A 56,341-nucleotide genomic window follows, 5' to 3' on the forward strand; every position below is an offset into this window, starting at 1 on the left:
GGCCATCGGTCTGAAGACCATCGAGGAAGCCGTCGCCATCCGTGACCGCGTGCTCACCAACTTCGACAAGGCTGCCCAACTTCCGGCCGGCCCCGAGCGCGACCGCCTGCTCACCTTCGTCGTCATCGGCGGGGGCTTCGCCGGCATCGAGGTCTTCGCAGAGCTGCGTTCCTTCGCGTCATCGCTGCTGAAGTCCTACCCGCAGATCGGGTTCGACGACACCCACTTCCACCTGATCGAGGCGATGGGGCGCATCATGCCCGAAGTTTCGCTGCCGACCAGCCTCTGGGTCATCAAGCACCTCGACGAACGCGGCGCGCAAATCCACCTGAACACGCAGCTGACCAGCTCGGTCGACGGCAAGGTCGAACTGTCCACCGGTGAGAGCTTCGAGACCGATCTGATCGTCTGGACAGCCGGAGTCATGGCTAACCCGGCCATCGTGCGCCACACCGACCTGCCGATCGAAGATCGTGGTCGCCTGCAGGTGCGCCCCGACCTGCGCGTCGGAACCGATGACGAGATCATCGCGGACGCCTGGGGCGCCGGCGACATCACCGCCGTTCCCGACCTGAGTGGCGGGGGAGTGGGCGGCTTCTGCGTGCCCAACGCTCAGCACGCGGTTCGCCAGGGCAAGCTCCTCGCGAAGAACATCGTCGCGGTGCTGCGCGGCGAGAATCCCGAGGAATACCTGCACAAGAACTTGGGTGCCGTCGCCGGCCTCGGCATCGGTTCCGGTGTCTTCCAGTCCGGCAAGATCGCCATCACGGGTCTGCCGGCCTGGTTCGCCCACCGCGGCTACCACGGCCTGGCCATGCCCAGCTGGGAGCGCAAGCTGCGCATCATCTGGGGTTGGATGAACAACTTCTTCCTCGGTCGCGACATCGTCTCGTTGGCCGCGGTGCAGAACCCGCGGGCCACGTTCGCGGAGTTCGCCTCGCGGCCCAAGCCGGTCGTGGATTCTGCCGCTCCGGCCAAGGCTCCGGTGACCGTCGCCGCATCGGCCAAGGCAGCGGCCACCGTAGCCGGCCCCGGCACGGGTCCCGCCGCCAAGGCAACGGCGCGTGCACCCCGAGCCCCGCGAAAGACCGCGGCCGACAAGGCTGCGGAAGTCGCTCCGGCAGGGACGACCGAGAAGGCCGCGGCGACCGCAGCCGTCAAGTAACAGCGTCTGCGGGCGTCACCGAGAGAAACCGATGACGCCCGCAGCCCCTACGCTTGAGGCGTTCGGTTTCGCCGGGCGTGCCCCCGTAGCCCAATGGCAGAGGCAGACGACTTAAAATCGTCACAGTCTGGGTTCGACCCCCAGCGGGGGCACCACACGGTACGTCACAGCGTCACAGCGTCACCGCGTCACGGCCCCGACTCCCGCCGCCCGGGCGACAGCATGCATGCCTAGTCGTTCAACCGGCCGGCAGACCCTGAACGGATGCCGCGGTAAATCCCTGCCCCCGGTCTGTGCCGGGTGAGGCAGCCTGTCCGGCCCGGTTTCGTCGCGCTACGATCCGCGAGTGAAACGGTCGATGCCTCCTGCCACGTGCCATTCCCCGATGTAGGAACGGTGTCAGGGGCTTTCTGCAAACAACGTGGGACATCACCCGGTTCTTCTTCTGGAAGTGATCACCACGTCGAAGGTGCTGCCCGGGCGCGGAACCATCACGACCGGCGAGGGCGCCGCTCACGGCCAAGGTGCTGCGCCGACCCGGCCGCTCCCTCGGCGTCACCGGCGCTTTGCACCACCGACGCCCCGCGCGCTTTCCGCTCACGGCGTCACTCTGTTGGAGTCCAGACGGCCGAGGGCGGAACCAATTCGACGGAGATTTTGGCCTCAGAGCCCGGTTCCCGTCTGTTTGGCGCCATTCTCGGCAGAATCTCCGTCGAATTGGTTAGGGGCAGCTACTCCAGGTGGTCCAGATACCTCAGGATGATGCCCTCGCGGAGCGCCCACGGCGACACTTCCAGCTCGGTCACCCCGAACGCGGCCATCGCCGCGTGGAGCACGATGCCGCCGGCCACGATCTGGAAGGTGCGGTCGGCGGTGATGCCGGGCAGCGCCGGGCGCGCCTCAGCCGGGATCCGGGCCAGCCGGGGGACCCAGTCGCTCAGCTGCGAGCGGCTCAGCTGCATCCGCTCGCCTGAACCGAAACCCTCCGCGGTGGAGCCGGCCAGTTTGGCCAGGGAGCGGATGGTCTTGGACGAACCGACGACGTGGTGCGGCGCCGGGAGCCCCTCGAACGCCACCAGGGCTTCCGCGAGCACGGCGGCGGCGTGCTCGCGGAGGGCGGAGACCTGCGCGGGCAGCGGCGGGTCGTCGTGCAGGAAGCCGATGGTGGAACGGCCGGCGCCCAGCGGCAGCGACAGCGCGACCGCAGGCACCTCGTTCGCGCCGGCGGCGATCTCCAGGGAGCCGCCCCCGATGTCGAAGAGCAGGATGTCCCTGGCGGACCAGCCGTACCAGCGCCGCACGGCCAGGAACGTCAGTCGGGCCTCGTCCTCGCCGGACAGGACCTGCAGGGCGACCCCGGTTTCCCGTTCGACCCGGGCGAGCAGTTCGGGCCCGTTCACGGCCTCACGGAGTGCGGAGGTAGCGAACGGCAGGAGGTCGTCGACGTGGTGGCGGCGGGCCACCTCGGCCGCGTTCCGCACCGACTCGAGCACGGCGGTGCACCCCTCCTCGGTGATGGCGCCCTCAGGGGTGAGGTAGCGCATCAGGCGCAGCACGGCCTTGTCGGAGGCCATCGGCACCGGCTGGGCGCCTGCGTGCGCGTCGACGACCAGCAGGTGGACGGTGTTCGAACCGACATCAAGGACTCCGAGGCGCACGCTCTCGACGATAGCGTGCGCCGCGGACGCGCCGTTACGCGCTGATGCTGTGGCGGCTCGTCGTTCGGGTGCCGTCGACCATGGTGTGCAGGGAGTCCATCAGCGGCAGCAGCCGCTGGTCTTGGGTGACCAGCACCGTGGCGATGTCGTGCTCGATGGTGAGCCGCGCGGGCCGTTTGCCGGCCTGGCCCAGGAGACCCACGGCATCCGGCAGCAGGTTCGACTGCTGGAAGACGATGCCGAGCCGGTCCCAGCGCAGCTGCGCCTTTTCGGCCAGGGACAGCAGGGTCGCATCGATTTCGCCCATGTGCACGGACCCGCTGTCGGGCGTGATCAGGGTGGACGCCACGGCGAGCAGGCTGGACGTGCCGCTGGATGCTCCAGACCGTGAAGAATGCGCCGAAGACCAGCGCCGAGATGCCGAACAGCATCACCACCACGAGCAGCAGGCCGCCACACATCTACCCGAAGCTCGGGGTGTCCTCACGCCCGGCAGGCCGGCCAGATCCGTCGGGCCTGACCGGCCGTGTGACCTCTCGGCGGGCCTGACCCCGCGCCCTCTCGGCGGAATCATCGGGGGGGGGGGGCGAGGCTCAGACTCGGGCGGGCGTGACGAACCGCTGCCAGGCCCAGGCCCCGATGCTGAGGGCGGCGAACAGGGTGCCTGCCACCCACCACAGGCTGAGGCTGCCACCTTCGTGCCAGAGTTCCACCGCCGGGGACAGCACTCCGAACATGATCGTGAAGGCGAGCACGGTCAGGCACGCCCAGATCGGCGGTGACCAGGCGAGGATGCTCCGTCCGCTGGTGCGTCCGATCGGGATCAGCACCAGCGCTGCCGAACCGATCGCGGCCAGTACCACACTGTTGATGATCTCGGCCGCCAGCGCGCTGAGGAAGCCGTCCGCGGCCGGCAGCAGGCCCAGCGTCAGCCAGCCGACCACGGCCAGCCCGATCAGGCTGCCGGCCCGAACGGCGGCGAGTGGGCCGCGCCTCGGCGTCAGTACCTCGGGGGCCACGGTGACGCTGCCGAGCAGCCCGAAGACCAGCGCCGGGTGAACGTCGAAAGCCCGGGAGGCCAACGCGGTCAGGGCGACCAGCAGCAGGTAGCGGGGCAGGAAAGTCACGGATGCTTTCGTCCGCCGCATGCGGGAGCTCCACCAGAGCGGAACGAGCGCTCCGACCGCGTTGACGATGAGGAGGGCCAGCGCCACGGCGAGGAGCAGCCGCAGGTAGGCAGGCTGGCTGGTGACCGGCCCGGACAGCATGACGAGGGTGGCCGCGGCCAGCACGGCGGCGCCGGCCACCAGCCACCGGTTCAGAGGTAGTTCGGGAACGGTCTCGAATTCCTCGCGGGACCGGTTGCGGCCCGCGATCGGCATGCTCTGCCAGAGCGGGTGGCCGTCCGTGGCCCGGAACACGGTCCCGGCGAGGAGGCGCGCGGGGATGCAGAGCAGCAGGAGGGCACCGAGCGCCAGCAACGCCGCCTGGAACCAGGAGAGGTCGGGGGTCGACCACGGCGGCAGCACTGCCGTGGCGAACCGGGTGGGGTCGTTCCAGCCGCCCGGCAGCGGTGTGGCCAGGGCCACGGCCGGACGGTCTGCCTGCGGTGCCGGCGAGGCCGGGGCTGCAGAACCGGGCGGGGCTTCCGCCGGTGCCGTCTCCTCGGCCGGCGGCGGGGCGGCGGGGGCGTCGGCGGACGGGTCGGTCGCCTCGGGGCCGGTCGAGCCGGAAGGGGAAGGGGTGGGGACGCCGTAGAGCACGTCCACCCCGGGGCTGCCCGGGCCGAGGTTGCCGGCCAGGTCGAGTTGCACCGCGATCACCCGGAAGGTACCGGCAGCGACTCCGCCCGCCGAGCAACTCCACGACCCGGATGCGACGACGGCGCTGCAGACCGAATATGACCCGGCGAAGACGGTCACGGTCGCACCCTCTTCTCCGGTGCCCGTGTACCCGGCGTCGGTGAGCGGCAGCTGGGCGCCGCTCGCCGGCGTGGTCAGCGTGGGCGGCGCCGGACGGTCGAGGTCGAAGACGAGGTCGACCGGTGCGCTCGAATTGGACCATGAGGGATTGCTGTAGCTCGTCTGCTGGCTGGCCGAGACCTCGGCCTGCCCGCCGGCGAGGCCGTCGGCGAACGTGCACGACCAGTTGCCGGAGGAGTCGGCGGTGGCCGTGCAGCGCGGGCCGCCGCTCACCGTGATGACGACGGAGGCCCCCGGATAGCCGGTGCCGCGCACCGTGCCGTTGGTCAGGCTCCCACCGGTGGGACCGCCCGTCACCCGGGGGGCGGACAACACGGCGATCGTGTGCTCGTCGGTCAGGTCGGCGGCTCCGTTGACGACGACGCGAAGCGGCACGGATGGCCCGCTCGGCAGGGAAAACGCGGCGCAACTCCACTGGCCGGCGCCGTCGACCACGGCGAAGCAGGGGTCCTGACCGTCGACGGGGGAGAGCAACCAGATCTCCCGGCCGGCTTCGCCCGTGCCGGAGACGGTGGTGGTTCCGCTACCCACGAAACTGCCCGGCGGTGGGCTGACGATGGCCGGCGCGTTCGTCGGCGCCGCCTTGGCGTCCCGCTCGCTTGTGGGAGCCGGTGTGGGAGCCGGCGTGGCTGCGGCAGTCGGTTCGGCGAACGCCGCGCCCGGCACGCCGAGGAGAGACAAGCCGACCAGGGCGACGAACAGAGGCAGGGTGCCGGGCGTCCACCGTCGACGACGGCGCCCGGGCGTTCCGCCCGAACCGGCCATACGTGTCCCGTACATTATTCCCCCTGTGACCATTTCACGGGCCAGCGCCGGGAAAGTCAACGTGCGACACGCAATTTGACGGCGACGGCACCCATTCGTGATCGGCGGGGGCCATAGGGCATACTGGCGTCGGAACATCCACGCTACTGCTTCCCCGCGCAAGAGCACGGGGCGGCTGTGGCTGGGTCACCGCGCCGGGTATCCTCAATCCCGGCTACTGAAAGCGGTGCGCCGATGCTCGACCTCTCCCACCGCCTTACGGGCCGGCCGTGGCAGACCCCGGGGCTGTTCTGGCCCGAGCTCACGGCCGCGACGGCGCACCTGGACGCCCCCGTCGCCGCCCTCCACCTGGGTGCCCTGCGCCACAACGCGCACGACCTGCTGGACCGCGCGGCCGGCACCTCCCTCCGGGTCGCTTCGAAGTCGATTCGGTGCGCGGCGTGCTTGAGGCCATCCTGGCCGTGCCCGGCTATCGGGGTGTGCTGGCCTACACCCTGGCGGAGGCGCTCTGGCTGGCTGAGACGGTGACGGATGTCGTCGTCGGCTACCCCACGGCCGACCGGTCCGCGATCCGGAAGTCGGGCCGCTCGCCCGAGCTGGCCAGGGCGGTCACCCTGATGGTCGACTCGATCGCGCACCTCGACGTCATCGACGCCGTGCTTCCGCCCGGCAGCCGGACCCCGATCCGGGTCTGCCTCGAACTCGACGCGGCCTGGGACGCCCCCGTGCTCGGCCATCTGGGCGTCTGGCGTTCACCCGTGCACACACCCGGCGAGGCCCGCCGGGTCGCCGCGGACATCGTCGCCCACCCCGGCTTCGTCCTCGTCGGCGTGATGTCCTATGAGGCGCAGGTGGCTGAGATCGGCGACAGGCCGGCCGGGAAACCGCTCCGGGGCCTGGTCACCCGCTGGGTGCGGCGCCGGTCCGTTGGCGAGCTCAGGGAGCGGCGCAGCGCGGCCGTCGCCGCGGTGCGCGAGGTCGCGCCCCTCGAGTTCGTGAACGGGGGCGGAACCGGCTCGGTCGAGAGCACGCGCGCCGACGCATCCGTCACCGACATTGCCGTCGGCAGCGGCTTCTTCGGCGGCCACCTCTTCGACAATTTCGCGAGCTTTCGGCCCGCGCCTGCGGCCGCGGTCGCGGTCGCCCTCACGGTGGTGCGGAAGCCCAGCCCCGACACGGCCGTACTGCTCGGCGGCGGCTGGATCGCGTCCGGCGTGCCCGGGGCCGACCGGCTGCCCCGCGTGGTCTGGCCGGAGGGCCTCAGCCTGGCGCCGCGGGAGATGGCCGGTGAGGTGCAGGCGCCGCTCACCGGTGTCGGTGCGGCCCGGCTCCGCGTCGGTGACCGCGTCTGGGCGCGGCACACCAAGTCGGGGGAGCTGAGCGAGCACGTGAACGAGTTCGCGCTGGTCGAGAATGGAAAGGTGGTCGATATCCTGCCGACCTACCGGGGTGAGGGGAAGGCCTTTCTGTGAGTGCGAGCGGAGCGGTGTGGCGCAACTGGGCCCGGAACCAGGCGGTGACCCCGGTGCGCGTGGAGCGGCCGTCGAGCGTCGCCGCCGTGCAGCGCGCCGTGGTGGCGGCCGGGGCGGTGGGCCTTCGGGTCAAGGCCGTGGGCTCCGGGCACAGCTTCTCGGGCATCGCGCTCGCGCCCGGGGTCCAGCTTGACCTGTTTGACCTCGCCGGGCTGATCGGTGTGGACACCGTGGCCGGGCAGGTCACTCTGGCCGCGGGCACCCGACTGTTCGAACTGCCCCGGCTGCTGCGGCCCTACGGTCTGGCCCTGCCGAACCTGGGCGACGTGGACCGGCAGACGATCTCCGGCGCCACGTCCACCGGGACCCACGGCACGGGCGGCCGGTACGGCGGCCTGGCCACCCAGATCGTGGCGCTGACCCTGGTGGTCGGTGACGGCACCCTGCTGCGCGTGAGCGCCACGGAGAACCCGGAGCTGCTGCCCGCGACCCGGCTCGGTCTCGGTGCGCTCGGAATCGTGGTGGACGTGACCCTGCAGTGCGTGCCCGCGTTCCTGCTGCACGCGGTGGAGGCGGCCGAGCCGCTCGAGGAGGTCCTGGAGCACTACCTCGACCGGTCCGACCACAGCGATCACTACGAGTTCTTCTGGTTCCCGCACACCGAGACCGCCCTGACCAAGACCAACACCCGGCTGCCCCTGGAGTCCGGCCGGTCGCCGCTCGGCAAGGTCGCCCGCTTCGTCGACGACGAATTGCTCGCGAACGGGGTCTACCGCGGCATTTGCGCCCTGGGCGCCGTGGCGCCGGCGACAGTCCCCGGATTCAACCGACTCGCCGCCCGCCTGACCGGCAGACGCGAATTCACGGATGTCTCCCACCGCGTGTTCCTGACGAACCGCACGGTGCGTTTTCAAGAAATGGAATATGCCCTGCCGCGCGCCCTGGTACCGGCCGCGCTGCGGGAAGTGCGGGCGCTGATCGAGGCGCGGGGTTGGCGCATCTCGTTCCCGATCGAGGTGCGCTCGGCCGCCGCCGACGACGTCTGGCTGTCCACCGCAGCGGGCCGGGAGACCGGCTACATCGCCGTGCACCGTTACTACCGGGAGGATCCGGCTGCGTATTTCCAGGCGGTCGAGGCCATTATGCGCGCGCACGGCGGGCGTCCGCACTGGGGCAAGACGCACGACCGGGATGCGGCGTCCCTCCGCACCGACTATCCGCACTTCGACGACTTCCTCTCGGTGCGTGACAGGCTTGACCCGGAGCGCCGCTTCAGCAACAGCTATCTGGAAAGAGTCCTGGGTCGATGAGCAACAGCAACACCCCCGCCGCCCGTGCTTGGGAACACCGTGCGGGGGAGCTGGGAGACCGGCTGCCCGACGGCTTCACCGTGGGCGTGGCAACGTCCGCTTTCCAGATCGAGGGTGGCGCCAGGCAGGGCGGTCGCGGCGAATCGAGTTGGGACACGTTCACGGCCACCGCCGGGCGCATCCGTGACGGCTCCAACGCATCCGTTTCGACCGATCACTTCAATCGGCTCGAGGAGGACGTCACGCTGCTCCGCGAACTGGGCGTCGACGTCTATCGGTTCTCCCTGGCCTGGTCCCGGCTGCAGCCCGATGGCCGCGGCTCGCTCAGCCGGGCCGGCCTGGCCTTCTACGACCGGCTGCTCGACGGGCTCCTGGTCGCGGGGATCAGCCCGATGGCGACCCTGTTCCACTGGGACACCCCGTTGCGGTTGCGCGGCGGCTGGCTGAACCGAGACACCGCGATGCGGTTCGGCGACTACGCCCACCAGGTCGGCGAGGTGTTCGGGGACCGGATCGACTCCTGGCTGACCCTGAACGACCCCGCGACGGTGACCCTCAACGGCTACGCCCTCGGCACGGATGCCCCGGGGGAGGCCCGGCTCTTCGGTGCCCTGCCGGCGGCGCACCATCAGCTGCTTGCTCACGGACTCGCTGTGCAGGGGCTGCGCGCCGCCGATGTGCGCGGCCGGATCGGGATTTCCAACGTGCACTCGCCCGTGCAATCCGCCAGCGGCCGCGAAGCCGACGAGGTCGCCGCCGCGCTCTTCGACGTGCTGCACAATCGCGTCTACGCCGACGCGGTGCTGCTCGGCCGCTACCCGGAACCGCCGGAGCCCTACCAGGTGCCGATGCGGATGCTGCTGGAAACCGACCCGGACGACCTCCGCACCATCCACCAGCCGCTCGACTTCTACGGGCTGGGCTACTCCCAGCCGAGCCGGATCAAGGCCGGCGCCGCTGCCCCGAAGACCCCGAACGGGCCGCCGCCCAGCGGGCCGCCGGAAAAGGTCGTGGCCTTTCCCTTCCACGTCACCCCGTTTCGCGAGTTCCCGGTGACCAACGCCGGCACGGCCATCGCGCCCGAATACCTCGGTGTGGCCCTCGGCGAACTGCGCGACCGCTACGCGGAGAACCTGCCGCCCGTCTGCATCACGGCCGGGGGAGCGAGCTTCCCCGACGTCGCCGACACGTGGGGTGCCGTGCACGATCCGGCGCGGATCGACTACCTGGCCGAGCACATCACGGCGGTGCTCGCCGCGGTGGCCCCCGGCGGGATCGCCGACGGGGTCACCCTGCAGGGCTACCTGGTCTGGTCCCTGCTGGACAGCTTCGAATGGACGGCCGGCTACACCCAACGGTTCGGCCTCGTGCACGTCGACTTCCAGAGCGGCACCTGCACCCGCACCCCCAAGTCTTCCTACCGCTGGCTGCAGACGGTGCTCTCCGCCCGCTGACGGTCGCGTGGGGCCGGTCGTCGCCGCGTTACTTGGAGTGTGTCGGGAAGCGCATGTGAGCCTCAGGGCGCGCGGTTATGATAATTCGTGCGTCGTAAAAAACGCCGCCGCGGCCTGCTTGCCCGCCCCGCCTCACCTCAAGGAGAAGCTGCCATGGAATGGCTCATCCCGGTCCTCATCGTTGTTGCACTCGTCGTCATCATTGGGATTTACCTCTGGGCCACGTACAACTCTCTCGTCACCCTCAAAGTGCGCGTGGACGAGGCATGGAGTGATATCACCGTTCAGTTGAAGCGCCGGGCCGACCTGATCCCGAACCTGATCGAGACGGTCAAGGGCTACGCGGCACACGAGCGGGCCGTTTTCGAGAACGTCACGAAGGCACGGGCCGAGTCGCTCAACGCGCAGGGTCCGGCCGAGGCCGCCGCCGCCGAGAACCACATGCAGACCGCGCTGCGCAGCATCTTCGCCGTAGCGGAGGCGTACCCGCAGCTGCAAGCCAGCCAGAACTACCTGCAGTTGCAGGGCGAGCTTGTCGACACGGAGGACAAAATCCAGGCCTCACGCCGGTTCTATAACGGCGGCGTTCGGGAACTGAACACGAAGATCCAGGTCTTCCCCAACAACCTCATCGCCCGCAACCTCGGGTTCACCCAGCGAGACTTTTTCGAGGTGTCCGACTCCGCCGCCATCGCGGAGCCGCCTCGCGTTCAGTTCTAGCGGACGGCTTCCATGTACAGCGCAATTGCGCGCAACAAGCGCAACACCGTCTTCATCATCATCCTGTTCATCGCCATCATCGCGGGTCTCGGCTGGCTCGCCAACGCGGTCTATAGCACGCCCGGTGACTACAGCATCCTGATCTTCACGGTCGTCTTCGCCACGGGGTATGCCGTGGTGCAGTACTTCGTGGCCGGTCGCCAGGCGATCGCGATGAGCGGCGGCATCCGCATCACCAATCAATCGGAGAATCCGAGGCTCTGGAACATCGTCGAGAACCTCTCGATCACCACCGGCACGCCGATGCCCGCGATCTATGTCATCAACGACCCGGCGCCGAACGCCTTCGCCACCGGGCGCGACCCGGAACACGCGATCGTCGCGGCCACCACCGGCCTGCTGGAGATCATGACCGACTCCGAGCTCGAGGGCGTCATGGCGCACGAGCTCGGCCACGTGCGCAACTACGACATCCGCCTGTCGATGGTCGTGTTCGGCCTCGTCGTCGCCGTCGGGTTCATCTCGGACATCTTCCTTCGAATGGCGTTCTTCGGCCGGAACAGCAAAAACAATGGCAGCCCCGTCATCATGGTGGTCGGTCTCGTCGCCATGCTCGTGGCGCCCCTGATCGCCACGATCGTGCAGCTTGCGGTGTCGAGGCAGCGCGAATACCTGGCGGATGCGACGGCCGCCCTGACCACGCGGCATCCGGACGCCCTGGCCAGCGCACTCGGCAAGCTCGAGGCCTTCGGGCGCCCGATGAAGAAGCAGAATACCTCGATGGCCCACCTCTGGATCGCCGACCCGCTCAAGCCCGGCGTGATGGACAAGCTCTTCGCCACGCACCCGCCGATCGCCGAGCGCGTCGAGCGCCTGCACACGATGGGCCGCAAGTTCTGACCTGCTTCGACGGCCGCTAACGCAGCTCGGCGGCCAACGCCTCGGCGAGATTGCCGCGCCGTTCCACCTCGATCTGTGGCAGGCCCTGCCAGGCGGCGGCCTCCTTGAGAACAGATGAGAGACGCCCGGCCGTGTCCGACGGCGCGCCCGGCTCCACCCAGGCCGCGCGCACCCGCAGCACCTGCGCCTGCCGGTCGTTCTTCAAGTCGACCCGGCCCACGATCGTGTCTCCGAGCAGCACGGGCAGGCAGTAGTACCCGAACACCCGCTTCGGTTCGGGCGTGTAGATCTCGATCCGGTAGTGGAACCCGAACAGGCGCAACGCGCGCGCCCGTTCCCAGACGACCGGGTCGAACGGCGACAGCAGGGTCGCGGCATCCACCCGGCGCGGGAGCCGCGCGTCGCGGTGCAACCAGGCGCCCCCCGATGCGCCGCCCGCACCCCAGCCCGGCACCTCGACCGGGATGAGCTCGCCGGCATCCTCGAGGTCGTGGATGGCCGCCAGGGTCGCCGGGCCGCGCAACCGGAAGTAGTCGGCGAAGTCCTTCCCCGTGCCGATTCCGTGCGCTCGCGCCGAGCGACTCACCAGCTCGCGGTGCGCGTCGTCCCGGCCGATCGTGCGCTCCCGCAACTCCCGCGGGAACACCTGCTCCGGCAGCCCGTAGACCCGCTCGAACCGTTCCCGGCCCGAGATCGCCACGTCGCCCCAGCGGAACAGGGTCTCCAACCCGGTCTTCACGTCCGACCAGCCCCACCACGGGCCGCGGCGGCGGTTCGCGTCGTGCTCGATGGCGCTCGCGCGCAGGGGACCGTTGGCGGCAAGCTCGGCGAGCAGCCAGTCGAGCATCGGCCGGTTGCCCTGAGCCCACGCCTCGGTTGCCGACCGGGTCCGGAATTCGCGCATCCGCCAGCCGAAGAGCGGCCAGGCGTCGCGCGGCAGGAACGATGCCTCGTGCGCCCAGTACTCGGTGAACCGGGATTCGCGGCCCGAGGTCAGCCGGTCCAGCTGCGCCTTGTCGTAGGCGCCGAGTCGGCTGAACGCCGGCATATAGTGGCTGCGCTCGAACACGTTCACGGAGTCGATCTGCAGCAGCCCGAGCCGGTTCACCAGGGCATCCAGTTGACGGATGCCCGGCGTCACTGACGGCGGGCGGCCGAAGCCCTGCGCGCCGAGCGCGATCCGGCGGGCAAGGGCTGGGGAGATCGTCTGCACCACTCTCCGACCCTAGTGGCACGCTTCAGACGGCATTCACCCGATGTTCAGCGGCGCACCCCCTCACGGTCGACGGCTGCTCCTAGCCTCGCTTTTACCGGCTACCCGGCTCCACACGTCCGCGTTCTCGCGCGGCGGCCGACACCGGTCCGACGGAGGAAACTTGTTCACCACCCGCATCCTGGCCGCCCTGGCCACGGCCACCGCCCTCGCCCTGAGCCTGTCCGCCTGCTCCGGTGCCGCGGATGCCGGTCCCGGCACCACGGGGGTCGATGCCGCCTCCGCGACCAGCCTCTCCGCCTTCGGCGACCTGGCCGCCCTCGAGGACGCGGCCCGGGCCGAAGGCGCCCTGAACGTGATCGCCCTGCCGCGGGACTGGGCCAACTACGGCGCCGTGCTCGACGCATTTTCCGAGAAGTACCCGGAGATCACCATCACCGAGGCCTCGCCGGACGCGTCCAGCGCCGAGGAGATCCTGGCCGCGGACAACCTCGCCGGGCAGGACACTGCCCCCGACGTATTCGACCTGGGCCTCGCGGTGGCGCTGTCCAGCACCGATCGCTTCGCGCCCTATCAGGTGGCGGCATGGGCCGAAATCCCGGATGCGCTCAAGGAGGCCTCCGGGCTGTACACGGGCGACTACGGCGGCTACCTGGCGGTCGGCTACGACCCCGACGCCGTTCCCGCGCCGACCGAGCTGCGTGACCTGCTCGGCGCCGAGTACACGGGCAAGGTCGCGATCAACGGCGACCCGACACAGGCCGGGGCTGCGTTCGCCGCTGTCGGGCTGGCCACCGTGCAGAGCGGGAGCGATGTGAGTGACTTCCAGGCCGGCATCGACTTCTTCGACGAGCTCAACCAGGCCGGCAACTTCGTCAAGATCGACCCGACTTCGGCGACCATCGCGTCGGGTGAGACCCCGGTGGTCTTCGACTGGGACTACCTCAACGTGGGCTACGGCACGAGTCTGGCGGGCGAGCGCAACTGGGAGGTCGTCGTCTTTCCGGGAACCGGGTACGCCGGCTACTACAACCAGGCCGTGAACAAGGATGCCCCGAACCCGGCCGCAGCCAGGCTCTGGCAGGAATTCCTCTACAGCGACGAGGGCCAGAACCTCTGGCTCTCCGGTGGCGCCCGCCCCGTGCGCGCCGAGGCGATGGCGGCGGCCGGCACCATCGACGCCGCGCTCTTCGCCGCACTCCCTGCGGCCCCGGCCGAGACGGTCGTCCCCTCCGAGGCGGAGAGCGCCGCGGGGGCCGCGCTCCTCGGCGCGAAGTGGGCCGCAGCTGTCCGGTAGCCGGCGCGGCACGGCGGCAGCCTTCGGGCTGTTGCCGTTCGCGGCATATGTGGTGCTCTTCCTGCTCGTGCCTACCCTGATCGCAGTCGGAAGCGGCTTCGTCGACGAGTCCGGGGTGTTCACGCTCGACACTGTGGCCGCGCTGGGCAACCCGGTCGTGAGAGACGCCTTCGCCGCGTCATTCGGACTGTCGGCACTCACCGCCGTTGTGGGTGCGATCGTCGGTGCCCTTGCCTGCTACGGCTTGCTCGGCGCGCGCGAGAACGGCCCCCTCCGCGCCGTCGTGGACTCCCTCAGCGGCGTGCTCGCCCAGTTCGGCGGCGTCATGCTGGCCTTCGCGTTCGTGGCGACTATCGGCATCCAGGGTCTGGTCACCGTGATCCTGCGCGACACCTTCGGCGTCGACATCTTCGCCGACGGGGTATGGCTCTACGAACTCCCCGGCCTCGTGCTGCCCTACATCTACTTTCAAGTTCCCCTGATGATCATCACCTTCCTGCCCGCGCTGCAGGCACTCAACCCGCACTGGGCCGAGGCCAACGCAACCCTCGGCGGCAACCGGGCCACCTACTGGTTCCGGATCGCGTTCCCGGTGCTGGCGCCCTCGTTTCTCGGCAGCCTGCTGCTGCTCTTCGCCAACGCGTTCTCCTCCTATGCGACCGCCGCCGCGCTCACCAGCCAGGGATCGCAGATCGTTCCGCTGCAGATCCGCTCGGCCCTGACCAGTGAAACCCTGCTCGGCCGGGAGAATCTCGCCGGGGCGTTGGCGCTCGGCATGATCCTGGTGATGTTCGTCGTCATGTCCGGCTACTCGGCGTTGCAGGCACGGGCGGCCCGGTGGCAGCGATGAAGGCGGTGGCGCACACCCCCACCCGGCTGGCGCGCGGCCTCATCCTCGGCAGCATCGGCCTCCTCTTCGCCATCCCCATCGTCGCCATGGTGGAGTTCACCTTGCGCCGCGGCCTCGCCGGCGGCCACGACCTCTCCCGCTGGACGGCCCTGTTCCAGGGTGGCTTCGCCGGCCCGTACCGTTCGGTTCTCGTCGCGCTCGGGAACTCGGTCGGGCTGGCCGTGGGCACCGTCTCGATCGTTCTCCTGCTGCTGGTGCCGACCTTGCTGCTGGTGCACCTGCGGTTTCCCCGCCTGCGCCGCGTGATGGAGTTCGTCTGCATCCTGCCCATCAGCATCCCGGCCATCGTCCTCGTGGTCGGCCTGGCCCCGGTGTACTCGGTGCTCGCCCGCCTGCTTGGCAGCGGCGTGTGGACCCTCGCGTTCGCCTACGGCATCACGGTGCTCCCGTTCGCCTACCGGGCCATCCAGACGAACCTCGACGGCGTCGACGTGTGCACGCTCAGTGAGGCGGCCCGCACGCTCGGCGCGGGCTGGGTGAGCGTGCTCGTGCGGGTACTGATCCCGAACCTGCGCCGCGGCATCCTCGCCGGCGCGTTCATCTCGGTCGCAGTCGTGCTCGGCGAATTCACGATCGCCTCCCTGCTCAACCGCATCACCCTGCAGACCGCGCTCGTTGTCGTGAGCAAGGCCGACCCCTACACGGCCGTCATCCTGTCTCTGCTCGCACTCACCTTCGCATTTCTGCTCTTGCTCGTCATCGGGCGTCTCGGCACGGTTCGCGCCGGCAGCCGGCGACGGCCCACCACCGGAGGTCAGCTATGAACCAGAACCAGCTTCGGACCCAGAATCAGAACCGGGACCGTTCGGTGGCGACCGCTCCGGCGGGAGCCTCGGTGCGCTTCGCGGGCGTGGTGAAGGACTTCACCGGCCACCGTGCCCTGGCCGGCTTCGATCTCACCCTGCACGCGGGCGAGTTCGTCGCCCTGCTCGGCCCGAGCGGTAGTGGCAAGACCACCGCGCTGCGGGTATTGGCCGGGCTCGAATCCACGGATGCCGGAAGCATCCTGATCGACGGAGCCGACGTGTCGACACTGCCGACGAGCCGGCGCGACCTGGGCATGGTGTTCCAGTCCTACTCGCTGTTCCCGCACCTCAGCGCGGGCGAGAACGTCGAGTTCGGCCTGCGCATGCGGAAGGTCCGCGGCGAGGAACGGCGCGCCCGAGCGGCCGCGGCCCTCGCCCTGGTCGGGCTCGACGCCCACTACGACCGCTTCGCGCACCAGCTCTCCGGCGGTCAGCAGCAACGGGTGGCGCTGGCGCGCGCCCTCGTCACCGAGCCCCGGGTTCTCCTGCTCGACGAGCCGTTGTCGGCCCTTGACGCCCAGGTTCGGGTGGTGCTGCGCGAGGAGATCCGGCGCATCCAGACCGAACTGGGCATCACGACCCTGTTTGTCACGCACGACCAGGACGAGGCGCTCGCCGTGGCCGACCGCGTCGCCGTGATGCGGGCGGGTTCCATCGAGCAGGTCGGAGCACCGGAAGAGCTCTACACCCGGCCGGCCTCGTCGTTCATCGCGGACTTTGTGGGGCTCAGCAATCGACTGGTCGGCGTGGTGCGCCACGGGTTCGCGCGGGTTCACGGTGCCTCTCTGCCGCTACTCGACCCCTCGCAGGCGGATGGCGCTGTGTCCGTCTCCGTGCGGCCGGAAGACCTCGAATTCGGCGCTGCGGGGGCACCAGGGGTCGTGCTCTCGTCGAGTTTCCACGGCTCGCTCCGGCGCACGAGGGTGCGCCTGGACGACGGCGCGTCGCTCGTCGTGCAGCACGGCGCGCGGCTGCATCCGTCGGCCGGGGACCGGGTCCTGGTGCGGTTCACGGGCGCGCCCGTCTCGGTCGACCCGCTCCCCTCTCCGGCGTAGTGACCGGTCCGGGGCCTGAGGCAGCGAGCACCTTTGGCCCATACCGGAGACGGCACGTGTGATTGCCTAGACTGATGCCGTGATGGAAACCGACGGAAAACCCGCCCGCAGCGGCTTCTTCGGCGTGTTCGGACGCCGCCGCACCGTACCCCCGATCCTGGTCGAGCTCCCGCCCTCGCACGGCTACGGAGTCGACGAGAACCTGCCGGCCGGCATCCGACTCGCCGCCGCCTGGTCCTGGCGCCTGCTCGCGCTCGCCGGCGCACTTGCTGTTTTCATCTTCATCGTCATCCAGCTCCGGTTGATCGTCATCCCGCTGCTCGTGGCCGTGCTGGTGTCGGCACTGCTCGTGCCCTTCGTCGGATTCCTGGTGCGACACCGATTTCCCAAGGCTCTCGCGGTCGTGGTCGCTCTGATCAATACCTTCGCGATCCTCGGCGGACTGATCACGCTGGCCGTGAAGCAGATCGCCATCGGCACGGTCGGCCTGAACGAGAGGCTCGCCGCCTCCTACGAGAGCCTCAAGGCCGTTCTCCTGGCGTCGCCGCTGCAGCTGACCGAACCGGAGCTCAACGCGTTCCTCGGCCAGGCCTGGGACGCCATTCAGGCGGACAGCCAGGTTTTCGTCTCTGGGGCGCTCTCCGTGGGGTCCTCGCTCGGCCACCTGGTGACAGGTTTCCTTCTGGCGCTGTTCAGCCTGCTGTTCATCCTGATCGATGGCAAGGGCATCTGGTCCTGGATCGTGCGCCTGTTCCCCCATGGCGCGCGCGCGGCCATCGATGGCGCGGGGGTGGCCGGCTGGACCACGCTGGGGAACTTCGCCAGGGTGCAGATCCTGGTGGCGTCCATCGACGCGATCGGCATCGGGGTCGGGGCCGCACTGCTGGGGGTTCCGCTCGCCATCCCGATCGGCGTGCTCGTTTTCCTCGGCTCGTTCATCCCCATCGTCGGCGCCGTGGCCACGGGCGCGGTGGCGGTCGTGATCGCCCTGATCTTCAACGACTGGGTGGTGGCTTTGCTGATGCTCGGCGTTGTGCTGCTGGTGCAGCAGATCGAGGGTCACGTGCTACAGCCCCTGATTATGGGTACGGCGGTCAAGGTGCATCCACTGGGTGTCGTTCTCGTGGTGGCGGCCGGCGCCCTGCTCGCGGGCATCGCCGGCGCCCTCTTCGCCGTGCCGATCGCTGCCGTACTCAACGTCATGATCAGCTACATCAACAGCGGGGCGTGGCGATCCGAGCAGACCGCCTCGGCACCCGTCTTCGCCTCCTCGTTGTGGCAGACCGTCCCGCAACGCCCCGGTTTCCGCCGACCGGCATACCGCCTCGAGAAAAGTGCCTCCCATGACTAATGTCTCGCTCGTCGGACCGACCCTGGCCGATTTCGAGTCCGCCCGGGACATCGTCGGTCGGGTCGCCGCCGTCACCCCGATGGAAACGTCCCGCTACCTCTCGGAGCTCCTCGGCGCGCCGGTCCTCCTCAAGTGCGAGAACCTGCAGCGCACCGGGTCCTACAAGATCCGCGGCGCGTACAACCGGATGTCCAAGCTCACCGACGAAGAGAAGACCCGCGGCGTCGTGGCCGCCTCGGCCGGCAACCACGCCCAGGGCGTCGCCTTCGCGGCGCGGGAGCTCGGCATCCAGGCCACGATCTTCATGCCCGTGGGCGTCGCCCTGCCCAAGCTGCAGGCAACCCGCGACTACGGCGCGCACGTCATCCTGCGCGGCAATACGGTGGCCGAGCCGCTGCTCGCGGCCGCGGAGTGGGCCGCCGAGACCGGCGCCATCCTGATCCCGCCGTTCGACCACGCGGATGTCGTCACCGGCCAGGGCACCGTGGGTCTGGAGATCCTCGACCAGGTTCCCGACCTCGCCACCGTGATCGTTCCGATCGGCGGCGGCGGCCTCATCTCCGGTGTCGCCAGCGTGCTCAAGCAGCGCGCGCGCCGGGACGGCCGCCAGATCCGGGTGATCGGGGTGCAGGCCGCCAACGCGGCCGCTTACCCTCCGTCCCTCGAGGCCGGCCGGGTGCTGGAGATCCAGATCATGCCGACCATCGCCGACGGCATCGCGGTGGCCAAACCGGGCCTGCTCAATTTTGAGATCGTGCGTGATGCCGTCGATGAGGTCGTCACCGTCACCGAGGATGACACGGCTCGTGCCCTCCTGGTGCTGCTCGAGCGCGCCAAGCTCGTGGTCGAGCCGGCCGGCGCGGTCGCCGTGGCGGCGATCCTCGCAGGCAAGGTCACCGCGACCGGCCCGACGGTCGCGATCCTCAGCGGGGGAAACATCGACCCGCTGCTGATGCAGCGCGTGATCAGCCATGGTCTCTCGGCATCCGGCCGCTATCTCACGTTGCGCATCATGCTGCCCGACCGTCCCGGGCAGCTGGCCCGCATCTCGGAGCTGCTCGCCGAGGCGCACGCCAACGTGATCGAGGTTCTCCACACGCGGCACGGTGTGGGGCTTCAGATCAGCGAGGTCGAACTCAACGTCAGCGTCGAGACTCGCGGGCCCGACCACCGCCAGCTCGTCGTGGATGTGTTGCGTGCGGCCGGATACGACCCGCAGATCGACTAGCGGGGGAGCTTCGACGAATCGTGCGTCGTGGGTTTGACGCTCGTGACGGTGCCGTGCCTCTAACGAATTCGACGGAGATTCTGCCCGGATCGGCTCCAGAAGCCCCGAGAACTCGCATTTTCCGCAAAATCTCCGTCGAATCGGTTCGACGACGGGAGCCAGGCGGGGCGCGGCGCGAGCGGGGGACCGGTGCGGCTAGTCGCCGGTCCAGGTCTCCACGAGGAAGATCTCGACGGCGATTTCCTTGCCGGTGGGCGTCACGTACGACGTCGTCGCTCCGACGGCGAGGCCGATGATCGCGGTGCCGAGCGGGCTCTGCTCGCTGAAGACGTCGAGGTCGCTGTCCCCGGCGATCTCGCGGCTGCCGATCAGGAAGCGGGTCTCATCGCCGGCGATCGTGGCCGTGATCACGGTTCCCGGCTCGACGACGCCCCGGCTTTTCGGCGCATGGCCGACCTCGGCGTTGCGCAGCAGTAGAACGAGGGTGCGGATGCGGGCCTCCATCTTCCCCTGCTCATCCTTGGCCGCGTGGTAGCCCGAGTTCTCCTTGAGGTCGCCCTCCTCGCGAGCCGATTCGATCTTCTTCGCGATCTCGACGCGCCCGACGGTGCTGAGCGTGTCCAGCTCCGCGGCGAGGCGGTCGTGGGCCTCCTGCGTCAGCCAGGTGACCGTGGTTTCGGTAGTCATGGGTGGAATCTCCTCATGCTTGTTCGTGCTCGTTCGATGCCCGTGCGGGTGAACCCGCAGATATACAACGGACGCCCCGACGATCACGTCAGGGCGAAGTCCTCAGTCTAGGTCAGCCAGCAGCGGTAAATCAATCCGGTGTTGCTCTGCTCGGTGGTGCGCACATCCGTCGTCGTCGACCGCGAATACACGATGCTCGCGGGCAGGTTGACGACTTTCCAGCCAACCACCGTGAAACTCTCGTTGAGCGCCTGAACCGCGCAGCTGGCGGTGCGGCCGACCGGGATGGACGCCTCGAACGTGACGCTCACAGTGTTCTCGTCGATGATGCTGTGACGGATGTCCCGGGTCTCGATCAAAGGCTGCGACGCCCCCAGTCCCACCCAGACCACGAAGCCCAGGAGGATTGCCGCGAGGGAGCCGGCTGAGACGAACAGAACGCGGCGGTCTCTCGTGCCCCGGTTCGGGGCGCGCCCGTACCGGGTGTCGAGGTTGCTGCTCAGGGCCACTCAGACTCCATACTCACGGATCAACGATTAGTCTTGGTAGCAAGGTTATCTGGCATTTCTGAGGAGTTTCATGGCGCTGCGACTCTTGGCGGTGCACGCCCATCCCGACGACGAGTCGAGCAAGGGCGCTGCGACCTATGCCCACTACCGGGGTCTCGGCGTCGAAGTGATGATCCTGAGCTGCACGGGCGGCGAGCGGGGGAGCATCCTGAATGAGGCTCTGCTCGGCCATCCGCTGGCCGAGCGCGACCTGCCGGGACTGCGCCGTCTGGAAATGGCCGAGGCCCAGCGGGCCCTCGGCGTGCAGCACCGCTGGCTTGGCTACGAGGACTCCGGCATGAACGAAGACGGTTCGGTGCCCCGGAACTCGTTCGCGGACATCCCGGTGGCGATCTCCGCCGAACCGGTCGTCCGGCTGATCCGCGAATTTCGGCCGCAGGTCTTGGTGACCTACGACGAGAAGGGCGGCTACCCGCATCCCGACCACATCCGCTGCCACGACGTGTCGATGGAGGCCTACCGTGCCGCCGCCGACCCGACCCGGTACCCGGATGCCGGTGAGCCCTGGCAGGTCGAGAAGCTCTATTACGATCGGATTTTCAACCTTGAACGCGTCGACGCCATGTTCCTGGAACTGAGCGTCACGGAGCCGGACTCGCCCCTGCTGGAGCCGCTCGGAGCGGCCAGGGAATGGATGAAAGACTACCCGAAGCTGGCCACGACCCATGTGCCCGTCGGTGACTTCCTCGAGGTGCGGGACGCGGCGCTTCGAGCCCACGCGAGTCAGGTTGCTCCCACCAGCAGTTTCTTCTTCTGGCCGAACGACCTCATCCGCGAGGCGTGGCCCTATGAAGACTTCCAGCTCGTCGAATCGAAAGTGGACACCGTGATACCTGAATCCGACCTCTTCACCGGAATCCGGGACGACTCGTGAGCGGCCTGATCCTGGCTCCCCTCGTGAGCATCGTCTTGGCCGCCACCCCACCGCCGGAGTTCGACCCGAACACGGTGACGCCGGGCCCGGAAGGCTTTGTGGCGATTGCTCTGGTCGCCGTGGGAGCGGTGCTGCTGGCGATGGACATGGCCCGCCGAGTGCGCCGCAACACCTACCGCGCCGAGATTCAGGAACGTCTGCAGGCGGAGATGGCCGCACAGAAGGCCGCAGAGGCCGGAATCGCCGACAAGGACTAGCGAACTACGGGTGGATCGGGTTCGTCGCGATGATCATGATCGCCGCCCAGTGGCAGAGGAAGGCCACCACGGTCAGGGTATGGAAGATCTCGTGGAAGCCGAATACGCCCGGCAGCGGGTTCGGCCGCTTCATGCCGTAGATGACGGCGCCGACCGAGTAGCAGAGCCCGCCGACCATGATCAGTGTCATCATCGCTGCGTTGGCCTGGAAGAAGTCCACGATGAACATCAGCGCTCCCCAGCCGAGTGCCAGGTACAGCGGAACGTAAAGCCAGCGTGGGGCGTGGATCCAGAACACCCGGAACGCGATTCCGAGGATGGCGCCGCCCCAGACCAGCGACAGAAGCAGCGTGGACTTGGCGGGCGGCAGGGCCAGCACGGCGATGGGCGTGTAAGAGCCCGCGATCAGCAGGAAGATGTTGGCGTGGTCGATCCGTTTGAGGATAACCTTCGTGCGCGGACTCCAGTCGAACCGGTGGTACAGCGCCGAATTGCCGAACAGCAGCATCGAGCTGAGCACGAACACGAGCGAACTCCACCGGGCCGCGCTGCCCTCGGCCGACAGGAGCAGCACGATCCCGGCCACGATCGTGACCGGGAACGTGCCGGCGTGGATCCATCCTCGCCAGGTGGGCTTGACGTCCACCTGCGGGGGCAGGTCGTCCTCGAACAACGGCAGGTTGGGGATGTCATCCGCTGAGGCCATGCTGCAAGAATAGGACAGTGTGCATGCCGCGCGCGGTACGCGACGCTCCCGAGTGGGCTAGCGTAACTGTGTGCAGAAACGGGAAGTTCCTTGGGCGCGCGGCATTCTCTACGGGGTTTATCAGCGTCGGCTTCGTCGCGGGCTGACGCCGGATGTGCTTCCAAACCACGTCGCCATGATCATCGACGGCAACCGGCGCTGGGCCAAACAGCTCGGGTTCGACTCCGCCGCCCACGGGCATCGGGCCGGTGCCGCCAAGATGCGGGAGTTCCTCAAGTGGTGTGACGACCTCGGCATCTCCGTCGTCACGCTCTACCTGTTGTCGTCCGACAACCTCACCAACCGGCCCAGCGAAGAACTCGCGGAGCTGACGAAGATCATCGCCAAGCTCGCGGAGGAGTTATCCCGGTACCGCGACTGGCGGGTGCAGCAGGTCGGCTCGAAGACCGGACTGCCCGAGCCGCTGGTGGCCGCACTGAACGCCGCGGAAGCGCGCACGGCCCGCAAGAAGGGGCTGCACGTCAACCTTGCCGTCGGCTACGGCGGGCGCACCGAGATCACCGACGCCATGCGCAGCATCGTGGGAGCGCACCTTGCCAGCGGCGGCGTGCTCGAGGACCTTGCGGAGACGCTGACCCCGGATCTGATCGGCGCGCACCTGTACACGGGCGGCCAGCCCGATCCGGACCTGGTCATCCGCACGTCGGGGGAGCAGCGCATCAGCGATTTCATGCTCTGGCAGAGCGCACACAGCGAGTTTTACTTCGTGGAGGCGCTCGGGCCTGACCTCCGCCAGGTCGATTTTCTGCGCGCCCTGCGCGATTTTGCTCGGCGCCAGCGCCGCTTCGGAGGGTAGGGGCACCTCATGACGGCTCTCGAACGGTTCCTTGACGGGTTCATCGCGGAACCCGGTTACCTCGACTATGCCCGGATCGGCCCGCTGTCGGCGGGTGTGGTCGCCGAAACCCTCGGCCAGACCGAGGTGCTCTCGCGGGCCCGGTTCGGCAGCCTGGACCACTTCCAAGCCCAGGACGAGCGGCTGCGCACCGCCGTGGCCCGGGTGACCGGATTCCGCGCCGACCAGGTCGTTTCCGAGCCCAACACCACCACCGGCGTGATGCAGGCCATGTTCGGCCTGACGGGGGCGGTGCTGCTGTCGTCGGGCGACTTTCCCACGGTCCCGTTCGCGGCCGTGCGCGCCGCGGAGGCGCTGCAGGTGGTCACCCCGCTCTGGCTGGCGACCGACCACGGCCGCGTCACCCCTGGTCAGATCCGGGAGCAGCTCACCCCGGCCACTGCCGCAGTGGCGGTCTGCCTCGTCGATTCCCGCACCGGCCATCGCGTGGACCTCGAGGGCATCCGTCAGGTCATCGGCGACCGTTTGCTCATCGTCGACGCCATCCAGGGTTTCGGCGCAGTGGATGTCCCCTACGAGGTGGCAGACGTCGTCGCGTCGGGCGGGCAGAAATGGTCCAGGGCCGGCTGGGGCACCGGGTTCCTGGCTCTCAGCGACCGTGCGGTGGAACGCCTGGTCCCCGTGTTCTCCGGTTTCGCCGGCACCGACGTCCCCGAGCCGTGGGACGAAGTGTTGCCGCCGAGCCGCAGCGCAAACGCGTTCCGGGTGAGCAATGGCGACGCCATCGCCCAGGCCCGGTTCGCGGCCGCCCTCGAGGAGGTGGCCGAGGTCGGTATCCGTGCCATTGAAGATGCGATCGCCGTGAACGTGTCGCTTCTGATCGATCTGGCGGACGAGTTCGCTGTGCCCGTGGTTTCCTCCCGAGACGACCGGGAGCGGGCCGGCATCCTGGTGCTCGAGCCACCGGCGAGCCAGCTCACGCTGCTGAGCATCGCGCTGCACAACCACGGGGTGACGGCGACGACCCGCAACGGGACCGTGCGGCTGAGCACCCATGCTGCGCTCAGCCCGGACACGGTCGACATGCTGCGCGGGGCGTTCACCTCGTATGCGACCGCCGTGACCTACTGACGACGGCTCGGTGAACATTGTTTCGAATGGGCGTGTCGCTCTTCCCCTGGAGCGTGCGGGTAAGTAGCGTCATGCTTATCAGGTATGGCGCCTGATCGAGACGGCCACATAAGTACGGCTCGAGAACCCTGTGGCCGCTCGCCAACACAATCTGTGCCTCACGGGGCACGGGGTGGGAGTGGTTGTGACCGCTAATCAGATCGATAACAAGGGTTCTAACCAGAGCGCGTCGGCGACGGGGCAGACCGAATGCACGTACGTTCTTGACACCTCGGTTCTGCTCTCCGATCCCAAAGCGATCTTCCGTTTCGCGGAGCACGCCGTCGTGCTCCCCGTCGTGGTGATTGCGGAGCTCGAGGCCAAACGCAACGACCCGGAGATCGGCTACTTCGCTCGCCAGTCACTGCGGTTCCTTGACGAACTGCGGGTGAAGCACGAACGGTTGGACTTCCCGATCCCGGTCGGTGACGGCGGCAGCCTCCGCGTGGAGCTCAACCACTCGAACATGTCGGTGCTTCCGTCCGGACTGCAACTCGGTGACAACGACTCCCGCATCCTGGCCGTGGCCCTGAATCTCGCCCACGACGGCTTGAATGTGACCGTCGTCTCCAAGGACCTGCCCCTACGGGTCAAGGCGGCCTCGCTCGGCCTCACCGCAGAAGAGTACCGTCATGAACTTGCCGTGGATTCCGGCTGGACCGGCATCGACGAGATCACCTTGGGCTCGAACTTGATCGACGAGCTCTACGACAAGGAGGTCGTGCACACCCGTCTCGTGCAGGACATGCCCGTGAACACGGGCCTGGTCATCCACTCCGACCGCGGTTCGGCGCTCGGCCGGGTGACCGGCAACGGCGCGATGAAGCTCGTGCGCGGCGACCGGGACGTCTTCGGGCTGAAGGGACGCTCGGCGGAGCAGCGGCTCGCCATCGACCTGCTGCTCGACCCGGAGATCGGTATCCTGTCACTGGGAGGTCGGGCCGGCACGGGGAAGTCGGCGCTCGCCCTCTGCGCCGGGCTCGAGGCCGTGCTGGAACGCCAGCAGCACCGCAAGATCATGGTCTTCCGACCGCTCTACGCGGTCGGCGGCCAGGAGCTGGGGTACCTGCCCGGCGACGCCGCCGAGAAGATGAGCCCGTGGGCCCAGGCGGTCTTCGACACACTCGGGGCCATCGTCTCCGAGAACGTGCTGGAGGAGGTCATCGAGCGCGGCATCCTCGAAGTCCTGCCGCTGACGCACATCCGCGGCCGGTCCCTGCACGACGCTTTCGTGATCGTCGATGAGGCTCAGTCGCTCGAACGCAACGTGCTACTCACGGTGCTCAGCCGGATCGGGCAGAACTCGCGGGTGGTCCTCACCCACGATGTGGCGCAGCGGGACAACCTGCGGGTCGGCCGCTTCGACGGGGTGGCGTCGGTGATCGAGACGCTCAAGGGACATCCGCTCTTCGCCCACATGACGCTCACCCGCTCGGAGCGGAGCGCGATCGCCGCCCTCGTGACCGAGATGCTCGAGGGCAACGAGGTGCGCTAGCGCCCTGACGAATTCGACGGAGATTTTGCCGCAGAAGCCGCTTTCGGTACGAAAACAGGCAACTGGGAGCAAAATCTCCGTCGAATTGGTGAGCGCTGAACGGACAAGGAGCTGCGCAAGTGAGAAAGCGCGGGGCTACTTCGCCTGAGGCGGTCGGGTCATGCTCAGCACGTCGAGGGCGGTGTCGAGCAGTTCGAGGGTGACCTCGCCGCGCTCAACGAAACCGAGCGCGATGACGGAATCGCGCACGGTCACCCCTTCGGCCACCGAGTACTTTGCCACCTTGGCCGCGGCCTCGTAGCCGATGACCCGGTTTAGAGGAGTGACGATGGCGGGGGAGGACTCGGCCAGCGCGCGCGCGCGCTCGACATTCGCCGTGAGGCCGTCGACGGTCTTGTCGGCGAGCACGCGGGCCGCGTTCGAGAGCAGGCGGATCGACTCGAGCAGGGCGGTGCCCATCACCGGGATCGCGACGTTGAGCTCGAACGAGCCCGACGCGCCCGACCAGGCGATGGTGGCGTCGTTGCCGATCACGCGGGAGCAGACCATCAGCACGGCCTCGGGGATCACCGGGTTCACCTTGCCCGGCATGATCGAGGAGCCCGGCTGCAGGTCGGGGATGTTCAGCTCGCCGAAGCCCGTGTTGGGGCCCGAGCCCATCCAGCGCAGGTCGTTGCAGATCTTGGTGAGGCTCACCGCGATGGTGCGAAGGGCGCCGGATGCGTCCACCAGGCCGTCCCGGTTGGCCTGCGCCTCGAAGTGGTCGCGTGCCTCGGTGACCGGCAGTTCGGTCTCCTCGACGAGCAGCTCGATCACGAGCTGCGGGAACCCGGCGGGCGTGTTGATGCCGGTTCCGACCGCAGTGCCGCCGAGGGGGACCTCCGCGACGCGGGGAAGCGCGGTGCGCACGCGCTCGATGCCGAGGCGCATCTGCCGCGCGTATCCGCCGAACTCCTGGCCGAGGGTGACCGGGGTGGCATCCATCAGGTGGGTGCGGCCGGCCTTGACCGCGCCGGCCCACAGCTCGGCCTTGGCCTCTAAGGCCACAGCCAGGTGGTCGAGTGCGGGGACGAGCTCGTCGATGAGCGCGCTCGTCACGGCGAGGTGCACGGATGTCGGGAACACGTCGTTGGAGGACTGAGACGCGTTCACGTGGTCGTTCGGGTGCACCGGGCGCCCGAGGCTGCGGGTCGCCAGGGTCGCGAGGACCTCGTTCATGTTCATGTTCGAGGAGGTGCCGCTGCCGGTTTGGTAGACGTCGATCGGGAACTCGGAGTCGTAGCGACCGGTGGAGACCTCGTCGGCGGCGGTGGCGATCGCGTTGGCGATGTCGACGTCTAGTACCCCTAGTTTCGCGTTCGCCAGGGCGGCGGACTTTTTGATGCGTGCCAGGGCGGCGATCTGGGCGGGCTCCAGTACCGAGCCGGAGATCGGGAAATTCTCGACGGCCCGCTGCGTCTGCGCCCCGTAGAGGGCGGCGACCGGAACCCGGACCTCGCCCATCGTGTCGTGTTCGATCCGGTACTCGGCTTCAGCGGTCTTGTCCACCACGGTGTGTATTACCTTTCGGTTGGGAATCTCTTCGGTACGGGAACGCGCGGCGACGGCCTGGGCGGCTCGCCGCAGGCGGGCTGCTCGGCTAAACCACGCCGACAACGATGTCGGGTACGGCACGGCCTTCGAGCAGCCGGTAGTTCGCCCCGACGATAGCCAATGTACCTTCTGCCACGGCCGCCCTGATCATCTCAGAGCGCTCGAGCAGTTCGGACACCGTGTCGCGAAGGTGTTCGCGGCCGACGGCGAGGGCGTCGACCAGCTCGGGATCGATCGACGTCGCATCCTTGGACTCCGCCACCCGGCGGACGGCCGGCACGATCTTCTCGATGATCCGGCTGATGTGCGCGGGCAGAGGTTGCGCGTCGGCGGCCTGGGAATCGATGGCGGCGCGCACGGCCCCGCAGCCGTCGTGGCCGAGCACCAGGATGAGCGGCACACGCAGCACGGCGACCGCGTATTCGAGTGAGCCGAGCACCGAATCGGAGATGACCTGACCGGCATTGCGCACGACGAAGAGGTCGCCGAGGCCCTTGTCGAAGATGATCTCGGCGGCCAGCCGCGAGTCGCTGCAGCCGAACAGGGCCGCGTCGGGGGTCTGTACGAAGGCGAGTTCGGCTCGGCGGTCCACATCCTGCCGCGGATGCCGCGGCTCGCCGCTCACGAAGCGGTCGTTTCCGCGCTGCAGGTCGGTCCAGACGTCTGCCGGTGTTGCTGCCTCGCCCATTACTGTCCCTCGGTGCTGTTGGAACTGATCTGTTCGGCCAGCACTGCGGCCAGGACGGCGAGTTCCTCGTCATCGGCGGTGCCGACGAGGAGGTAGGTACTGTCGCCGGCCGTGGTCACCAGAGCGGATTCGAAATTGCCGCGGTCATCTTCCGGTGCGGTGTTGCGGTAGACGTCCCAGGTGACTCCGGCGATCATGACGGTGCCGGCGACCGGAGCATCCTGCAGCTCGTCGGCGAGCCAGCTCGGGTTGGCGCCGAGCGCTTGGGTGAGGCCGATGAACTCGGTCTTGGCCGTGATCAGACCGATGTACCAGGACGGGATCTTGTCGCTTCCGCCCAGGCGCCACTGCGCGGCGTTGGCCGTCCACCCACTCGGCAACTCCGGAACCAGCAGGGGATCGGTGAGGCCGGGTTGCACCTGCGCGGCGACGGCGGCGAAATCGACGTCGCGGTTCTGCGGGGCGTCGCTGCGCGGCACCAGCAGCACGAGCACCAGGACTGTGCCCAGTGTGGCCAGCAGGGACAGGACCAGATTGTTCACGGTCTTGTGGGAGCGGTACTTGCGGGAGTTCTCGGCCAGCCGGGTGCGGGTTTCATCCGGCGTCTCCGGGCGACCCAGCTCTGCGACGATTCGGGGCGCGCGCTTGGCGGGGCTCATCCGGCTGTCGCGGCGGAGTCGACTTGGCCTGCCCTGGCGGCATCCAGCCTGGCTTTCGCGCCGATCAGCCACTCTTCGCAGCGGCGGGCGAGAGCCTCACCTCGTTCCCACAGCGCGAGCGATTCCTCCAGCGACGAGGCTCCCTGCTCGAGGGCGTTCACCACGCGCACGAGTTCATCCCGGGCCTGTTCGTAGCTCAGTGCGTTGATTTCGTCTGGTGCCGAGGTCATGGTGTCCATTCTAATTTCTCATTCGACGGTGTCGGGTCGGAGGTTGCCACGTCCGCGGTGGCCGCCAGAGCGCCCTCGGCGAGCGTGATCAGGAGTTTCGTTTGCGACGGTGCCTGCCCGGGCGAGCGCACCACCTGGCCGCCCTGCAACTGCACGATCGAGTAGCCGCGGTCGAGGGTGCCCTGGGGGGAAAGGGCGCGCAACTGGGAACGCAGGTCGACGATCACCGCTCCGGCCCGCTCGACCGCCCGGTCGATTAGCTCGGCGCCGCGGGCGACGTAGCGGGTGAGGTCCTCGGATCGGGAATCGATGATCCACTCGGGGGTGCTCAACACCGGGCGTGAGCGAAGCTGACCGATCCGGTCGACCTCGTGCGCGAGGATACCGGTCAGCCGGTTGCTGAGGCGGGCCCGGGCCTGCTGTACCCGGTTGAGTTCGTCGGAGACGTCCGGCACGACGCGTTTGGCGGCATCCGTCGGCGTCGACGCGCGAAGGTCGGCCACGTCGTCGAGCAGCGGCCGGTCGGCCTCGTGGCCGATCGCGCTGACCAGCGGGGTCGTGCAGGCCGCCGCAGCCCGGATCAGCGTCTCGTCGCTGAAGCCGAGCAGGTTCTGGAAGTCGCCGCCGCCGCGGGCGACGATGATCACGTCGACCTCCGGGTCGGCGTCCAGCCGCTGGATGGCCGCGGTCACCTCGGACACCATGCGATCACCCTGCACGGCGGCGTAGGCCAGGTCGAAAGTGACGGCCGGCCAGCGCAGCTGGGCGTTGCGGATGACGTCTTTCTCAGCGTCGGAGTCTTTGCCGGTGACCAGGCCGATGCAATGGGGGAGGAAGGGCAGCGGCTTCTTGCGGGACGCGTCGAACAGACCCTCGCCGGCCAGCCGATTGCGCAGTCGTTCGAGCCGTTCCAGCATGTCGCCGAGGCCCACGTGGCGCATCTCGAGCATCTGCATGGTGAGAGTGCCACCCTTGACCCAGTAGTTGGGTTTGACGAGGGCGATGACCCGGTCGCCCTGCTTGAAGTCGTTGGTCAGCTTCGCGCGCACCGACGACCAGATCGTGAAGCCGACCGTGGCGTCTTCGGTGAGGTCCTTGAGCTTGCCGTAAACGTTGCCGCCGCTGGCGCCCCACTGGGTGATCTCGCCCTCGACCCAGGCCGTGCCGAGGCGCTCGATGTAGCCGCGGATCTTGTTGGCCAGCAGCCCGACCGGCCAGGGGGCCTCGAGGGTGGGTGGTGCGTCCGTCATCAATCGTTCCTCCCACGGACTGCACAGTCGGCCCCCATAAGATGAGGAGGTGACTATCAGTACGGATTCGCCTGTGATCGGCCTTGGCATGCCACGGATTCCCCGCGCACGCAACAGGCTCAAGGATACCCCGGTGCTCGGACGCAAACGGGTGCTGCTGGCCGCCCCGCGAGGCTACTGCGCCGGCGTGGACCGTGCCGTCATCGCCGTCGAGAAGGCCCTCGAACTGTATGGCTCCCCCGTGTATGTGCGCAAGCAGATCGTGCACAACATCCACGTGGTCTCCGAGCTGGAGAAGAAGGGGGCGATCTTCGTCGAGGAAGTAGACGAGGTGCCCACCGGCTCCCACATCGTTTTCAGCGCCCACGGCGTGTCACCGGCCGTCGTCACTGCGGCGGCGGACCGCGGCCTGCTGGCAATCGACGCCACCTGCCCACTGGTCACGAAGGTGCACCGTGAGGCCGTGCGCTTCGCCCGGGACGACTTCCAGATCCTGCTGATCGGCCACGAAGGCCACGAAGAGGTCGAGGGAACCGCGGGGGAGGCACCCGAGCACACCACGCTCGTCGGGAGCCCTGACGACGCCGACACCATCGAGGTGCGCGACCCCGACAAGGTGGTCTGGCTGTCCCAGACCACGCTGAGCGTGGACGAGACCATGGAAACCGTGCGTCGCCTGCGTGCCCGTTTTCCAAATCTGCAGGATCCCCCCAGCGACGACATCTGCTACGCCACCCAGAATCGCCAGGTGGCGATCAAGAAGGTGGCCCGTGATTCGGACCTCGTCATTGTGGTCGGCTCGGCGAACTCGTCCAACTCGGTGCGACTGGTCGAGGTGGCGCTGGAGTACGGTGCTCGGGCTGCCTACCGCGTGGACTTCGCCAGCGAGATCCAGCAGGAGTGGCTCGACGGGGTTGTCACCGTGGGCGTGACCAGCGGGGCATCCGTGCCCGACGAACTCGTGCACGAGGTGCTCGCCGATCTGGCCGAGGCCGGCTACGGCGACATCGAAGAGATCAAGACGGCCGAGGAGGACCTGCTGTTCTCGCTGCCGAAGGAACTGCGCAATGACCTGGCCGGCAACGCGGATGCCCGCGGTCTCGGCGGACGGGTCAGCAGCTAGGAACCGGCCAGCCGCGTTCACCACGAAGGCCCCCGTCGATCAGATCCAGGATCTGACCGACGGGGGCCTTCGTGCACGCCGGACCCGGCAGAATGGCGTCGTCTACAGCTGGCCGTAGACGTCCATCAGGTTCGGGTCGTTGAGCAGCGTCGGGTCGGTGGCCAAAACCGCGGTGGTGAAGGCGATGAACACGAACGCGGACAGGACCACACCGATCAGCGGCACGTAGAACGCGCGCTTGCCTCGGACCAGCAACAGGATCACGCCTGCCGCCGTGGCCAGCCAGACCAGGGACACACCGATGATCCCGGCCGTGACCAGCCCGGCCGCGGAGGGATCCGGCTCATACGCGGCGAGATCCAGCTGGGTATGGAGCAACTGAATGGACTCGGTGATCATCGTGAGCATGCTGACCGCGAAGAACGTGGACAGGAGCCCGAGGACGAGCAGGCTCATAGTCACCGGCCGGTCCCAGGCCGGCGCGGTTCCGGCCGGGCGCACAGCCCGCTCGGGGGCCGCGGACGGCCCCGGAGCCGGCGGTGTGGCGAGCGTGGGCTCATCCGGGCTGGGAGTCCAGCTCCAACCCTCGGGCGCAAGCTCACCGTACTGGGGACGGGGCCGGGAATCCTCCGGAGGGGTTCCCGAAGGAGTCGACGAAGAATTCTCGGCCATCGTCATCCGGTGCTAGCTGTTCGAGTGGCCGGCGGAGCCGAGCTGGCGGGTGGCGTCGGCGACGCGAGCGGCCATGCCCGTCTCGGCAACCTTGCCCCAGGCGCGCGGGTCGTAGACCTTCTTGTTGCCGACTTCGCCGTCAACCTTGAGCACGCTGTCATAGTTGCTCAGCATGTAGCCGGCGACCGCGCGGGTGAACGCGTACTGGGTGTCGGTGTCGATGTTCATTTTGACGACACCGTTCGCGACGGCCTCGGCGATCTCGGCGTCGGTCGAGCCTGACCCACCGTGGAAGACCAAGTCGAGCGGCTTCGGGCCGGTACCCAGCTTGGCGGCGACGCCGTCCTGGATCTCCTTGAGGAGCTCCGGGCGCAGCTTGACGTTGCCGGGCTTGTACACGCCGTGCACGTTGCCGAAGGTGAGGGCAGCCATGTAGCGGCCGTTCTCGCCCATGCCGAGGGAATCGATCATCGAGAGCGCGTCGTCGAGTGTCGTGTACAGGTTCTCGTTGATGTCGCCCTCGACGCCGTCTTCTTCGCCGCCGACGGCGCCGATCTCGACCTCGAGGATGGTGTTGATCGCCTGGGTGCGCTTCAGGATGTCCTTGGCGATGTCCAGGTTCTCTGCCAGCGGGATTGCGGAGCCGTCCCACATGTGCGACTGGAAGATCGGGTTGCGGCCGGCCTTCACCTCGTCTTCGGAAGCGGAGATGAGCGGGAGGACGAAGTCCTCGAGCGCGCCCTTGGGGCAGTGGTCCGTGTGGAGCGCAACGGTAATGGGGTAATTGTCGGCGACGGACTGCACGAAGCGCGCCATCGCGAGCGCACCGGATGCGCGGTTCTTGACCGTGTGGCCGGCGAAGTAATCTGCGCCACCAGTGGTGACCTGGATGATGCCGTCAGAGCCGGCTTCGGTCAGGCCCTGAAGAACGGCATTAATGCTTTGAGAAGACGAAACGTTGAACGCCGGGTAGGCGAACCCCTTCGTCTTGGCCTTGTTGAGCATCTCGGCGTACTGGTCTGGGGTTGCGATGGGCATTGTTGAGTCTCCTCGATTGAACCGTTTCGGTCTTCTCATCCTACCGAGGTGGGTCTCCGGCCGTGCCAGCGAGCGAACGCCCCCGCGACGAAGAGCGGGCGCTAGGCTGAACGAGGCAGCACCGACACCGGTGCCGGCCCAAAGATGGGTCTTGCCACTGCCGCACTCTTCGTCCGGGAAGGACCATCTGTGAACAGCCCCGAAGTCGCCCCCAATTTCATGCACCCCGACCGCAACCTTGCGATGGAATTGGTGCGGGCCACCGAGGCCGCAGCGATTCGTGCGGTCCCGTTCATCGGCCGCGGCGACAAGAATGCCGCAGACAAGGCAGCCGTCGACGCCATGCGCGTCTTCCTCGGCACCGTGAACTTCGACGGACTCATCGTCATCGGCGAGGGTGAGAAAGACGAAGCCCCGATGCTCTTCAACGGTGAGCGCGTCGGCAACGGAACCGGACCCGCCTGCGACATCGCGGTCGACCCGATCGACGGCACCAGCCTCACCGCCGCCGGACGCCAGAATGCCCTCTCCGTGATCGCGGTCTCCTCCCGCGGCACCATGCTCGACGCGTCATCCGTGTTCTACATGGACAAGATCGTCACGGGCGCCGCCGGGCGCGGAGTCGTCAGCCTCGACGCCCCGATCGGCGACAACATCCGTGAGCTGTCGAAGGCGACGGGCAAGCCAGTCGGCGAAATGGTCCTCGCCGTGCTCGACCGTCCCCGCCACGCCGAACTTATCGACGCCATTCGCAGCGCCGGAGCGGGCACGCGGCTGATGAGCGACGGCGACGTCGCCGGCGGCATCAACGCGGCCCGCTGGGAAACGCGCATCGACATGTGCGTCGGCACGGGTGGCAGCCCGGAAGGCATCACCACGGCCTGCGCGCTCAAGGCCATCGGCGGCTACATGCAGGGACGCCTGGCACCGAAGGACGACGCCGAGCGTGCGGGTGCCGTCGCGGCCGGCCTCGACGTCGACAAGCTGCTCGAGCTGGACGACATGGTCAGCGGCGACAACACCTTCTTCGTCGCCACGGGCGTGACGGATGGCGGACTCGTCGACGGCGTGCGCCGCCAGGGCCCGATCATCCGCACCGAGAGCATCGTGCTGCGCTCGAAGTCCGGCACCACGCGTCGGGTGATCGCCGAGCACCTCGCCTCGAAGTGGCTCTAGGCGCTCGGCTTTAGCTGCCTGCAAGGCCGAAAATCGCCGTCCTGACGGCGATTTTCGGCGTTATCGGCGATTCTCGGAGTCAGTCAGTGCGGCGGCATCGAGTGCGGCGGCATCGAGTGCGGCGGCATCGAGTGCGGCGCTTTCGAGTGCCGCGGCCTCCAGCTCCGACACGAACTCCCAGGCGGCCAGTTCGCGCGGTGTGTCCTCGATGCCCGCCAGCGGCGCCAGCACCTTGGACTCGTCGAGGGCATTGAGCTTGCGTGCGGTGGGCAGTACCTGGCGTTCCATCGAGCCGACGAAGCCGTTGTAGTCCTTCACCGTGCGCTCGATCGACCGGCCCAGTTTCTCGATGTGCGTGGCCGTGGTGGCCAGACGGCCGTATAGCTCCCGACTGAGGTCGAACAAGACTTTTGCGTCATGCGTGAGCACGTCCTGCTGCCAGGTGAAGGCCACCGTCTTGAGCACCGACCACAGGGTCACCGGGGAGGCGAGGGCCACCCGTTTCGAGAACGCGAATTCCATGATCGAGGGGTCGGCCTCCAGCGCCGAGGAGACCAGGGACTCGCTCGGGATGAAGGCGATCACGATCTCCGGGGAGGCCTCCAAGCCCTGCCAGTAGGCCTTGCTGCCGAGGGCGGTGATGTGGTCGCGCACGGCCTTGACGTGAGCTTTCATGTAGACGGCCCGCTGGGCTCCCAGGGCACCGGTGGCGGTGACCGGGATCTGGCTGGCTTCGAGGAACGCCGTGAACGGCACCTTCGCGTCGACGGCGATGTTCTTGCCGCCGGGCAGGTGCACGACCATGTCGGGGCGGCCGGCGCCGGCGTCAGAGGTGATGCTCGACTGCACATCGAAGTCGACCCGCTCGATCAGGCCGGCGGCCTCGACCACGCTGCGCAGCTGGGTTTCGCCCCAGACCCCGCGCGTGTTGTTGGCGCGCAGGGCCGACGCGAGCGACTCGGCGGTGCTCCGTAGGCGCTCCTCCGACTCGGTCGCCGACCGCAGCTGCTGGCTGAGCTCGCCGTGCTGCAGGCTGCGCTGGGCCTCGAGCTCGGCGACCTTCTGCTGCATGTCCTGCAGGCTCTCCTTGACCGGAGCGAGGGCCTGGAGCACCTTGCTTTCCTGATTCTCTTGCTCGGTGCGCGCGTCCTGGTCGTTGCGCTGGCGGTCGCTCAGTTCGCGGTATTGCCGCCCCGCGTCGACGACCTGTCCGCGCAGGGCGTCGGCGGTGGCCTGGACTGAGGCCAGCTCTTCGCGCAGGATGGACTGGATGCCGGCCTCCCGGGCATACACCTCGGCCAAGGCCACCTGGTGCCGGGCCTCGATGATGAGGGGATCGGTGCCGGACGAGCCTCCGTTGCGGCGCTCGGCGGAACGCGCCGTGAGGACCACCGTGAGCAGGGTGCCGAGCAGGGCGCCGACGACAAGGCCGAGAAGAAGACTGAACCAGGAATCCATGGTTCTACTCTGCCAGTGGCCACCGACATTGCCCGAGCCGGTGCCCCAAGGATGCCTAGTTCAGCGCCATCGGGCCGTGCGTGGCGGACTTCTCCTTCGTGGCGAACGGCCCGATGGCGCCGATCTTCACGCCGGTGATCTGCGCCAGCTCCTCGAGAGTGTCGGCCCCGTGCCGGTCGGCGGCGTGGATCATGATGGCCGCGCAGGCCTCCGCGTCGGCCAGGGCGTCGTGGTGGGCGAAACCCTCGAAGCCCGCGGCCATCGCGGCCACCGGGAGCCGGTACGAGTCGAGGTGGTAGGTGCGGCGGGCCACCTGGAGGCTGCAGACGTAGTTGAAGTCGGGCACGACCAGCCCGGCGACCGTGGAGGACGTCTTGATGACCCCCAGGTCGAACCCGGCGTTGTGCGCCACGAGGTGGTCGTCGCCGGCGAAGGCGACCAGGTCGGGAAGCTGCTGCGCCCAGGTGGCCGCACCGGCGACATCCGTCGGCCGGATGCCGTGGATCTTGATGTTCCAGGCCAGGAAGACGTCGTGCCCGACGGCCGGCTTGATGAACCAGGCGATGCGGTCGACGACCTTGCCGTCACGGACCTTCACCAGCCCCACCGAGCAGGCCGAAGCGCTGGAGGAGTTGGCGGTCTCGAAGTCGATGGCGGTGAAGTTGACTGGCACCGCTTCATCCTGTCACGGGCCGCCGACAGCGCGTCGCCGCTGTGCCGACCGGCCTCGGGTCGCAGACGGTACGATTGACTCTCGTGGCTCTTACTATTGCAATCGTCGGACTGCCCAATGTTGGCAAGTCCACCCTCTTCAACGCGTTGACCAAGAACAACGTGCTCGCGGCGAACTACCCGTTCGCCACCATCGAGCCCAACGTCGGCATCGTCAACCTGCCCGACCACCGCCTGGCCAAGCTGGCCGCGGTCTTCGGTAGCGAGCGTCTGCTGCCTGCCCCGGTGTCGTTCGTCGATATCGCCGGCATCGTGCGCGGCGCCAGCGAGGGGGAGGGGCTCGGCAACAAGTTCCTTGCCAACATTCGGGAGGCCGACGCCATCGCGCAGGTCATCCGCGGCTTCGCCGACCCCGACGTGGTGCATGTCGACGGCGCCGTCGACCCGGCCGGCGACATGGAGACGATCAACACCGAACTCATCCTCGCCGACCTGCAGACCCTCGAGAAGGCGGTCTCCCGCTTCGAGAAAGAGGTCAAAGGGCGCAAGCTTCCCCCCATCGTGCTGGAGACCGCGCTCAAGGCGCAGGCCATCCTCGACGCCGGAGCGCCGCTGTCATCGGCCACGCTCGACATCGAGCCCATCCGCGAGCTGGGCCTGCTGACGGCCAAGCCGTTCATCTACGTGTTCAACGTCGACGAGGCGGTGCTGCAGGATGCCGGGAAGCTCGCTGTTCTGGCCGCGCTGGTGGCCCCGGCCAACGCCGTGTTCCTCGACGCGAAGCTCGAATCCGAGCTCAGTGAACTCGACGCCGAGGACGCCGCCGAGATGCTGGCCTCCACCGGCCAGGCCGAGAGCGGACTCGACCAGCTCGCCCGCATCGGCTTCGACACCCTCGGCCTGCAGACCTACCTCACGGCCGGCCCCAAGGAAACACGCGCCTGGACCATCCGAAAGGGCTGGACCGCTCCGCAGGCCGCCGGCGTCATTCACACCGACTTTCAGAAGGGCTTCATCAAGGCGGAGATCTTCTCCTTCGACGACCTGATGGAGGCCGGTTCCGTGGCGGAGGCCCGCTCCAGGGGCAAGGCCCGCATCGAGGGCAAGGAATACATCATGCAGGACGGCGACGTGGTGGAGTTCAGGTTCAACGTCTAGCTCGTAGTCCCGGCTGCAACTGTTCCTGTTTCGGACAATTGTGGCCGGCGCACCGGCAGCAGTTGTCCGTTCCGGCAACAACTGCCCTGATCTCGTGGGTGAGTACCTCTCTCGTGGACCGCGGGCCCGCATGCGGCAGCAGAGTTTCCGTCTCGCTCAGGTGTGATTTACCTCCTCTTGGCCGGCTGGACGGCCTATTTTCGCGTCATGCACTTCCCGGTCAGCTGGCGCAGTTCCGCTTCAACGTGGAGCCCGCAGACTAATAGACCCGGGACGACTCTCGCGATGGGCGCAGCAGCCGGCGGGGTTGGGCAGACCCTTTCACGGGGTGTGTGGCGGCTCAGGCCCCTGAATCCACCGAGGGGACATAGAAGTGGGTGATCGGCCCGAGTGGATCGTCGGCGATGAGGACGACTGACAATGTGCGGTCTTGTCGGTCTGATGATGGCGTGCAGGGTGGAAGTGAAACATGACCCACGACGATGCGGAGCTGGAGCGGGTCATCCGTGGGCTGGCCAAGCGAAGAGATGTTCCACGAGGAATCGGGATACTGGGCTTCAAGTTCAGCGGCGTTGTCTCCGACGGCGATTCCGTCGACTGTGCCGATGTGGACCCCGTTCACGGTCTCGGCTGACACTGCGAAAGTGGTGTTCGGGCAACGAGGTGCATTCGGGCTATCCCAATCCCGATCCCAATCCTGCACGACAAAATCGGCCCAGGAGTAGGTGATTCTCGGATGCCGCTCGTCGCCCAAGGTATCGAATATTGGCGCGCTGCCCAGGGCCAACGAAAGTGCAGGGACCAACTCGCTGGCGGGCTGGAAATAGTCGAATGTGGACAGGGCATTGCCCGATGCATCCCGCAGCTCGATCGACGTCGCACTGAGGAAGATGTCCGTCACTTCGGCTGGATCGGGCGGCGACACCGATTGAGTTGGTGTCGGTGCCGCCGTGGGCATTGCCGTCGGGCTGGGAGTGCGGGGGATAGGAACTGCTAGACCAGAACAGCCGGTCAGCAGCACCGCGCCAAAAGCGAGGAGCAGGGCTGAGAGGACTGCGCCCACACCAGACACGCCGTGATCGGCCATGGTTTTCCCCCAGAGTCATCGGACGCATAGCGCCCTCGGTACATCGTTACACAGACGATCAGATATTCCTCAGGAGTGGGTTGGTGTTGCCGTTTCAAGGTAACGTTCTTTGGTTCCGAAACGTGGTGGAGTTCAGGTTCAATGTATAGGCTCTAGCTCCTCGCGTTAGTCATCGAAGCAGCAGCAATCGAAGGAGACCATCGTGCCTGTCATCGTCATCATCGGAGCCGGACCGGGACTCGGAGCAGCAGTTGCGCGAAGGTTCGGGCGCGAGGGCTTCTCAATTGCCCTGATCGCCAGAAACCAGTCGAAACTAGACGCTATGGCAGCCGAGCTCACCGCTGCCGGCTTCACCGCGAGTGCTTACCCTGCTGATGTCCGCACGCCGGCGTCGCTCGAAGCTGCCCTTGAGCGTGCCGCGGCAGAGCTTGGGCCCATCACCGCGCTGCAGTACAGTCCGCTCCCATCGCGCGACTACCTGAAGCCGGTGCTTGAGATGACTCCCGAGCTGGCGCTAGAGGCCCTGCAGTTCTCGACCCTCGGACTCATCCACGCGGTGCGTACGGTGCTCCCAGCAATGCGGCAGGCAGGAAGCGGCAGCATCATCATGATCAACGGCGGAACCTCGGTGAAGGCCCGCGCTGACTTCGCAGGTACATCGGTCGCCTTCCCGGCTGAGAGCGCCTACGGCGAGATGCTCCACGACGCGCTCGCGGGTGAGGGAGTCCGTGTCAGCCAACTCGTGATCCCAGGAGGCATTCCTCAGCTTCAGCTTGCCAACGGCATCGACGGCGTCGCCGATCGGATTTGGGACCTCCACGCCGTTGCCGGACCATTTCGAACAATGCTCATCCCGCTTGAGGAAGGCAGAGAGTAGGGGGCACTACGCTGCTGGCAGCGACGATGCGGAGACAGCCAGGAGGGCGCGAAACGTGGCTCTAAAGGTCGCTCCGCGATGCCACTCCGTGGATTTCGCTTCAACGTGTAGCCCGCTCCGGGTTGGGCATGACAACGGTCGAGAGTCTGTATCCGTCCGACCTGGTGCGGGAAGTGGGACACAACGTCATGTCTGCGGCGTGCGTCGAGGACGAGGCAGGTGAGTTGATCCAGCTCGTCCCGACGTTTGAGGGCGCGGCTATGTTAGCGAGAACAAGTCGGTGGGGGCGAGGATTTTTTCGATGATGCCGGTGTCTCGGCCGGTGAAACCGATCACGCCGTAGGTCATTGGCAGTCCGTAATCCGGAATCGCGCCTGAGAATGACGACGGCATGTCGAGGGTGACAGAGTCGATCCCGAAGGTTTCGTCAAAATGCACTTGATCGGCAGGCTTGCCGTCAGCTGCTGACTCGAAGTCCTGCCCGGTCTGGTTGCCGTTGACATCCTCAATGGCGACACCGTTGGTGGCCATGGTTCCGGATGCCCTGACCTGAAAGGCGGGGTTGTACGGGCCCGGCCGCGGATCGAAGTCTGCGTCAGGACGGTTCACCCCAATCGTGAAGCCGTCCCATTCCGTGAGTTCGGTCCTTGGGTAGTGGGAGGACTCTTCCACCGATTCTGACGTCGGCTCGCCGAGAAGGCCCCTGAGTACGGCCACAGCTGCATCCCCATCGCTCTGATAGTTAAGCGATGCGAGGACCGTGCCGTCGGCTGTGACGATATCGGTGGCTTCGGCGCCGATGATTATGGTTGCCGGCAGCGCGGCAGGTGTCGCCGATGGAGTGGGTTCCGGTGTGGGTGTTACCGTGGCGGTCGCGACCGGTGTCGGTGACGATGCGGCGACATCGCCTTCGACCTGGTCGGTGCTGCATGCGGCAAGGGTGAGCAAAGCGGCGGCCACAATGGCGGTCAGAGCCAGCGGTCGGCGCATTACAAAGTCTTCCAGGTGTTGATGTTGGGGCCTGGTCGGAGCCTGCTTCTTCCCCGCGCGGCTTCGGTCGATTCAGGGCTCCGGGGCATAGCCTCCGTTCATTCACGCTTCCCCAGAAGAGGTCACTCGCAGTGCCCGGAACGTCACTTACAGAGACTCTGGCTCCCGGAGCCTCACCGCGAGATACTGTGTCCTCTCACCAAGAGTGTGGACCTCACACGCCCCAGTTCGGGGAGGGGGAGCGGAATTCGGTGATAGGGCCGAGTGGGTCGGCGGCGATGAGCCAGACTGAAAACGTCAGTTCTGACAGGGAGTCCAAGGGTGGGAGCGGCACTAGACCAACGAAGATGTCGCGTCTGCTGCCTTGTGGGCGCGCTGTGTCGGGGTGTCGTGCCGCGATCTCGGCGGCATCATCTCCAACAGCGATTCCGTCGACGGTGCTGATCTGAACACCGTTCACGGCGGACGAGGAAACCTTCACCCAGGTGTTCGGTTCATGTGGTGACGTCCCGCCTGGCACACCATCCACGAGGACGAAATCGCCGTCCCATGGAGTAGGCGACTCAGAGCCCGTAGGCAGGATATCGCCCCAGATGTAATTGGTTCCCGGAGGCACCTCGCTGCCGCCCTCGAAGTGCTCTGAGGTAGGTGCGCTTCCGAAAGCCGTGGACAGACCGGCAACCAACTCGCCGGCAGGTTGAAAATAATCGAACGTGGACAGGGTCGTGCCGGACGCGTCTCGAAGTCCGATCGACGCTGCAGTGATGAGGAGGTCCGTCACAGGGGCCGGAGCTGACGGATGCGCCGCTTCAGTGCGGCCCGGCGTTGGCGTTGCCGTCGGGCTTTCGCCGCCGAGGACGGGACCCGGTGGGCCGGAACATCCGGTCAGAAACAGAGCTGCAATCAGAAACAGAGCTGCCAGCGCTCTGCCGAACTTATCCGGCACCCCGTGAACGGTCATACTTCCCCCGATGTCGCCTTGGATCTGACTGCAGTCGGGACATCGTTGCACAAATTACGTGTCGGCGGCCTTCGTGGGCGGGGCCATGTCTATCGGTGACGGAACGTGGTGAAGTTCCGCTTCAACGTCTAGCCGAGTTCCGGCCGCAACTGTTTCCGTTTCGGACAATTGTGGCCGGTGCACGGGGCGCAGTTGTCCGTTCCGGCACCAGTTACGATGGCGAAGCTCGTTGCACTCGAGCGAGTCGTGATGGTCTTCCTTGGCTTGGCCGGCTGAGTTATCTGGTAGTCGTAATGCGTTTTCGTGCGGTGATGCGGTGGAGCTCCGCTTCAACGTCCAGCGCGTTGCGTGTGGCGTGTCGATCGACCGTGCCCGCGGTCGCGGTCGCCGAGATCGACAGGTCCGGTCGAGTCCCCCTGGTGTTGTGGGGCGATCTCGACCGCAGCCGGCGAACTCCGCTGCCAGCGCTCTCAGCGGGGCATCCGGCGCGTGAGAATTCGCGGTAGGCCTCGCTCGACGGAGCCGGCACGGTGGGGTGTGGCTAAATCAGGAGATCTGTCGCCCGGGGATGCCCCCAGACTGGTCTTTCAATGTGGATACCGCCGCGGGCCGGACAATTCTCCTGAATTAGCCACCGCGCGGGGCTCCCCGCTTCAGCAAATCGTGTTGCAGGGAACGGGGAGATCCCTCGGCCGACACCTCGACTTCTCCGCGGACGAGCAACAGAATCGGGATCGGGGCCACGCTCGATGAACTCAAAACCGCGTAACCCGACGCTCACGGACCAGAGCGACTGCTTCCGCCCCCTCAACCTTCCGCCCCCTCAACCGCCCGCGACGCACAGGATGACGTTGCCTCTCTTATGGCCGGCCTCGACGAAACGGTGCGCCAGAGCGATGTCGGTCAGGTCGTACGTCCAATCGATGACCGCCAGGAACAGACCCGACTCGGCAAGGTCGACCAGGTGCGCGAGGGCATCCGCGGTGCTGTCGATGTTGCCCGCGACGACCCGCCTCCCGCTCCTCCTGGTGCCAGGCGGCCAGAAGCAGCCCCCCGGAGATCGGAAACGACGAGCAACAGGGCCCCGCCCGGAGTGAGGCACGCCGCAGCGCGTTCAAAGGGGGCGTTCCCGACGCAATCCATGATGACGTCGTGGGTTTGCCCCTCGAGCAGGAAATCCTCCGTTGTATAGTCGATCACCCGGTCGGCGCCGAGCGCGGTGACCAGCTCGCGGTTGGCGCCGCTGCACACACCGGTGACTCGCGCGCCCATCTGCTTGGCGAGCTGCACCGCCGCCGTGCACACGGCACCGGATGCGCCGTTCACGAGCACGGTGCTGCCCAATTTGATCGCGGTGCGACTGAAAAAAGCATGGGCGGTGGTCCCGCCGGAGACGAGAGTCACGGCATCCGTGAAGGTCATGTTCCGTGGCTTCGCCGTGATCGCGCCATCCTGCGGGATGCAAACGTATTCCGCGTGCCCGCCGAATCGGCTGCCGAGCATCGCGATCGCCTCCCACCCGGCAACCTGCCCGGCAGAGGCGCCGACCTCGCTTGCAGTCGTCGAACTCGGCGCACAGACCCGCTGCACCCGACCGGGTGACTGCGCTCACACGGCAGTTGGCAACGGGAACGTGGCGAGCACCGTGCGGCCGCTCGCCGCCGATCGGGGCGCCATGTCCACGAGGGCGATCTGGGTGAGAGCGAGCCGCTGGCCCTCGTGCACCCGGGCGCCGTTCTTGATCGTGATGTGGGCCCGGAAGCCGGGACCCGTGAACGCGGGCTCGTCGGGGATGGAGGCAAGCGGCCGCACAGCCTCGATGAGGGCGCGGTGCAACCGGGTCAGGCGTGGATCGTCCCCGACGAGCGTCACCGGCACGTCCTCGCGCCGGCCGAAGAGCGCGTCGGCACCCGCGACCGCCGTGAGGGCGGTGCGGCCGGATGCCGTGGCGGCGACGACGCCGGAAATGACATCCGCGATGACGGATGCCGCGACATCCGTGTGAAAAGGGGGCAGCACGGTGATGTGCAATGGCCATTCCGACACCGGGAAGCTGTCGCCGGTGCTGAGCGCCGTGAGCGGGAGGACGACGACGAGGCGGGACATCCGCCGAGTCTAGGGGAGTCCCGCCGGCGCGCCGCCGGTGGCACAATGGGCGCATGATTCTGTACCTCACCGGCGACGACGCCGCCGACGCCCTGCTCAGTGATGACCCCTTCGCGCTCCTCCTCGGGATGCTGCTGGATCAGCAGATCGCGATGGAGACCGCGTTCGCCGGTCCGGCCAAGATCCGCGACCGGATCGGCACGCTCAATCCGGCGACCATCGCCGGCTTCGACGCCGACGCACTCGTCGAGGTGTTCCGGGCCACGCCGGCCGTGCACCGCTATCCGGGCTCGATGGCCGCTCGCACGCAGACCCTCGCGGGTGTGATCGCCTCAGACTGGAGGGGTGATGCGTCCGCCCTGTGGACCGCCGACTCCCCGGACGGCGCCGAGATCCTGCGGCGCCTGAAAGCGCTCCCGGGATTCGGCGAGCAGAAGGCGAAGATCTTCCTTGCCCTGCTCGGCAAGCGTCAGGGGCTCGTCGCGGAGGGCTGGCGCGAGGCCTCCGAGCCCTATGGCGAGAACGGCTCGTTCCGGTCCGTCGCCGACATCGTCGACCCCGAATCGCTGACCCGGGTGCGGGAAACCAAGCGCGCGGCAAAGGCCGCGGTCAAGAAGGGGTAGTCATGGTGCGTCTGCTGATTCGCACGGCCATCTTCATCGGCTTGGGCGCGGCCGGCCTGGTGTCGACCAGGTCACCGAGCGTGTAGCGGCTGCGCGCCATCCGCAACCACCTGCTCAAGCACCACGCTGTCAGGCGAGGGGTGTTCACCGACGTGGCGCGTACCGGATCGGCCGACCCCCTGCCGGAGAACCCGCTCTTCCGTGCTCCGAGGGGCCGTCATCTGTCTTCCTGCTATTGACCTTTTGACTGGGGGCATACTCTATGCAAAGATTCAGGAAACTCGTACTAAATTTTTAGACAGCAGTCAGCTAGGCAGTTAAATGACTGATCAATCAATAAACACAGCAAAGCTCTACAGCACGGCTCTTTCCTGTTCTTTCTCGCTTATTCGGAGGACAACGTGATTCCCGATTCCCTCACCCAGATTCAATACGACACCGTCTACAACGTGTTCTCGCTCGTCATCGCGTCACAGCTGTTCACGTCGATCTTCATCATCATCTCGCTCAAGCGGGTCCTGCCCCGGTACCGTCAGGCGATGACCGTCGCGGCCATCGTCTGTGCGATTGCCGCCTACCACTACTTCCGCATTTTCGACTCCTTCAAGGCGGCCTTCGTCACCGAGGCCATCGGCGGGGCGGGCAACTATGTGCAGGTCGCCGGGGAGTCCTTCAATGAGGGCTACCGCTACGTCGACTGGCTGCTCACGGTTCCCCTGCTGCTGCTCGAACTGATCGCGGTTCTCGCCCTGGCCCGCAAGGTGCAGACCAGTCTCCTGTACCGGCTCATTCCGGCTTCGGCCCTGATGATCATCCTCGGGTACCCCGGCGAGCTCAGCGGGGACAACGGGGTGCGCGGAATCTTCGGTCTGCTCTCCACCATCCCGTTCGCATACATCCTCTATGTTCTGTTCATCGAACTGACCAAGTCCCTCGACCGCCAGCCGCGGAGTGTGCGCCGCACGATCAGCCAGCTGCGTCTGCTTCTGCTGCTGACCTGGGGTGTCTACCCGATCGCCTACCTACTGCCCATGCTTGGTATCGACGGCTCGGATGCCTGGGTCGGCAAACAGATCGGATACTCGGTCGCCGACATCCTCGCCAAGGCCCTCTACGGTCTGATCATCTACCGGATTGCGCGGATGAAATCGTTCGCGGATGACCCGGCGTTCGCACACCTTGAACTATCGGTCGATGAGGCCGAGGAGATCGCCGCCCCGGTGCACGTGCGGAACAAGTAGGCCTACCCGGCCACCTGCTCACCGCCAACAGGCCTGGGCCGATCGCGATCATTTTGATCGTGACCGGCCCAGGCCCGTTTCGCTTTCTGCTGCCCCTCAGGCAGGGTCTAAAATCAGGTGTGCTCATCGCTCTGAATGACGGAACCGCGGATGCCGTGGTGCGGCGCCATCTGCACCACCTGGTCGACGACGAGGTGCGGGCGAGCCCGAGCATCCGGGGTGGCCAGACCAGCGCCGACCGTGCCCTCGCGGCATTCTCGGTCGCGGGCTATGCGGCTAGGCGCAGCCAGGTGCTGCCGGAAATCGATCGCGGGGCATCCCGGCTATCACCGTACATTCGGCACTCCCTGGTGCCGCTTAGCCGGGCTTGGGAGCACGTCGCAGACGGACCTGCCCGAGATACCCGCAAATTCCGGGACGAGTTGCTCTGGCAGGAATACGCCCGACATCTCTATGCGCGTGTGGGTGTGGCCCTGCACCGAAACCTGCGCTTTGCGGCACCCTGGTCCGGAGAATTCGAACCCCAGGCCTGGCCGAACCGGATGCACTGCATCGACTCGGTCGTGTCGGAACTGGAAACCGACGGCTGGCTGGTCAACCAGACCCGGATGTGGCTGGCCTCCCAGTACACGGTCCGGTCTGGCGCGGGGTGGCATGCCGGCCAGGAAGAATTCTACCGGCACCTGCTCGACGGCTCCCGCGCGGCCAACCTCCTGGGCTGGCAGTGGACCGTGGGTGCCGGCACCGGCTCCGCCTACGGCTTCGCCCGCTGGCAGGTTGAGAAACGAGCGCCGCAGCTCTGCCGGGACTGTCCGCTCGCCCGGGCCTGCCCGATCGAGCAGTTTCCGGTGGGGGCAGCGCCAGTGCCGGTGACGGATGCGCCGGCGAACCTCACGCACGATCCGCACCTGTCCGACACGCAGGGGCCTACCGACGTCGTGCGCCGCCGCGCACCCCGGTCGGTGCTGCTGACGGTGGATTCCCTGGGTGACGCCGATCCGGCCCTTGCGGCGCATCCCGCACTCCCGGCCGCCTTCGTCTTCGACGAGCCGGCCCTGGCCAGGCTGCGGCTCTCAAGCAAAAGACTGATCTTCACAGTGGAAACCCTTCAGGATCTGGCCCGGCGTCGCGAGGTGGTCGTGTACCTGGGTGACCCGCGAGTGATCGTTCCGGACCTCGACGCAGCAGTCACGTTTGCGCCGGTACCCAGCTTTGCGCGGTACGCGGAGGGCGCGGCCGTGCTGCATCCGTGGCCGTGGCTGGTGCCGCCGCACAGCGGATCGGTGGCCAGTTTCTCGGCCTGGCGCCGTGCCTCGGCCGGCGTCTAGAGTCCGAAGTCGAGCGTGCGGGCTAGCGGCCCTGGCGGCGCTTGCCGGGACGCGGCTGGCCCTTCACCTCGGGCGCGCGGCCCTTGCCCTTCGCCGCCTTGGCCTTTCCGCCCGCCGGAAGCGGCGGCTTCCAGGACTCATCCGAGGCGGCCAGCTCGGTGCGGGCATCCGTGAGAAATAGGTTGCCCGCCGCGGTCAGCCGGGTGGTCTCCGTGGTGCGGTCGATGAGCACGACGCCGATGTTCGCTTCGAGTTTTGCGATCGAGGAGCGCAATTTCGGGGTGGAGATATTGAGGTTCATCGCGGCGCGCGGGAAGTGCAACTCCTCGGCGACGGCGATGAAATGCCGGAGGAGTGTGATGTCCACGGAACGCCTTTCTGTGTGGGCCGCACGAATCGCGGGCGAAGTGACAAGGGTACGCGTTCCCGCTGGAGGTGTCGCCGGGAGGCAACGGAAGCGGCCGCACCGCGCTGCCGGGCCCGCACGCGCTAGGCTCGGAGCGCACACCCTCAAGTGAATATAGGGCCATCAAGGTCGATGCGGGAGAGTTCGGCGCCCTCAGGCAGTCGAACACCGAAGGAGCAATCCTCCCCGACAATCTCTCAGGTACTCGTACCGCATCGAACTGGCCACTCTGAAAAGTAGTCGCGGCTCGACAGCGGCTCGCCCACGGTGAAAATCGCGCCCGACCAACGGCTGCGGTGAAGCTCTCAGGCCTGACGACAGAGGGGGAGTTCCCAGGGGTACGATCGATCGATCGCGCCCCGGAGATTCTTGCTCGGCCCCCGGCCGGCGACAACCTGGAGAACTCATGACCTCGGACACTGAAGCCCACACCGATTCAACCCCCACGGTGGAGCGGTTCTCCCCGCTGCACCTGGCGCACGTGGATGCCGGCGCCAGTTTCACGGACTTCGCCGGGTGGCAGATGCCGGTGCGCTACTCGAGCGATCTCGCCGAGCACCACGCCGTGCGCACCAGCGCGGGCATTTTCGACCTCTCGCACATGGCCGAGATCCTGGTGGCCGGGCCGGACGCCGGAGCGTTCCTCGACTATGCCCTCGCCGGCCAACTCTCCACGATCGACCTGCTGCAGGCCAAGTACAGCCTCATCCTCAACCGTGCCGGCGGCATCATCGACGACATCGTCGTCTACCGCACGGCCGAGAACGAGTACCTCGTCATCGCCAACGCGGGCAACCGTTTCCCGGCGGTCAAGGCGCTCACGGCCCGGGCCACCCGCTTCGACGTCACCGTCACCGATCAGAGTGACGACGTCGCCCTGATCGCCGTGCAGGGGCCTAATTCGCGCGCCATCCTCGAGGCCACGGCGGACCTCACGGTCGACGGCGACCTGTCAGCGCTGAAGTACTACCGCGCCCTGGGTGGTGCCTTCCAGGCCGGCCGCGTTCTCATTGCCCGCACCGGCTACACCGGTGAAGACGGCTTCGAACTCTATGTCGACGTGCCGGATGCCGCGGCGCTCTGGGACGCGCTCCGCGCGGCGGGCGCCTCTTTCCACCTCGTGCCGGCGGGGCTCGCCAGCCGCGACACCCTCCGTCTCGAGGCCGGCATGCCGCTCTACGGCCACGAACTGAGCACCTCGACCTACCCGGCGCAGGCCGGACTCGGCCGCGTTGTGAACCTCGCCAAGGAGGTCGATTTCATCGGCCGCGAGGCCAGCGAAGAGGGTCCCAGCGCGGAGGCGCGCGTACTCGTGGGACTGGAATCTGCCGGCAAGCGTGCCGGGCGCGCCGACTACCCGGTGTATCGCAGTGCCGACGCGACCGTGGCCGACGGCGTGATCACGAGCGGGGCGCTGTCGCCGACGCTCGGACATCCGATCGCCATGGCCTACGTGGCTCCCGGCCTGGCGCGACTCGGCACCCAGGTCTTCGTCGATGTGCGCGGCACCCGCATCCCCGCAACTGTGACCGCCCTTCCGTTCTACAAGCGTCAGAAATAGTCCACCCCTCGAGAGGAACACCCCCATGGCCGAACAGTCTGAACTCCAGTACACCGCCGAGCACGAGTGGGTTCTCGTCGACGGCGACACCGCCACCGTCGGCATCACCGCCTACGCCGCCGACAAGCTTGGCGACGTCGTCTTCGTCGAGTTGCCAGCCGTCGGCAGCGATGTCGCCGGCGGCACCGTCGTCGGCGAGATCGAGTCCACCAAGTCGGTCGGCGAGCTCTTCGCCCCTGTCACGGGCACCGTCGCCGAGACCAACGACGCCGTCGTCGAGAGCCCCGAGCTCGTCAACAGCGACCCGTTCGGCGCCGGCTGGCTGCTCAAGGTCACGTTCGCGGAGTTGCCTCCTCTCCTCAGTTACGCCGACTACTCCGCCCTCATCGGCGAGTAACGAAAACGAAAAGCCAGGTTCCGCACACATGTCACAGCCCTTTACTCAGCGCCACATCGGCACGGATGCCGACGCGCAGTCCCGCATGCTGTCGATCCTCGGTTACGACTCGGTCGACGCCCTCGTCAACGCGGCCGTGCCCGAATCGATCCAGGTGGACCAGTTCCGCACCATCGGTGATAGCACCCTGCCGCCCGCCGCCACCGAGCGGGAGGCCATCGCGGAGTTGCGGGACCTCGCCGGCCGCAACACCGTGAAGCGGTCCATGATTGGTCTCGGCTACTACGACACCGTCACCCCGGCCGTGATCAAGCGCAATGTGTTCGAGAATCCCAGCTGGTACACGGCCTACACTCCGTACCAGCCCGAAATCTCCCAGGGCCGTCTTGAGGCGCTGATCAACTTCCAGACCATGATCGCCGACTTGACCGGACTCTCCACGGCCAACGCGTCCATGCTCGACGAGTCGACCGCCGTGGTGGAGGGCATGCTCCTCACCCGTCGGGCGTCGAAGTCGAAGTCGACCCGTTTCCTCGTCGACGCCGACGCGCTGCCGCAGACGAAGGCCTTGCTGGGCAATCGCGCGGCCGCCGTCGGGATCGACCTCGTGGAGGTCGACCTGGCTGGGTCCGCTGAGGACCTCGGCGGGTACTTCGGTCTCTTCGTGCAGTACCCCGGCGCATCCGGCCGGGTCTGGAACCCGGCCGGCGTTATCGCCGCCGCCCAGGCGCAGGGCGCGCTCGTCGTCGTCGCCGCCGACCTGCTCGCCCTGACCCTGATCACCTCGCCCGGCGAGCTCGGCGCCGACGTGGCCGTGGGCACCAGCCAGCGCTTCGGCGTGCCGATGGGCTTCGGCGGTCCGCACGCGGGTTACATGGCCGTGCGCAGTGGCCTCGAGCGTCAGCTTCCCGGCCGCCTGGTCGGCGTCAGCGTTGACGCGGCCGGCCACCCGGCCTACCGCCTGTCGCTGCAAGTGCGTGAGCAGCACATCCGTCGGGACAAGGCCACCTCGAACATCTGCACCGCCCAGGTGCTGCTGGCCGTGATGGCCGGCATGTACGCGGTCTACCACGGGCCCGACGGCCTGCGGAAGATCGCCGCCCAGGTGCACGAGCGCGCCGGGCAACTCGTCGTCGCTCTCCTCGCCGCCGGTGTCGACGTTGTCACCGCGACGTTCTTCGACACGGTCCGTGCCTCCGTTCCGGGCCGCGCCGCCGAGATCGCCCGGGCCGCCTCCGCCAGCGGGGTCAACCTCTACCTGGTCGACGCGGACACCGTCGGCATCGCCGTCGACGAGACGACGACTCTCGCGGATCTCGCCCTGGTCGTCGGCGCGTTCGGCGGGCGGGATGCCTTCGGCCTGGTGGACTTCAGCATGGTCGAGGCCGGCCTTCCGCCCGAACTTCATCGCACCAGCGAGTTCCTCACCCACCCGGTGTTCAACACGCACCGCTCGGAGACGAGCATGATGCGCTATCTCAAGCGCCTCGCCGACTTCGACTACGCGCTCGACCGCGGCATGATCCCGCTCGGCTCCTGCACCATGAAGCTGAACGCGGCCACCGAGATGGAGGCCGTCAGCTGGCCCGAGTTCGGCGGGCTGCACCCGTTCGCGCCGCGTGCCGACATCGAGGGCTACCTGGAACTGATCCGGCAGCTCGAATCCTGGCTGACGGATGTCACCGGCTACGACTCCGTGTCCCTCCAGCCCAACGCCGGCAGCCAGGGTGAACTCGCCGGGCTCCTCGCGATCCGCGGCTACCACCTCTCCACCGGGGATACCCAGCGCACGGTTTGCCTGATCCCGTCCAGCGCGCACGGCACCAACGCGGCATCCGCCGTGCTGGCCGGCATGAAGGTCGTCGTCGTCGCCTGCGACGAGCTCGGCAACGTCGACCTGGAGGACCTGCGCGCCAAGATCGCGAAGCACGCCGAGAACCTCGCCGCGTTGATGATCACCTACCCGTCGACGCACGGCGTCTACGAGCACGAGGTCGGCGCCATCTGCACGGCCGTGCACGACGCCGGCGGCCAGGTCTACGTCGACGGCGCCAACCTGAACGCCCTGCTCGGTTTCGCCCGTTACGGCGACTTCGGCGGCGACGTGTCGCACTTGAACCTGCACAAGACGTTCTGCATCCCGCACGGCGGCGGCGGGCCGGGCGTCGGTCCGGTCGGGGCCAAGGCGCACCTCGCTCCGTTCCTGCCGGGGCATCCCCTCGCTCAGAGCGACGAGCACTACCTCCTCGCCTCCGGCGATGCGGCGGCGGTCGACGGCGGTGTCGATGAAAGTGGCGGCACGGTCGGCGGCACAGTGGGCGGCACGGTCGTGCACTCCGGCGGGCCGGTCTCGGCGGCGCCGTACGGCAGCCCGAGCATTTTACCGATCTCCTGGGCCTATGTGCGCATGATGGGGGCCGAGGGTCTGCACGCGGCCACCGGCGCCGCGGTTCTCGCGGCCAACTATGTGGCCAAGCGCCTCGAGGCTCACTACCCGGTGCTGTATTCCGGTGACAACGGCTTGGTCGCACATGAGTGCATCCTCGATCTACGCCCGCTCACCGAGGCCACCGGGGTCAGCGTCGATGATGTGGCCAAGCGACTCGTCGACTACGGCTTCCACGCGCCGACCATGAGCTTTCCGGTGTCCGGTACGCTCATGATCGAGCCCACCGAGAGTGAAGACCTGGGCGAGATCGACCGGTTTGTCGAGGCCATGATCGCGATTAAGGCCGAAGCGGATGCCGTAGCCGCCGGCCGCTGGCCTGCCGAGGACAACCCGCTGCACAATGCCCCGCACACCGCACAGTCGGTGATCGAGGGGGAGTGGACGCACGCCTACGACCGTGAGACCGCGGTCTACCCGGTGCGCAGTCTCATCCGTGGCAAGTACTGGCCGCCGGTGCGCCGCATCGACAACGCCTTCGGTGACCGCAACCTCGTCTGCGCCTGCCCGCCCCCCGAGGCCTTCGAGTAGACCGCCACTCCCTAACGAATTCGACGGAGATTTTGCCTGTCCGGCCAGGTTTTGGCCCGATTCGCGCCATTCTCGGCAAAATCTCCGTCGAATTCGCAGGCCGGCCGGCCGGCAGGTCAGGCAGGTCAGGTCGGCCGGCAGGTCAGGCAGCGGGGGCGAGGAGCCCCGGCCACCAGGTGAGGGCGAGCGGGTACCCGACGAAGGAGACGATGTCGAGGATCCAGTGCGCAATCACGAGCGGCATCGTGCGTCCCCAACGCAGATAGCACCAGCCGAACAGCACCCCCATGGCCGCATTGCCGAAGAACGGCCCGATGCCCTGGTAGAGATGGTAGCTGCCGCGCAAAAGCGCCGAGGACACGATGATGGTCCAGGTGGACCAACCCAGCTCGCGCAGCCGGGTAAACAGGTAGCCGACCACAATCAGCTCCTCGACCAGTGCCGAGCGCAACGCCGAGAGCACCAGGATCGGGATCGTCCACCAGAACGTGTCGAGCGGCGACGGCACGATCGCCACGGTGAAGCCGAGGGACCGCCCGGCGAGGTAGAGCCCCAGTCCGGGGATACCGATCACGAGCACCAGCCCGAAACCGCGCATTAGGTCGCGCCCCGGCTGCGTGAAGTCGAAGCCCAGCCGCCGGAACGGACTCTGCCCCGGCAGCCACAGCAGGTAGAGCACCAGGGCCACGGCGAACAGGGCGAAGAAGATGCTCAGGAACTGATAGCTGAAGTCGAGCCATTCCCGCGGTGACTGCGACCCGTTCAGGGTCGCCGACTGCTCCGAGAGCGGCCGGGCGTCGGTCAGCCGGGCGATGATCGAAATGATCGAGTAGAGCGCGGATGCCCCGAGCGACATTCCGAGGACGATCCCTACCTCCCAGCGGAGCCCGGTTCGATTGCCGCGCAGAGTCACGCGCCCGGCTTCATCCGGCAGGCCGGTGTTCCCCCGGGCAGCCGGTGGCGGTACCGCGCCACGAGCCGGTAGCCCACTTCGGCCGCCCACGACCACGGCGGCACGGTGCCGAGCCAGCCCAAGACGCGCATGAGCACATTCGGCTGGTGCCGAAGCAGGGCGGCCACGGCCGCGGCGCCGCCGAACCGGTGGTCGTCGACGATCAGCCAAACCCGGGACTGGGCATCCTTCGTCGTCAGCGCATAGGACGTCAGGTCGGTCCACTGGTAGGGAGCGGAAGCCGGCATGCCGGGAATCAGACGCTTCATGGTGTTCACGGAGGTCGTGCAGAACGCGCAGTCGCCGTCGAAGATCAACAGCGGAGGGCGTGCGTGGGCGGTCACGATCATCCTCCCATCTTCCCACTGCCCGGAACGTGCAGGTTGCTGAATTCGGTGGACGGATTGCGCGCAAGAACCTGCTGTGGCGCAACTATCCTGCGCAGTTTGTTTCGCATCTGTAACGTTTCCCCAATAGATTATGCGAAGTCCGCGCCCACTCTTTAAGGTCGGTATATCCGAGATGTCTGCTCGCCTGAGGGTCACGCGGCATTTCCCTGTGCACTGGAGGAAAATTGAAAATCAGGAGACTGGGCATACCTGCCATCGCCTTGGCTGCCGCGGGAGCCCTTGTGCTCTCCGGTTGCGCCAGCGGAGACGCCCCGGCAGAGAGTGACACCGCGGCGATCATCACCACGAACGGATCCGAGCCGCAGAACCCGCTGGTCCCGACGAACACCACCGAGACCGGAGGCGGCAAGATCACCACCTCGATCTTCGCCGGGCTCGTCTCGTACAACGCCAAAGGCGAGATCGAGAACGAGGTCGCCAAGTCGATCGAGTCCGACGACGCCCAGAACTGGACCGTCACGCTCAACGACGGCTGGGAGTTCACCGACGGCGAGGCCGTCACGGCTGACTCCTTCGTGGACGCCTGGAACTTCGGAGCGAAGTTCAGCAACGCTCAGAGCGCCTCTTACTTCTTTGACAACATCGCCGGTTTCAGCTACGACGCTGACGCCGAACTGACCGGTCTGAAGGTCGTCGACGAATCCACCTTCACGGTCGAGCTGGCCTCTCCCGAGGCCGACTGGCCGCTGCGCCTGGGCTACACGGCGTTCATGCCGCTGCCCTCCGCCGCGTATGAGGACATGGAAGCCTTCGGCGAGAACCCGATCGGCAACGGCCCGTACATGCTGGCCAAAGAGGGCGCCTGGGAGCACGAGGTCGGAATCGACCTCGTCACCAACCCCGAGTACGACGGCGTGCGCAAGCCCGCCAATGGTGGCCTGAACATCGTCTTCTACGCCTCGATGGACGCCGCGTACGCGGATGTCCAGGGTGGCAACCTCGACGTGCTCGACGCCGTCCCGGACGCCGCGTTCGAGTCCTACGAGTCGGACTTCCCGGACCGCTTCGTGAACCAGCCGGCCGCCATCTTCCAGGGCTTCAACATGCCGTACTACCTCGAGCACTGGAGTGGTGAGGAGGGCAAGCTGCGACGCGCCGCCATCTCGATGTCGATCGACCGCAAGGAAATCACGGACGTCATCTTCCAGGGCACCCGCACCCCTGCGACCGACTTCACTTCGCCGGTCATCGACGGTTACTCCGATTCCCTCAAGGGTGCCGAAGTCCTCGAATACAACCCGAAAGAAGCCAAGGCCAAGTGGGCCGAAGCCGACGCGATCGCACCCTACACCGGCACGTTCGACCTCGCCTACAACTCCGACGGCGGCCATGCCGCCTGGGTCGACGCGGTGACCAACAGCATCAAGAACACGTTGGGCATCGAAGCCATCGGCAAGCCGTACCCGACGTTCGCTGCGGCGCTCGACGACCGTTCCGCCGACAAGCTGACCGGTGGAACCCGCGCCGGCTGGCAGGGTGACTACCCGTCGCTGTACAACTTCCTCGCTCCGCTGTACCAGACCGGTGCCGGCTCGAACTACGAGGACTACACCAGCGAAGAGTTCGACGCGCTGCTCAAGGAAGGCGCAGCCGCGTCCTCCGTCGAGGACGCCACCGCGAAGTACCAGGAAGCACAGGAAGTCCTCCTCGCCGACCTTCCCACGATCCCGCTCTGGTACTCCAACGTCAGTGGCGTCTGGTCCGAGTCGGTCGAGAACGTCGTCTTCGGCTGGGACTCCGTGCCGATGTACACCGACATCACCAAGAGCGAGTAGCTCTCGTTCAACCAGCTCGTCAGCAGTAAACAGATAACACGTGTGGGGTTCGGGGCATACAGCCCCGGACCCCACACGTGACTAGACTCGACCAGTGATTGTGAATTTCATGTACATACGTTCCGGCTTGGGGACCTGATGATCTGGTATACCGGCAAACGCCTGCTCCAGATGATCCCGGTGTTTTTCGGTGCGACACTCCTGATCTACTTCATGGTGTTCTCTCTTCCCGGAGACCCCATCGCGGCCCTGTACGGCGATCGGCCGCCGGCTCCTGGAGTGATCGAGCAGATCCGCGCCCAGTACAACCTGGACAAGCCATTCATCGTGCAGTACTTCATCTACATCGGCAACTTCTTCCAGGGTGACCTTGGCACCACCTACTCCGGCCGCCCGGTCAGCGACGTGATGGCGAAGGCCTTCCCGATCACCGCCCGTCTGGCCCTGCTCGCGCTGGCCATAGAAGCCATCTTCGGCATCCTCGTCGGTCTCGTTGCTGGGCTCCGCAAGGGCAAGCTCTTCGACACCAGCGCCCTCGTGGTCAGCCTCCTCCTGATCAGCGTCCCCACGTTCGTGATCGGTTTCGTGCTGCAATACGTCTTCGCGGTGAAGCTCGGCTGGGCGCGCACCACGGTGAGCAGCGAAGCTCCCCTGAGTGAACTGCTGCTGCCGGCCCTTGTTCTGGCCTCCGTGTCCTTCGCCTACATTGTGCGGCTCACCCGGGCCAGTGTCTCCGACAACCTCAGCGCGGATTTCGTGCGAACCGCCACAGCAAAGGGGCTCTCCCGCCGCCGGGTGGTGGGCGTGCACGTGTTGCGCAACTCCCTGGTCCCGGTCGTCACCTTCCTCGGCGTCGACCTCGGCTCACTGATGGTCGGTGCCATCGTCACCGAGGGCATCTTCAACATCAACGGCGTCGGCGGCACCGTCTATAAGGCGATCAAGCTCGGCGAAGGACCCACCGTGGTGTCGTTCATCGCGGTGATGGTCGTGATCTTCGTGCTGGCCAACCTGCTCGTCGACCTCCTCTACG

At 67.4% G+C, this 56,341-nt stretch carries 53 protein-coding genes, 1 tRNA gene and 1 riboswitch (2 of these 55 only partly in view); of the genes, 30 read left to right on the plus strand and 24 right to left on the minus strand.

The window, feature by feature from the left end; all coding sequences use genetic code 11:
- Together E3N94_RS11790 and E3N94_RS11795 are read left to right on the plus strand one after the other, a co-directional pair.
- Positions 1 to 1,165, plus strand: the 3' portion of a protein-coding gene (locus E3N94_RS11790; RefSeq protein ID WP_104100836.1) for an NAD(P)/FAD-dependent oxidoreductase. 368 nt of this gene lie to the left of the window's left edge; the window shows 1,165 of its 1,533 coding nt (coding positions 369-1,533); its start codon lies beyond the left edge, outside the window; the stop codon is at positions 1,163 to 1,165.
- A gap of 79 nt (positions 1,166 to 1,244) precedes the next feature.
- A tRNA-Leu gene (locus E3N94_RS11795) sits at positions 1,245 to 1,320 on the plus strand.
- Positions 1,321 to 1,896: 576 nt separating this feature from the next.
- Here the strand turns inward: E3N94_RS11795 and E3N94_RS11800 are convergent.
- The 3 genes from E3N94_RS11800 to E3N94_RS11810 form a co-directional block, all read right to left on the minus strand.
- Positions 1,897 to 2,823 carry a Ppx/GppA phosphatase family protein gene (locus tag E3N94_RS11800; protein ID WP_104100837.1) on the minus strand — a complete coding sequence of 309 codons (927 nt, stop codon included), beginning with the start codon at positions 2,821 to 2,823 and terminating at the stop codon, positions 1,897 to 1,899.
- A 34-nt stretch (positions 2,824 to 2,857) separates the two neighbouring features.
- Entirely contained in the window at positions 2,858 to 3,172 is a 315-nt protein-coding gene (locus E3N94_RS17610) for a hypothetical protein (RefSeq protein ID WP_134570293.1), read from the minus strand.
- A gap of 244 nt (positions 3,173 to 3,416) precedes the next feature.
- Positions 3,417 to 5,585, minus strand: a complete 2,169-nt coding sequence (locus tag E3N94_RS11810; RefSeq protein ID WP_134570294.1) for a hypothetical protein — start codon at positions 5,583 to 5,585, stop codon at positions 3,417 to 3,419.
- Positions 5,586 to 6,010: 425 nt separating this feature from the next.
- Here E3N94_RS11810 and E3N94_RS11815 point away from each other — a divergent pair, with 425 nt between their 5' ends.
- From E3N94_RS11815 to E3N94_RS11835, 5 genes are all read left to right on the plus strand, one after another.
- Complete coding sequence (locus E3N94_RS11815) at positions 6,011 to 7,042, plus strand: alanine racemase (protein ID WP_241976893.1); 1,032 nt, start codon at positions 6,011 to 6,013, stop codon at positions 7,040 to 7,042.
- The gene (locus tag E3N94_RS11820; RefSeq protein ID WP_104100840.1) at positions 7,039 to 8,352 is read left to right on the plus strand and encodes a D-arabinono-1,4-lactone oxidase; all 1,314 of its coding nucleotides are present in this window, start codon (positions 7,039 to 7,041) and stop codon (positions 8,350 to 8,352) included. Before E3N94_RS11815 ends, E3N94_RS11820 begins: the two co-directional genes overlap by 4 nt.
- Positions 8,349 to 9,806, plus strand: a complete 1,458-nt coding sequence (locus E3N94_RS11825; protein WP_134570295.1) for a family 1 glycosylhydrolase — start codon at positions 8,349 to 8,351, stop codon at positions 9,804 to 9,806. Before E3N94_RS11820 ends, E3N94_RS11825 begins: the two co-directional genes overlap by 4 nt.
- Before the next feature lie 153 nt (positions 9,807 to 9,959).
- Positions 9,960 to 10,526, plus strand: a complete 567-nt coding sequence (locus tag E3N94_RS11830) for a LemA family protein (protein WP_104100842.1) — start codon at positions 9,960 to 9,962, stop codon at positions 10,524 to 10,526.
- 12 nt (positions 10,527 to 10,538) lie between these two features.
- Positions 10,539 to 11,426, plus strand: coding sequence for a M48 family metallopeptidase (locus tag E3N94_RS11835; protein ID WP_104100843.1), 888 nt, complete (start codon positions 10,539 to 10,541; stop codon positions 11,424 to 11,426).
- A gap of 16 nt (positions 11,427 to 11,442) precedes the next feature.
- Here the strand turns inward: E3N94_RS11835 and E3N94_RS11840 are convergent, their stop codons facing one another.
- Positions 11,443 to 12,642, minus strand: a complete 1,200-nt coding sequence (locus tag E3N94_RS11840; protein ID WP_134415456.1) for a crosslink repair DNA glycosylase YcaQ family protein — start codon at positions 12,640 to 12,642, stop codon at positions 11,443 to 11,445.
- 160 nt (positions 12,643 to 12,802) lie between these two features.
- Between E3N94_RS11840 and E3N94_RS11845 the strand changes: the two genes are divergently transcribed.
- The 6 genes from E3N94_RS11845 to ilvA all read left to right on the plus strand — a co-directional run bounded on the left by E3N94_RS11845 (position 12,803) and on the right by ilvA (position 19,286).
- Complete coding sequence (locus E3N94_RS11845) at positions 12,803 to 13,936, plus strand: ABC transporter substrate-binding protein (RefSeq protein ID WP_233191387.1); 1,134 nt, start codon at positions 12,803 to 12,805, stop codon at positions 13,934 to 13,936.
- Positions 13,926 to 14,786: an ABC transporter permease subunit gene (locus tag E3N94_RS11850; protein WP_174720222.1), complete on the plus strand. Its 861-nt coding sequence runs from the start codon at positions 13,926 to 13,928 to the stop codon at positions 14,784 to 14,786. Before E3N94_RS11845 ends, E3N94_RS11850 begins: the two co-directional genes overlap by 11 nt.
- Entirely contained in the window at positions 14,783 to 15,610 is an 828-nt protein-coding gene (locus E3N94_RS11855; RefSeq protein WP_104100891.1) for an ABC transporter permease subunit, read from the plus strand. The genes E3N94_RS11850 and E3N94_RS11855 overlap by 4 nt, the downstream gene beginning before the upstream one ends.
- The gene (locus E3N94_RS11860) at positions 15,607 to 16,707 is read left to right on the plus strand and encodes an ABC transporter ATP-binding protein (RefSeq protein ID WP_104100846.1); all 1,101 of its coding nucleotides are present in this window, start codon (positions 15,607 to 15,609) and stop codon (positions 16,705 to 16,707) included. Before E3N94_RS11855 ends, E3N94_RS11860 begins: the two co-directional genes overlap by 4 nt.
- A gap of 82 nt (positions 16,708 to 16,789) precedes the next feature.
- A complete protein-coding gene (locus E3N94_RS11865) occupies positions 16,790 to 18,058 on the plus strand; it encodes an AI-2E family transporter (RefSeq protein WP_104100847.1) in 1,269 nt (422 codons plus the stop codon).
- Positions 18,051 to 19,286 carry a threonine ammonia-lyase gene (gene ilvA, locus E3N94_RS11870; protein WP_104100848.1) on the plus strand — a complete coding sequence of 412 codons (1,236 nt, stop codon included), beginning with the start codon at positions 18,051 to 18,053 and terminating at the stop codon, positions 19,284 to 19,286. The genes E3N94_RS11865 and ilvA overlap by 8 nt, the downstream gene beginning before the upstream one ends.
- 195 nt (positions 19,287 to 19,481) lie before the next feature.
- Here ilvA and greA read toward each other — a convergent pair whose 3' ends face one another.
- Both greA and E3N94_RS11880 read right to left on the minus strand, forming a co-directional pair.
- Positions 19,482 to 19,973, minus strand: coding sequence for a transcription elongation factor GreA (greA, locus tag E3N94_RS11875; protein ID WP_104100849.1), 492 nt, complete (start codon positions 19,971 to 19,973; stop codon positions 19,482 to 19,484).
- A 107-nt stretch (positions 19,974 to 20,080) separates the two neighbouring features.
- Entirely contained in the window at positions 20,081 to 20,482 is a 402-nt protein-coding gene (locus E3N94_RS11880) for a DUF4307 domain-containing protein (protein WP_134342317.1), read from the minus strand.
- A gap of 70 nt (positions 20,483 to 20,552) precedes the next feature.
- Here E3N94_RS11880 and mca point away from each other — a divergent pair, with 70 nt between their 5' ends.
- Together mca and E3N94_RS11890 are read left to right on the plus strand one after the other, a co-directional pair.
- Positions 20,553 to 21,416 carry a mycothiol conjugate amidase Mca gene (gene mca, locus E3N94_RS11885; RefSeq protein ID WP_174721882.1) on the plus strand — a complete coding sequence of 288 codons (864 nt, stop codon included), beginning with the start codon at positions 20,553 to 20,555 and terminating at the stop codon, positions 21,414 to 21,416.
- Entirely contained in the window at positions 21,413 to 21,673 is a 261-nt protein-coding gene (locus E3N94_RS11890) for a hypothetical protein (RefSeq protein WP_233191388.1), read from the plus strand. Before mca ends, E3N94_RS11890 begins: the two co-directional genes overlap by 4 nt.
- Before the next feature lie 4 nt (positions 21,674 to 21,677).
- Here the strand turns inward: E3N94_RS11890 and E3N94_RS11895 are convergent, their stop codons facing one another.
- A complete protein-coding gene (locus E3N94_RS11895) occupies positions 21,678 to 22,379 on the minus strand; it encodes a hemolysin III family protein (protein ID WP_134342318.1) in 702 nt (233 codons plus the stop codon).
- A gap of 70 nt (positions 22,380 to 22,449) precedes the next feature.
- Between E3N94_RS11895 and E3N94_RS11900 the strand changes: the two genes are divergently transcribed.
- The 3 genes from E3N94_RS11900 to E3N94_RS11910 all read left to right on the plus strand — a co-directional run bounded on the left by E3N94_RS11900 (position 22,450) and on the right by E3N94_RS11910 (position 25,900).
- Positions 22,450 to 23,235 (plus strand): isoprenyl transferase, encoded by a 786-nt coding sequence (locus tag E3N94_RS11900; protein WP_104100852.1) that lies wholly within the window; start codon positions 22,450 to 22,452, stop codon positions 23,233 to 23,235.
- Between the two features lie 9 nt (positions 23,236 to 23,244).
- The gene (locus E3N94_RS11905; RefSeq protein ID WP_134342319.1) at positions 23,245 to 24,366 is read left to right on the plus strand and encodes an aminotransferase class V-fold PLP-dependent enzyme; all 1,122 of its coding nucleotides are present in this window, start codon (positions 23,245 to 23,247) and stop codon (positions 24,364 to 24,366) included.
- 199 nt (positions 24,367 to 24,565) lie between these two features.
- A complete protein-coding gene (locus E3N94_RS11910) occupies positions 24,566 to 25,900 on the plus strand; it encodes a PhoH family protein (protein ID WP_233191395.1) in 1,335 nt (444 codons plus the stop codon).
- Positions 25,901 to 26,035: 135 nt separating this feature from the next.
- On the opposite strand, the gene E3N94_RS11915 is transcribed toward E3N94_RS11910, so the two are convergent.
- The 5 genes from E3N94_RS11915 to xseA all read right to left on the minus strand — a co-directional run bounded on the left by E3N94_RS11915 (position 26,036) and on the right by xseA (position 30,320).
- Complete coding sequence (locus E3N94_RS11915) at positions 26,036 to 27,451, minus strand: class II fumarate hydratase (protein ID WP_134511338.1); 1,416 nt, start codon at positions 27,449 to 27,451, stop codon at positions 26,036 to 26,038.
- An 88-nt stretch (positions 27,452 to 27,539) separates the two neighbouring features.
- A complete protein-coding gene (locus tag E3N94_RS11920; RefSeq protein ID WP_104100856.1) occupies positions 27,540 to 28,181 on the minus strand; it encodes a carbonic anhydrase in 642 nt (213 codons plus the stop codon).
- Positions 28,181 to 28,840, minus strand: coding sequence for a DUF4245 domain-containing protein (locus tag E3N94_RS11925; RefSeq protein ID WP_104100857.1), 660 nt, complete (start codon positions 28,838 to 28,840; stop codon positions 28,181 to 28,183). Before E3N94_RS11925 ends, E3N94_RS11920 begins: the two co-directional genes overlap by 1 nt.
- Positions 28,837 to 29,079, minus strand: a complete 243-nt coding sequence (locus tag E3N94_RS11930; protein WP_104100858.1) for an exodeoxyribonuclease VII small subunit — start codon at positions 29,077 to 29,079, stop codon at positions 28,837 to 28,839. Before E3N94_RS11930 ends, E3N94_RS11925 begins: the two co-directional genes overlap by 4 nt.
- The gene (gene xseA, locus E3N94_RS11935) at positions 29,067 to 30,320 is read right to left on the minus strand and encodes an exodeoxyribonuclease VII large subunit (RefSeq protein WP_134342320.1); all 1,254 of its coding nucleotides are present in this window, start codon (positions 30,318 to 30,320) and stop codon (positions 29,067 to 29,069) included. Before xseA ends, E3N94_RS11930 begins: the two co-directional genes overlap by 13 nt.
- 88 nt (positions 30,321 to 30,408) lie before the next feature.
- Between xseA and E3N94_RS11940 the strand changes: the two genes are divergently transcribed.
- The gene (locus E3N94_RS11940; protein ID WP_104100895.1) at positions 30,409 to 31,443 is read left to right on the plus strand and encodes a 4-hydroxy-3-methylbut-2-enyl diphosphate reductase; all 1,035 of its coding nucleotides are present in this window, start codon (positions 30,409 to 30,411) and stop codon (positions 31,441 to 31,443) included.
- Between the two features lie 102 nt (positions 31,444 to 31,545).
- Here the strand turns inward: E3N94_RS11940 and E3N94_RS17265 are convergent, their stop codons facing one another.
- Both E3N94_RS17265 and fbaA read right to left on the minus strand, forming a co-directional pair.
- Entirely contained in the window at positions 31,546 to 32,121 is a 576-nt protein-coding gene (locus E3N94_RS17265) for a DUF6264 family protein (protein WP_347232702.1), read from the minus strand.
- A 6-nt stretch (positions 32,122 to 32,127) separates the two neighbouring features.
- A complete protein-coding gene (fbaA, locus tag E3N94_RS11950; protein ID WP_104100861.1) occupies positions 32,128 to 33,153 on the minus strand; it encodes a class II fructose-bisphosphate aldolase in 1,026 nt (341 codons plus the stop codon).
- A 219-nt stretch (positions 33,154 to 33,372) separates the two neighbouring features.
- Here fbaA and glpX point away from each other — a divergent pair, with 219 nt between their 5' ends.
- Positions 33,373 to 34,329 (plus strand): class II fructose-bisphosphatase, encoded by a 957-nt coding sequence (glpX, locus tag E3N94_RS11955; RefSeq protein WP_233191397.1) that lies wholly within the window; start codon positions 33,373 to 33,375, stop codon positions 34,327 to 34,329.
- A gap of 60 nt (positions 34,330 to 34,389) precedes the next feature.
- Here glpX and rmuC read toward each other — a convergent pair whose 3' ends face one another.
- Together rmuC and E3N94_RS11965 are read right to left on the minus strand one after the other, a co-directional pair.
- Complete coding sequence (rmuC, locus tag E3N94_RS11960) at positions 34,390 to 35,787, minus strand: DNA recombination protein RmuC (protein WP_134570297.1); 1,398 nt, start codon at positions 35,785 to 35,787, stop codon at positions 34,390 to 34,392.
- Positions 35,788 to 35,842: 55 nt separating this feature from the next.
- The gene (locus tag E3N94_RS11965; protein ID WP_104100864.1) at positions 35,843 to 36,460 is read right to left on the minus strand and encodes an exonuclease domain-containing protein; all 618 of its coding nucleotides are present in this window, start codon (positions 36,458 to 36,460) and stop codon (positions 35,843 to 35,845) included.
- An 83-nt stretch (positions 36,461 to 36,543) separates the two neighbouring features.
- On the opposite strand from E3N94_RS11965, the gene ychF reads away from it, so the two are divergent.
- A complete protein-coding gene (gene ychF, locus E3N94_RS11970) occupies positions 36,544 to 37,617 on the plus strand; it encodes a redox-regulated ATPase YchF (RefSeq protein WP_104100896.1) in 1,074 nt (357 codons plus the stop codon).
- A 340-nt stretch (positions 37,618 to 37,957) separates the two neighbouring features.
- Here ychF and E3N94_RS11975 read toward each other — a convergent pair whose 3' ends face one another.
- Entirely contained in the window at positions 37,958 to 38,704 is a 747-nt protein-coding gene (locus tag E3N94_RS11975; protein ID WP_134401704.1) for a hypothetical protein, read from the minus strand.
- Positions 38,705 to 38,906: 202 nt separating this feature from the next.
- Between E3N94_RS11975 and E3N94_RS11980 the strand changes: the two genes are divergently transcribed.
- On the plus strand, positions 38,907 to 39,581 hold the full coding sequence (locus tag E3N94_RS11980) for an SDR family NAD(P)-dependent oxidoreductase (protein ID WP_134570298.1): 675 nt from the start codon (positions 38,907 to 38,909) through the stop codon (positions 39,579 to 39,581).
- 258 nt (positions 39,582 to 39,839) lie between these two features.
- Here the strand turns inward: E3N94_RS11980 and E3N94_RS11985 are convergent, their stop codons facing one another.
- The 4 genes from E3N94_RS11985 to E3N94_RS12005 all read right to left on the minus strand — a co-directional run bounded on the left by E3N94_RS11985 (position 39,840) and on the right by E3N94_RS12005 (position 43,638).
- Positions 39,840 to 40,571 carry a hypothetical protein gene (locus E3N94_RS11985; RefSeq protein ID WP_104100867.1) on the minus strand — a complete coding sequence of 244 codons (732 nt, stop codon included), beginning with the start codon at positions 40,569 to 40,571 and terminating at the stop codon, positions 39,840 to 39,842.
- Between the two features lie 214 nt (positions 40,572 to 40,785).
- On the minus strand, positions 40,786 to 41,532 hold the full coding sequence (locus tag E3N94_RS11990) for a hypothetical protein (RefSeq protein WP_134570299.1): 747 nt from the start codon (positions 41,530 to 41,532) through the stop codon (positions 40,786 to 40,788).
- Positions 41,533 to 42,435: 903 nt separating this feature from the next.
- Positions 42,436 to 43,035, minus strand: a complete 600-nt coding sequence (locus tag E3N94_RS12000) for an NAD(P)-dependent alcohol dehydrogenase (protein WP_134570300.1) — start codon at positions 43,033 to 43,035, stop codon at positions 42,436 to 42,438.
- Positions 43,036 to 43,140: 105 nt separating this feature from the next.
- Positions 43,141 to 43,638 (minus strand): 2'-5' RNA ligase family protein, encoded by a 498-nt coding sequence (locus E3N94_RS12005; protein ID WP_134374720.1) that lies wholly within the window; start codon positions 43,636 to 43,638, stop codon positions 43,141 to 43,143.
- Between the two features lie 53 nt (positions 43,639 to 43,691).
- Between E3N94_RS12005 and E3N94_RS12010 the strand changes: the two genes are divergently transcribed.
- The 3 genes from E3N94_RS12010 to E3N94_RS12020 all read left to right on the plus strand — a co-directional run bounded on the left by E3N94_RS12010 (position 43,692) and on the right by E3N94_RS12020 (position 46,830).
- Positions 43,692 to 44,261, plus strand: a complete 570-nt coding sequence (locus E3N94_RS12010) for an HhH-GPD-type base excision DNA repair protein (RefSeq protein WP_134374718.1) — start codon at positions 43,692 to 43,694, stop codon at positions 44,259 to 44,261.
- A gap of 401 nt (positions 44,262 to 44,662) precedes the next feature.
- Complete coding sequence (locus E3N94_RS12015; RefSeq protein WP_104100872.1) at positions 44,663 to 45,502, plus strand: bacteriorhodopsin; 840 nt, start codon at positions 44,663 to 44,665, stop codon at positions 45,500 to 45,502.
- Positions 45,503 to 45,621: 119 nt separating this feature from the next.
- On the plus strand, positions 45,622 to 46,830 hold the full coding sequence (locus tag E3N94_RS12020; protein WP_198416288.1) for an FAD-binding domain-containing protein: 1,209 nt from the start codon (positions 45,622 to 45,624) through the stop codon (positions 46,828 to 46,830).
- Positions 46,831 to 46,852: 22 nt separating this feature from the next.
- On the opposite strand, the gene E3N94_RS12025 is transcribed toward E3N94_RS12020, so the two are convergent.
- Positions 46,853 to 47,197, minus strand: a complete 345-nt coding sequence (locus tag E3N94_RS12025) for a LysR family transcriptional regulator (RefSeq protein ID WP_134374716.1) — start codon at positions 47,195 to 47,197, stop codon at positions 46,853 to 46,855.
- A 164-nt stretch (positions 47,198 to 47,361) separates the two neighbouring features.
- A riboswitch (glycine riboswitch) is annotated at positions 47,362 to 47,459 on the plus strand.
- A 183-nt stretch (positions 47,460 to 47,642) separates the two neighbouring features.
- Here E3N94_RS12025 and gcvT point away from each other — a divergent pair.
- From gcvT to gcvP, 3 genes are read left to right on the plus strand one after another with little or no spacing between them, the layout of a single operon-like run.
- The gene (gene gcvT / locus E3N94_RS12030; protein WP_134570301.1) at positions 47,643 to 48,797 is read left to right on the plus strand and encodes a glycine cleavage system aminomethyltransferase GcvT; all 1,155 of its coding nucleotides are present in this window, start codon (positions 47,643 to 47,645) and stop codon (positions 48,795 to 48,797) included.
- 25 nt (positions 48,798 to 48,822) lie between these two features.
- Positions 48,823 to 49,194 (plus strand): glycine cleavage system protein GcvH, encoded by a 372-nt coding sequence (gcvH, locus tag E3N94_RS12035; protein ID WP_104100875.1) that lies wholly within the window; start codon positions 48,823 to 48,825, stop codon positions 49,192 to 49,194.
- Between the two features lie 28 nt (positions 49,195 to 49,222).
- Positions 49,223 to 52,171: an aminomethyl-transferring glycine dehydrogenase gene (gene gcvP / locus E3N94_RS12040; RefSeq protein ID WP_134570302.1), complete on the plus strand. Its 2,949-nt coding sequence runs from the start codon at positions 49,223 to 49,225 to the stop codon at positions 52,169 to 52,171.
- Between the two features lie 142 nt (positions 52,172 to 52,313).
- Here the strand turns inward: gcvP and E3N94_RS12045 are convergent, their stop codons facing one another.
- Both E3N94_RS12045 and E3N94_RS12050 read right to left on the minus strand, forming a co-directional pair.
- A complete protein-coding gene (locus tag E3N94_RS12045) occupies positions 52,314 to 53,027 on the minus strand; it encodes a CPBP family intramembrane glutamic endopeptidase (protein ID WP_134342344.1) in 714 nt (237 codons plus the stop codon).
- Positions 53,028 to 53,080: 53 nt separating this feature from the next.
- The gene (locus E3N94_RS12050; protein ID WP_241977339.1) at positions 53,081 to 53,467 is read right to left on the minus strand and encodes a DUF393 domain-containing protein; all 387 of its coding nucleotides are present in this window, start codon (positions 53,465 to 53,467) and stop codon (positions 53,081 to 53,083) included.
- 230 nt (positions 53,468 to 53,697) lie between these two features.
- On the opposite strand from E3N94_RS12050, the gene E3N94_RS12055 reads away from it, so the two are divergent.
- Positions 53,698 to 55,308, plus strand: a complete 1,611-nt coding sequence (locus tag E3N94_RS12055; RefSeq protein WP_104100878.1) for an ABC transporter substrate-binding protein — start codon at positions 53,698 to 53,700, stop codon at positions 55,306 to 55,308.
- A 138-nt stretch (positions 55,309 to 55,446) separates the two neighbouring features.
- Positions 55,447 to 56,341, plus strand: the 5' portion of a protein-coding gene (locus E3N94_RS12060) for an ABC transporter permease (protein WP_104100879.1). It continues 35 nt past the right edge of the window; 895 of the gene's 930 nt are visible here — the first part of the coding sequence; the start codon lies at positions 55,447 to 55,449; its stop codon lies off the right edge, out of view.

Origin of the sequence: Cryobacterium sp. Sr3, from assembly GCF_004402835.1 — a bacterium.
GTDB lineage: Bacteria > Actinomycetota > Actinomycetes > Actinomycetales > Microbacteriaceae > Cryobacterium > Cryobacterium sandaracinum.

Excerpts from the sequence above, each read along its gene's own strand:
- E3N94_RS11810 (WP_134570294.1), bottom strand. The coding sequence starts at position 5,585 with ATGTACGGGACACGTATGGCCGGTTCGGGCGGAACGCCCGGGCGCCGT.
- E3N94_RS11825 (WP_134570295.1), top strand. The coding sequence starts at position 8,349 with ATGAGCAACAGCAACACCCCCGCCGCCCGTGCTTGGGAACACCGTGCG.
- E3N94_RS11830 (WP_104100842.1), top strand. The coding sequence starts at position 9,960 with ATGGAATGGCTCATCCCGGTCCTCATCGTTGTTGCACTCGTCGTCATC.
- E3N94_RS11835 (WP_104100843.1), top strand. The coding sequence starts at position 10,539 with ATGTACAGCGCAATTGCGCGCAACAAGCGCAACACCGTCTTCATCATC.
- E3N94_RS11855 (WP_104100891.1), top strand. The coding sequence starts at position 14,783 with ATGAAGGCGGTGGCGCACACCCCCACCCGGCTGGCGCGCGGCCTCATC.
- E3N94_RS11860 (WP_104100846.1), top strand. The coding sequence starts at position 15,607 with ATGAACCAGAACCAGCTTCGGACCCAGAATCAGAACCGGGACCGTTCG.
- E3N94_RS11865 (WP_104100847.1), top strand. The coding sequence starts at position 16,790 with ATGGAAACCGACGGAAAACCCGCCCGCAGCGGCTTCTTCGGCGTGTTC.
- ilvA (WP_104100848.1), top strand. The coding sequence starts at position 18,051 with ATGACTAATGTCTCGCTCGTCGGACCGACCCTGGCCGATTTCGAGTCC.
- greA (WP_104100849.1), bottom strand. The coding sequence starts at position 19,973 with ATGACTACCGAAACCACGGTCACCTGGCTGACGCAGGAGGCCCACGAC.
- mca (WP_174721882.1), top strand. The coding sequence starts at position 20,553 with ATGGCGCTGCGACTCTTGGCGGTGCACGCCCATCCCGACGACGAGTCG.
- E3N94_RS11895 (WP_134342318.1), bottom strand. The coding sequence starts at position 22,379 with ATGGCCTCAGCGGATGACATCCCCAACCTGCCGTTGTTCGAGGACGAC.
- E3N94_RS11905 (WP_134342319.1), top strand. The coding sequence starts at position 23,245 with ATGACGGCTCTCGAACGGTTCCTTGACGGGTTCATCGCGGAACCCGGT.
- E3N94_RS11920 (WP_104100856.1), bottom strand. The coding sequence starts at position 28,181 with ATGGGCGAGGCAGCAACACCGGCAGACGTCTGGACCGACCTGCAGCGC.
- E3N94_RS11925 (WP_104100857.1), bottom strand. The coding sequence starts at position 28,840 with ATGAGCCCCGCCAAGCGCGCGCCCCGAATCGTCGCAGAGCTGGGTCGC.
- E3N94_RS11930 (WP_104100858.1), bottom strand. The coding sequence starts at position 29,079 with ATGGACACCATGACCTCGGCACCAGACGAAATCAACGCACTGAGCTAC.
- xseA (WP_134342320.1), bottom strand. The coding sequence starts at position 30,320 with ATGACGGACGCACCACCCACCCTCGAGGCCCCCTGGCCGGTCGGGCTG.
- E3N94_RS11940 (WP_104100895.1), top strand. The coding sequence starts at position 30,409 with ATGCCACGGATTCCCCGCGCACGCAACAGGCTCAAGGATACCCCGGTG.
- E3N94_RS17265 (WP_347232702.1), bottom strand. The coding sequence starts at position 32,121 with ATGACGATGGCCGAGAATTCTTCGTCGACTCCTTCGGGAACCCCTCCG.
- fbaA (WP_104100861.1), bottom strand. The coding sequence starts at position 33,153 with ATGCCCATCGCAACCCCAGACCAGTACGCCGAGATGCTCAACAAGGCC.
- glpX (WP_233191397.1), top strand. The coding sequence starts at position 33,373 with ATGCACCCCGACCGCAACCTTGCGATGGAATTGGTGCGGGCCACCGAG.
- rmuC (WP_134570297.1), bottom strand. The coding sequence starts at position 35,787 with ATGGATTCCTGGTTCAGTCTTCTTCTCGGCCTTGTCGTCGGCGCCCTG.
- E3N94_RS11975 (WP_134401704.1), bottom strand. The coding sequence starts at position 38,704 with ATGGCCGATCACGGCGTGTCTGGTGTGGGCGCAGTCCTCTCAGCCCTG.
- E3N94_RS11985 (WP_104100867.1), bottom strand. The coding sequence starts at position 40,571 with ATGCGCCGACCGCTGGCTCTGACCGCCATTGTGGCCGCCGCTTTGCTC.
- E3N94_RS11990 (WP_134570299.1), bottom strand. The coding sequence starts at position 41,532 with ATGACCGTTCACGGGGTGCCGGATAAGTTCGGCAGAGCGCTGGCAGCT.
- E3N94_RS12000 (WP_134570300.1), bottom strand. The coding sequence starts at position 43,035 with ATGCTCGGCAGCCGATTCGGCGGGCACGCGGAATACGTTTGCATCCCG.
- E3N94_RS12005 (WP_134374720.1), bottom strand. The coding sequence starts at position 43,638 with ATGTCCCGCCTCGTCGTCGTCCTCCCGCTCACGGCGCTCAGCACCGGC.
- E3N94_RS12010 (WP_134374718.1), top strand. The coding sequence starts at position 43,692 with ATGATTCTGTACCTCACCGGCGACGACGCCGCCGACGCCCTGCTCAGT.
- gcvT (WP_134570301.1), top strand. The coding sequence starts at position 47,643 with ATGACCTCGGACACTGAAGCCCACACCGATTCAACCCCCACGGTGGAG.
- gcvH (WP_104100875.1), top strand. The coding sequence starts at position 48,823 with ATGGCCGAACAGTCTGAACTCCAGTACACCGCCGAGCACGAGTGGGTT.
- gcvP (WP_134570302.1), top strand. The coding sequence starts at position 49,223 with ATGTCACAGCCCTTTACTCAGCGCCACATCGGCACGGATGCCGACGCG.
- E3N94_RS12045 (WP_134342344.1), bottom strand. The coding sequence starts at position 53,027 with ATGTCGCTCGGGGCATCCGCGCTCTACTCGATCATTTCGATCATCGCC.